The organism is Stenotrophomonas panacihumi, assembly GCF_001431645.1.
GTDB lineage: Bacteria > Pseudomonadota > Gammaproteobacteria > Xanthomonadales > Xanthomonadaceae > Stenotrophomonas_A > Stenotrophomonas_A panacihumi.
In genome coordinates, this window is record NZ_LLXU01000081.1 from 1 (window position 1) to 57,415 (window position 57,415).

The following is a 57,415-nucleotide window of genomic DNA, read 5'->3' on the forward strand; positions in this document are numbered from 1 at the left end:
TACGCGCGCATGGCGCGCGGCCGCTGTAGTCGCCGCGCGCCATGCGCGCGTAGATCGCGCTGATCTCCTCCGGCGACATCCCGTGCCCCGGGTCCTCGATGCGCACGATGGCCGGCGCCGACACGGCGATGCGGATCGTGCCGCGGTCGCTGTTCTCGATGGCATTGCGCAGCAGGTTGCCGATCGCCGCCTGCAGGATCGCCACCGGCGCGAACACGCGCGCCGGCACCTCGGCGTGCAGTTCCAATCGCAAGTCCTTGTCCGCGCTCAGGTGCTGGTGGTCGGCCACGATCTCCGGCAACAGCTGGTCCAGCCGCACCTCGTCGCTGCTGCGCGCCAACCGCGCCGGATCCTTGGCCAGCACCAGCAGCAGCGCCAGCAACTGCTCCACGCCAGCCGCCGTCTGGCGAATGCGCAGCAACTGGTGGCGCACCGGCGCCGGCACGTCTTCCTGCGCCAACGCCAACTCGCTGGCGCCGTCGATCACCGCGATCGGCGTGCGCAGTTCATGGCTGGCACTGTTGATGAAGGAACGCTCGCGTTCGACGAACTGGTCGTTGCGGCCGAGGTAATCGTTGAGCGCGTCGGTGATCACCTTCTGCTCGCTGCTGGCGCGCGGATCGAGCTCCACGCGCTGGCCGGGCCGATCCGGCTGCAGCCGGCGGATGCGCTCGGCCATCTGGCTCAGCGGCTTCACCACCCGGCCCATGCCCCAACCCACCAGCAGGCCGAGCAGCACGATCGCCACCAGGTTGGAGGCCACCATCCACAGGCCGAGGTTGTTCTCGTGCCGCTGCAGTTCGGTGATGTCCAGCGCCAGTACCAGCCGGCGCCCCTTCACGTCCTGCACCATCAGCACCTTGTCGCGGCCCTGGTAGGCGATGCCGTCGTGGATACCCGGCTGGAAGCCGGCGTATTCGGGCGGCGGCGGCGAATCGTCGTCGTCGCCGAACAGCTGCACCGTCTGGCTGTCGGTCCAGTGGTAATCCGGATCCTCGGCGCTGCGCTGCACGAAGTGGTCCAGCTCGGACTTCAGCAGCGAATGCCAGGTCAGCTGCTCGGCCTGCTCGTTGACGATGTAGCCGTGCACGAACACCGCCAGCGAGATCAGCGCGGCGTAGGCCACCAGCCACAGGGTCACCTGCCGCCGCAGCGCGCGGGGCTTAGGCGCCATCGCCGGCCTCCGCCGCATCCACCTGCGCCAGCCGGTAACCGACGCGCGGCAAGGTGTGGATCAGCTTCTCGGCGAACGGGCCATCCACGCTGCGGCGCAATTCGTAGATATGCGAACGCAGCATGTCGCCGTCGGGCGGCTCGTCGCCCCACAGCGCGTGCTCCAGGCGCTCGCGCGTGACCGCCGCCGGGCTCGCCTGCATCAACACTTCCAGCAACTTGCGGCAGGCCGGGTACAGGTGCAGCGGGCGGCCGGCGCGGGTGGCCTCCAGCGTGGCCAGGTCCAGGCGCAGGTCGGATACCTGCAGCGCCTTGCTGCGTCCGCGGCCCTGCGCGCGCACGAGCAGCGCTTCCAGGCGGACTTCCAGCTCCGGCAGCGCGAACGGCTTGGTGAGGTAGTCATCGGCGCCGGCGCGGAAACCGGCGATCTTGTCCGGCAGCTCGTCGCGCGCGGTGAGCATGATCACCGGCACTTCCGACTGGTGTTCCTCGCGCAGCCGGCGCAGCACCTCCGGCCCGTCCATGCGCGGCATCATCCAGTCCAGGATGATCGCGTCGTAGGCCTGGGTGGTGGCCAGGTGCAGGCCGGTCACGCCGTCGGGCGCGGCATCGAGCACGTGGCCGCGCGCTTCGAAATAGTCGAAGAGGTTGGCGACCAGGTTGCGGTTGTCTTCGATGACCAGGAGCCGCATGCGGGACCCGCGGGGGAACGGAGCGTCCATCGTAGCGGTTGGATGTCGGAATCGTGTCGAAACCGGCGGCGTTCCGACAATCTTCCCACGCCCCCACCGCCACCATGCCCGGTTCCATGCCAGCCGCCGCGCCGATGCCGACGACCCTTCCCACCACCGCCTCCCCCGCCCCCTGGCGCAACGCGCTGGTGGGTTTGCTGATCGCGCTCAGCCTGCTCGCCGGCCTGGGCCTGCGCCAACCCAATCCCGCCGACGAGCCGCGCTTCGTGCTGGCCGCGCGCAGCATGGTCGAGAGCGGCCAGTGGCTGCTGCCCCACCGCGGCAGCGAGCTGTACGCGGAAAAGCCGCCGGTCTTCATGTGGCTGCAAGCCGGCGCCTACCAGCTCACCCACGACTGGACGACCGCCTTCCTGCTGCCCTCGCTGCTGGCCGCGCTGGCGGTACTGTGGCTGGTGCGCGACCTCGGCCGCCGCCTGTGGCACCCGCGCATCGGCGACCTCGCCGCGCTGGCGGTGTTCTCCACCCTGCAGTTCGGCCTGATGGCCAAGCGCGCGCATATCGACATGGTGCTGCTGGCGATGACCACGCTCTCGCTGTGGGGCCTGCTGCGCCACCTGCTGCTGGGCCCGCACTGGCGTGCGTGGTGGCTGGGCGCGTTCGCCGCCGGCGTCGGCACGGTGACCAAGGGCGTGGGCTTCCTGCCCCTGCTGGTGCTGCTGCCGTGGGCACTGCATGCGCGCCTGCACGGCCGCGCGTGGCCCGCTTCGCGCGGCGATGGCTGGCGCTGGGCCGCCACGCTGCCGATGTTCATCGCCGGCACCGCGGTGTGGCTGCTGCCGCTCGCGCTGGCGCTGTGGCGCAGCGATGATCCGTCACTGCAGGCCTACGCACGCGAAATCCTGCTGCGCCAGACCGCCACCCGCTACACCGCCGCCTGGCACCACGTGCAGCCGGCCTGGTACTACCTGCGGGTAATCGCGCTGTTGTGGCTGCCCGGCAGCCTGCTGCTGCCCGCGCTGTTCCCCGGCTGGTGGCGACGCCTGCGCCGCGGCGATGCGCGCCAGTGGCTGCTGCTGGGCTGGAGCGTGCTGGTGCTGCTGTTCTTCAGCGTCAGCCCGGGCAAGCGCGAGCTGTACATCCTGCCGATCCTGCCGGCCGCCTGCCTGGCCGCCGCGCCGCTGTTGGCCGGGTTGCTGCGGCGTCCGTGGCCGCGCCGGCTGCTGCTGGGCTACGTGGTGTTCCTGGCGGTGGCCGCGCTGGTCGTCGCGTTCGGCCCGTGGCTGCCGCGTGATGCACTGCGCCGCGATCTCGATGCGGGTGTCGTGCAGCAGCTGAAATTCGGCCTCATCGCGCTGGGCATCGGGCTTGGGGTGATCGCCGCCTGGGCACGCACGCGCCGCGCCGCACTCGGCGTGGTGCTGGCCACCGTCGTGCTGTGGAGCGTCTACGGCTTGGTGTTCGCACCCGCACTGGATGCCTCCAGTTCGGCCGCAGGCTTGATGCAACGCGTGGGCCAGCGCATCGGTCCTGACGCGCAGCTCGGCATGGTGGCCTGGCGCGAGCAGAACCTGCTGCAGGCCGACCGGCCGGTGACCGAATTCGGCTTCAAGGCCGACTGGGCCACGCAATGGGCGAAGGCCGGGCCATGGGTCGCCGAACAGCCCACGCGTCGCTGGCTGTTCGTGCTGCGCGAAGCGCTGCCGGCGTGCGTGGATCGCGCGCAGGTGGTGGCGATCGGCCAGTCCAACCGCAACCAGTGGCTGCTGGTGCCGGGCACGGCATGGCATGCGGGCTGCCATGCCACGCAGGAAGGCACCACCGCGGGCGCCGACGACAACGACGACTGAACGAACCGGTCGGCGCGCGGCGCCGATCCGACCGCTTTCCGACAACGCACTCCCGATCATCGCCGCACTCTCGGCACGCCTTGTCTGATCGATGGAACTGCATACCGCTCCGGCGCTCCCCGCCGCGCCCTTTCCGCTTGCGCATTCGCGCGTGCCGCTGGCCACGCACCTGTACCTGCCGTTCGCGCTGCTGCTGATCCTCAATGCCTGGCTGGCGGCCGGCGGCGGCGACATGGCCTTCGCCGATTGGCTGTATCGCCTGGAAGGCGGCCACTGGGCATTGAAGGACGCGTGGTTCACCAGCCACTTCATCCACCGCATCGGCAAGTGGGCGAGCACGCTGGGCGCGCTGCTGGTGGCGATGGCGGCGATCCGTGCATGGCGCGCGCCGAAGCATCCGTGGCGCTGGCCGCTGCTGGCGCTGTTCGGTTCCATCGTGCTGTCCACCACGCTGGTGTCGATGTTCAAGCACCTCACCCACATGGACTGCCCGTGGGACCTGGCGCGCTATGGCGGCACGCGCGCGTTCTACGGCCTGTTCGAATCGCGCGGCGGCGTGCCGGCCTCCGGCTGCTTCCCGGCCGGCCATGCCAGCGCCGGCTACGCATGGGTGGCGCTGTACTTCTTCGCGCTGGCGGTACGTCCGCAATGGCGCTGGGCGGGACTTGCGCTCGGCCTGTGCGTCGGCGCGGTGTTCGGCTTCTCCCAGGAGCTGCGCGGCGCGCACTTCCTCTCGCATGACCTGTGGACGCTGGCGGTGTGCTGGATCGTCCCGCTGTTCCTGTTCCGCCTGCTCCCCCGCGAAGACGCCTCGGAGGTGCGCGCATGAGCGTTTCGATTTCCCGCCCGTCATGGCGGCAGTGGCTGCGCGACATCGACTGGCGCTGGCGCCCGACGCTGTCCACCGAAGGCCTGATCCTTGCCACCAGCGTGTTCTTCGCACTGGCCTGCAACGGCCTGTTCTGGCGTAGCGCCACCGCATGGAGCGGCGGCGGGATCGGCATGACGCTCTCGCTGCTGGCCGTGCTGGTCGCCGTGCACAGCCTGTTGCTGGGCCTGCTGGTGTGGCGCTGGAACGCGAAGGTGCTGCTGAGCGTGCTGCTGCTCAGCACCGCGTTCACCACCTATTACATGGGCCGCTACAACGTGTATGTCGACGCGGACATGCTGCGCAACGTGCTCGCCACCGACCGCAAGGAGTCCGGCGAGCTCATCACCGCCTCGCTGCTGCTGCCGCTGCTGGCCTACGGCGTGCTGCCGATCACCGTGCTGTGGCGGCTGCGGCTGCGCGCCCGCCCGATGGGTCGCGCACTGCTGGTCCGCGCCGGCTTCCTGCTGGTGGTGGGCGTGGTCGGCGCGGGCGCGGCGCTGCTGTCGTTCCAGAACCTCTCCGCGCTGATGCGCAACCACCACGAGATCCGCTACCTCGCCACGCCGATCAACACGCTGGCCGCGCTGCGCGCCAACCTGAAGACGGCCACGCCGGGCCACAAGGCGCCGAAGCTGCCCATCGGCCAGGACGCCACCGCCACGCCGCGCGCGCCTGAATCGCGCCCGCGCCTGCTGCTGATCGTGCTGGGCGAAACGATGCGCGCGCAGAACTTCGGCCTCAACGGCTACACGCGGCAGACCACGCCGGAACTGGCCCAGGTGGACGGGCTCATCAACTTCCCCGACATGCATTCGTGCGGCACCAGCACCGAGGTATCGGTGCCGTGCATGTTCTCGCCGTGGGGCCGCCACGACTACAACGAGGACACCATCCGCGGCCATCAGTCACTGCTGCACGTGCTCGACCATGCCGGCGTCGGCGTGCTGTGGCGCGACAACCAGAGCGGCTGCAAGGGCGTGTGCGACGGCTTGCCGATCCAGCAGCTGGACGATGCGAAGATCGCCGGCCTGTGCAAGGACGGCCGCTGCATGGACGAAGTGCTGCTCGACGACCTCGCCGCGCAGGTGCGTGCCCGCCCGGGCGACCGCGTGGTGGTGCTGCACCAGCTCGGCAACCATGGCCCGAGCTACTACGAGCGCTACCCGGCCACGTTCGCGCGCTTCAACCCGGCCTGCCAGAACGCGGACCTGGGCCAGTGCAGCCGCGAGCAGATCGTCAACGCCTACGACAACGCGGTGCTCTACACCGACCACTTCCTGGACCGCGCGATCGGCACGCTGCGCGCGATGCCCGATTACGACACCGCGATGATCTACCTCTCCGACCACGGCGAATCGCTGGGCGAGAAGGGCCTGTACCTGCATGGCGTGCCGTACGCCATCGCCCCGCAGGAGCAGACCCATGTGCCGATGGTGATGTGGTTCTCGCCGCAGTTCGCCCGCGACCGCGGCCTGGACCTGCAATGCGTGCGCCAGCGCGCCGCCGGCCGCGCCGACCACGACAACCTGTTCCCCTCGGTGCTGGGCCTGATGCAGGTGCGCACCTCGCTCTACGATTCCTCGCGCGACCTGTTCGCCGGCTGCCAGCAGCCGGCCTGAGCCCCCGACGCGCGCCGGCCGCCCCTTGCGGCCCCGGCGCGCGGCCTCTAGCCTCCGCGGATCGTCCCGCAAGGATCCGCCGTGAACCCTCGCCTTCCGCTCCTGGCCGTCGCCATCGTCGGCGCGCTGTCGCTGTCCGCCTGCCGTCGCGAACCCACCGCGCCGCCCGCCGCCGAAGCACCGGCCCAGGCACCGGCCGAGAGCGCCGATGCGTTCATCGCCCGGGTCAACGAGGAGTACAAGGCCGCCTACCCGGAAATCAGCTCGGCGCAGTGGCTGTCGGCGACCTACATCAACGACGACTCGCAGCGCATCGCCGCCAAGGCCAACGAACGCGCGCTCACCCAGCTCAATGCCTGGATCGCCCAGGCGCGCCAGTACGACGGCCAGCCGATGTCGCCGGACACCGCGCGCGCCCTGCAGCTGCTGCGCCTGATGAGCGCGATGCCTGCCCCGCGCGACCCGGCGCGCCTGGCCGAACTGACCACCATCGCCAGCCGCATGGAAGGCGACTACGGCGCCGGCACGTACTGCCGCGGCGAAGGCGATGCCAAGCAGTGCCGCCAGCTCGGCGAACTGGAGCAGGTGCTGGCGCGCAGCCGCGATTACGACGAACAGCTCGACGCCTGGCAGGGCTGGCAGGGCGTGGCCGCGCCGATGCGCGCCGACTACCAGCGCTTCGTCGAACTGGCCAACGAAGGCGCGCGCGACAGCGGCTTCAAGGACGTGGGGCAGATGTGGCGCAGCGGCTACGACATGCCGCCGGAACAGATCGCCGCCGAGACCGACCGCCTGTGGGAACAGGTCAAGCCGCTGTACGAGCAGCTGCAGTGCTATGCGCGCGGCAAGCTCGACGCGCACTACGGCCAGGACAAGGGCGAGCTGCCCGGCGGCCTGTTGCCGGCCCACCTGATGGGCAACATGTGGCAGCAGGACTGGAGCAACCTGTGGGACCTGCTGCAGCCCTACCCCGGCGCCGGCGACCTGGACATCACCGCCGCGCTGGAGAAGCAGTACCAGGGTGAACTCAGCACCGCGCTCACCCGCGTACCCGGCGGCAGCAACGGCAGCGTGGAGGCGCGCTTCAAGGCGCAGCGCGAGGCCGAGCTGCGCACCGCCAAGGCGATGACGGAACGCGCGCAGGATTTCTACACCTCGCTGGGCATGCCCAAGCTGCCGGACGGCTACTGGCAGCGTTCGCAGTTCATCAAGCCGCTGGACCGCGACGTGGTCTGCCACGCCAGCGCGTGGGACCTGAACATGGGCGGTGATGCCGCGCAGAAGACCGGCCCGGACGTGCGCACCAAGATGTGCATCAAGCCGAGCGAAGAGGACTTCACCACCATCTACCACGAGCTCGGCCACATCTATTACGACCTGGCCTACAACCCGCTGCCGCCGCTGTTCCAGAACGGTGCCAACGACGGCTTCCACGAAGCCATCGGCGACACCGTGGTGCTGTCGATGACGCCCGATTACCTGCATTCGGTCGGGCTGGTCGGCGAGGTGCAGCACAGCCGCGAGGCGCTGATCAACGCGCAGATGCGCATGGCGCTGGCCAAGGTGGCGTTCCTGCCGTTCGGGCTGATGATCGACCGCTGGCGCTGGGGCGTGTTCGACGGTTCGATCACCCCGGACCACTACAACCAGGCGTGGTGGCAGCTGAAGGCCAAGTACCAGGGCGTGGCCCCGGTGACCCCGCGCGGCGAACAGTTCTTCGACCCGGGCGCCAAGTACCACGTGCCGGGCAACACGCCTTACACCCGCTACTTCCTCTCGCACCTGCTGCAGTTCCAGTTCTACAAGGGCCTGTGCCAGGCCGCCGGTTACACCGGCCCGCTGTACGAGTGCAGCTTCTACGGCAACAAGGAAGCCGGGCAGAAGTTCTGGAACATGCTCCAGCGCGGCAACAGCCAGCCGTGGCAGGCCACGCTCAAGGAGCTGACCGGCGAGGACCATGTCGATGCCGGCCCGATGCTGGAGTACTTCGCGCCGATGCAGGAATGGCTCAAGCAGCAGAACCAGGGCCGCATGTGCGGCTGGGAAGCACCGGCGGCGGCCAAGCCGGCCCAGCCCTGACGCGGGCCCGCCCGGCGCGTGCTTGCATGCATGCGCCGGCGCGGGGAGGCTGGGGGTGAACGCCTCCACGCAAGGAACAGACGATGACCCCGACCTGGAATGTCGACCGCCTGGTGAAGCAGTACGGCCTGCGCCGCGAGACCGCCGCGGAGATCGTCGCCGGCCAGGTGCAGCACGCGCTGCGCACCGCGTGGCAGGCGTGGGCGTGGCTGGCCGTGTCGCTGCCGCTCACGGCATGGGCCTTCGCCGCCTGGCGCGATACCGCGTTCTCGGTGTGGCCGCTGTGCCTGTCGCTGGGGGTGTGGTACCAGATCGGCGTGCGCCTGGCCCAGCCGCGTATCGCCGCGCTGGCGCAGGTGCAGCGCGAGCGCATCGAGCGGGCGCGCCAGCCGCGGCGCTGAGCGGCCTTTCCGCGGGGCGGGTCAGCCCGCCTGCTGCGCCCCGCGCATCCGCGCGGCCAGCTGTTCCTTGAACTGCTCGAACTCCATGCCTTCGGCCTTCGCCTCGGCGTGGGCGGCGTCCTTCAGCGCATCCGAATACGCCAGCCGCACCGGGCGGCCTTCGCGTTCGTGCAACTCGCCGGCCAGCATGATCATCGCCAGCACGTGCGCCGCGCTCGGGCTCTCGCCGGCAATGCGGCCATCCATGCCCAGCACCCATTCGCCATCGCGGCGCACGATGCCGGCCAGCAGCTTGCGCTCGCCATCGCGCAGTTCGGCGTGCGGCTCCACCGGCGTGGCCGGGGCCTGCGGGGCGGCGGCGGCGCGGTTGCGCGCGCGCTCGTCCTGGCGGCGGCGGGCATCGCGGCGCAGCTTGGAATCGGTCGACATGGTTCAGGCTCCGGCGGCAGGCGTGGGGGAAGCGACGGGCATCCGCGACAGGCGCCGGTAGCTGCGCCGCTCCCACCGCCACAATAGCCAGCCGGCGAGGAAAAATCCCGTCGCGCCGAGGGCCAGGTGCAGCGGCGAGTCGCTCAGCAGCGGCGACACCACGCCGGCCACCATCGTGTTGATCATCAGCTGCACGAACATCTGCAGCGAGGAGGCCAGCCCGCGCTGCTGCGGCGCCAGGTCGATCACCGACAGCGCCAGGATCGGGAAGATCAGGCCCATGCCGGTGCCGCCAAGGAAGATCGGGATCACCGCCCACGGCACGCTGATCTGCGCCACCGAGAGCGTGTAGGCCAGGTTGCTCACCGCCGACAGCAGGATCAGCCAGTAACCCAGGCGCACCTGCACCTTCGGCGTGGCCTTGCCGGCCATGCGCCCGGACAGGAACGCGCCCAGGGTCAGGCCGCCGATGGTGGGGATGAACAACCAGGCGAAATCGCCCTCGCCCAGCCGCAGGTGCTGCATCACCATCACCGGCGCCGAGGCGATGTAGAGGAACACGCCGCCGAAGGTGAAACCGCCGGCGCCGGCCAGGCGCAGGAAGCGCGGCGACAGCCCGATGCGGCGGTAGTCGCGCAGCAGGCGGCCGGCGTGCAGCGGGGTGCGCGCGGCCGGCAGGTGGGTTTCGGGCAGGGCGAAGATCGTGGCGATGAGCAGCAGCGTGGCAAAGCCCACCAGGAACCAGAAGATCAGCGGCCAGCCGGCGCCGGTGGCCAGCAGCCAGCCGCCGATGATCGGGGCGATGGCCGGGGCGACGCCGAAGATCATCGAGACCTGGCTCATCAGCCGCTGCGCATCGTGGCCATGGAACAGGTCGCGGATCACCGCGCGGCCGACGATCACGCCCACGCCGGCCGACACGCCCTGCAGCGCGCGGAACAGCAGCAGCGTGGACAGGTCGCGCGACAGCGCGCAGCCGATCGAGGCGCCGATGAACAGCACCAGCCCGCCGAGGATCACCCTGCGCCGGCCCCAGGCATCGGACAGCGGGCCGTGGGCCAGGCTCATCAGGCCGTAGAACAGCAAGTAGATGCTCACCGTCTGCTGGATCGCCACCGGGTCGGCGTGCAGCCGCTGCTCCAGCTGGGTGAACGCCGGGAAGATGGTGTCGATCGAGAACGGGCCGAACATGGCCAGGCCCGCCAGCAGCAGGGCCATGCGGCGGGTGGAGGGCGGCGTCGGGGCGGGGGCGGTGTTCACACGAATCCTTGGCTGTGCGGGCCACCGCCGGGAAAGGCTGGCACGACCGGGCCCGGAGGGGCTCGGCAAGGCGCGGGCGGTGGAAACGGCAACGGCGGCGGCGCCAGCCCGGCGGGCCGGCGCGTCGACGCATCCGGGAGATGCCCAGCTTACTGGATGCGCCGCGCCGGGGCACCCCGCGCCGGTTTGCGCATTCATCCGCGCGCAGGCCCCGCGGGCGCGGCGCAACGCCCCCGCCGCCCCCTATAATGCCGGCCAACACCGCAGGCGGTGGGAGAAGCGGGTTCGCCCGCTGCCGAAGGCGCAATCGCCCGTAATCGCTCAGGCTCCCATACCACCCCTGCGAGGTGCGCGCGGCATGGCGCACCCCAACACTCTGGAGAGACCGGTTCGATCCGGCGCCGAAGGGGCACGAGAGGTGGAGCGATCCGCCTTTCCAAACTCTCAGGCAAAAGGACAGAGGGGCGCGAGGAACACTTCGTGGTCGCTTGCGCCCTGCTTTCGCGGCAGATGCGCGGTCGATGCGAGGCGTCCTTCGCCGCCCCCTTCTTCCTGCCGGAACACCGCCATGTCCCAGAACACTTCCTCGCTGCGCGCGCTCGAGCACCACGACGCCTTCATCGCGCGCCACATCGGCCCCAACGACGCTGAGATCGCGCAGATGCTGGGCGTGGTCGGCCACGCTTCGCTGGACGCGCTGACCGACGCCATCGTGCCGGGCAGCATCAAGTCGGCCGCCCCGCTGGCCCTGCCCGAGGCGATCAGCGAGGTCGAGGCGCTGGCCAAGATCCGCGCCATCGCCGACAAGAACCAGGTGTTCCGCAGCTTCATCGGCCAGGGCTACTACGGCACCCACACGCCGAACGTCATCCTGCGCAACATCCTGGAGAACCCGGCGTGGTACACGGCCTACACGCCGTACCAGGCCGAGATCTCGCAGGGCCGCATGGAAGCGCTGATCAACTTCCAGACGCTGTGCGCCGACCTCACCGGCATGGAGATCGCCAACGCCTCGCTGCTGGACGAGGGCACCGCCGCCGCCGAGGCGATGACGCTGGCCAAGCGTTCGGCCAAGTCGAAGTCCAACGTGTTCTTCGTTTCCCGCGGCGTGCACCCGCAGACGCTGGAAGTGCTGCGCACGCGCGCCGAGCCGATGGGCATCGAGCTGCACATCGGCGATGACACCGAAGCGCTGGAGCTGGATACCTTCGGCGTGCTGCTGCAGTACCCGGACACCTTCGGCCAGGTCCACGACTACAAGGCACTGGCCGGCGCGGTGCACGCGCGCGGCGGCCTGGTGGCCGTGGCCAGCGACCTGCTCGCGCTCACCCTGATCGCCGCGCCCGGCACCTGGGGCGCGGACATCGTGGTCGGCAACAGCCAGCGCTTCGGCGTGCCGTTCGGCTTCGGCGGCCCGCACGCGGCGTTCATGGCCTGCCGCGACGCGTACAAGCGCTCGATGCCGGGCCGCCTGATCGGCGTGTCGATCGATGCCGAAGGCCGCCCGGCCTACCGCCTCGCGCTGCAGACCCGCGAGCAGCACATCCGCCGCGAGAAGGCGACCTCCAACATCTGCACCGCGCAGGTGCTGCTGGCGGTGATGGCGAGCATGTACGCGGTGTACCACGGCCCCGAGGGCCTGGTGCGCATCGCGCGCCGCACCCACCGCCTGGCGGCGATCCTGGCCGGCGCGCTGCGCCAGGCCGGCGTGACCGTGGGCCCGGACTTCTTCGACACCCTGCACGTGGTCGACATCGACGCCGCGGCGATCCACGCCAAGGCGGAAGCCGCGCGCATCAACCTGCGCCGCCTGGACGCGCGCAGCGTGGGCATCAGCCTGGACGAGACCACCACGCGCGCCGACATCGCCGCGCTGGCCGCGCTGTTCGGCGCGAAGGTCGATGACATCGACGCGCTCGACGCGGCCACCGCCGACGCCCTGCCCACCGGCTTGCTGCGCGACACGGACTTCCTGACCCACCCGGTGTTCAACACGCACCACAGCGAGCACGAACTGCTGCGCTACATGCGTTCGCTGGCCGACAAGGACCTGGCGATGGATCGCACGATGATCCCGCTGGGCTCGTGCACGATGAAGCTCAACGCCACCGCCGAGATGATCCCGGTGACGTGGCCGGAGTTCGGCAACATCCATCCGCTGGCGCCGGCCTCGCAGGCGCTGGGCTACAAGCAGCTGATCGACGGGCTGGAGGCGATGCTGGTCGAGTGCACCGGCTATGACGCGGTGAGCCTGCAGCCGAACTCCGGCGCGCAGGGCGAGTACGCCGGCCTGCTGGCGATTCGCGCCTACCACCGCGCGCGTGGCGAGGGCCATCGCGACATCTGCCTGATCCCGGATTCGGCGCACGGCACCAACCCGGCCTCGGCGCAGATGTGCGGCATGACGGTGGTGGTCACCAAGACCGATGCCAACGGCAACGTCGACGTGGAAGACATCCGCCGCAACGCGGAGAAGTACAGCGACCGCCTGGCCGCGATCATGATGACCTACCCGTCCACGCACGGCGTGTTCGAGGAAGAGGTGGTGGAGATCTGCGAGATCATCCACCAGCACGGCGGCCAGGTGTACACCGACGGCGCGAACATGAACGCGCTGGTCGGCGTGGCGAAGCCGGGCAAGTGGGGTTCGGACGTGTCGCACCTCAACCTGCACAAGACGTTCTGCATTCCGCACGGCGGCGGCGGCCCGGGCGTGGGCCCGTGCGCGGTGAAGTCGCACCTGGCGCCGTTCCTGCCGAAGACCTTCGGTGGCGAGGGCGACGTGGGCATGGTGTCGGCGGCGAGCTTCGGTTCGGCGTCGATCCTGCCGATCAGCTGGATGTACGTGACGATGATGGGCCGCGAAGGCCTGCGTCGCGCGACGCAGCTGGCGCTGCTCAACGCAAACTACATCGCCAAGCGCCTGGCGCCGCATTACGAGACGCTGTACACCGGCCGCAACGGGCTGGTGGCGCACGAGTGCATCCTGGACCTGCGTCCGCTGAAGGATGCGACGGGCATCAGCGCCGAGGACGTGGCCAAGCGCCTGATCGATTTCGGTTTCCACGCGCCGACGCTGAGCTTCCCGGTGGCGGGCACGCTGATGGTCGAGCCGACCGAGAGCGAGTCGCTGCACGAGCTGGATCGCTTCATCGACGCGATGATCCAGATCCGTGACGAAATCCGCGCGGTGGAGGAAGGCAAGCTGGATCGCGAGGACAATCCGCTGCGCAATGCGCCGCACACGGCAGTGGCGGTGAGCGCGAGCGAATGGACGCACGCGTATCCGCGCGAGCTGGCCGCCTTCCCGCTGCCGTCGCTGAAGCTGCAGAAGTATTGGCCGCCGGTGGCGCGCGTGGACAACGTCTACGGCGACAAGAACGTGATGTGCGCTTGCATTCCGGTGGATGCGTACAAGGAAGATGCCGAGGTTTGAGGATTTCTCGCTCGGTTTCTTTCTGAGAGTTTTGTGTGTGTTTTTTTTGGGGAGGCTTTGGCCTCCCCTCTTTTTTTGAGGGCTTCTGGCTTTTGTACTGGCCTTCGATGTCGATCGGCTCGCTTTGATCGCGCGCAGCCCGCGGGAGCACACCCCTTTCGGGACACGCCGTGAATCCATCCATGGAGGCTCGTAGGCGACATCCATGTCGCCTACGGTCCCGAAAGGGGTGTGCCCCCACAGGCTCCATGGATCATGGCGACCGGATACGCAGGAGCGGCTTCAGCCGCGATCCGACGTCGACGTGAAGCCGGGGTGCATGCGAAGGGCTTCCTCCACACCCTTCATTAACCTACTCGCCACCAGCCTGCTTGGGCTAATCCGCTCGCCCCGCAGGAGATTTTCATGGCCGCCCGCAAGCCGACCGCCAAGCCCGCCGCCGCCCCGAAGAAAGCCCCCGGCCCATCGCGCGATGCGGAGTCGCGCGGCCATGCCGACGAACTGCACCAGCAGGCCGGCGGCAGCCACCCGCCGCTGACGACCAACCAGGGCATCCCGGTCTCCGACAACCAGAATTCGCTGCGTGATACGCCGCGCGGCCCGACGCTGCTGGAGGACTTCATCCTCCGCGAGAAAATCACCCACTTCGACCATGAACGCATTCCCGAGCGCATCGTGCATGCGCGGGGCAGCGCGGCGCATGGCTACTTCGAGCTGACGAAGTCGCTTTCGCGCTACACCACCGCCAAGCTGTTCACCGAGGTCGGAAAGAAGACCCCCGTGTTCACCCGCTTCTCCACCGTGGCCGGTGGCGCGGGCTCGGTCGATACGCCGCGCGACGTGCGCGGCTTCGCGGTGAAGTTCTATACCAGCGAAGGAAATTTCGACCTGGTCGGCAACAACATCCCGGTGTTCTTCATCCAGGATGCAATGAAGTTCCCCGACCTCATCCACTCGGTGAAGATGGAACCGGACCGCGGCTTCCCGCAGGCGGCCAGCGCGCACGATACGTTCTGGGATTTCATCTCGCTCACGCCCGAGTCCATCCACATGATCATGTGGGCGATGAGCGACCGCGCGATCCCGCGCTCGCTGCGGATGATCGAGGGGTTCGGCATCCACAGCTTCCGGCTGCTCGACGCGGAGGGCAACAGCACCTTCGTCAAGTTCCATTGGCGGCCCAAGCTCGGCCTGCAATCCACGGTGTGGGACGAGGCGGTCAAGCTGGCCGGTGCCGACCCGGATTTCCATCGCCGCGATCTGTTCGAAGCCATCCAGGCCGGCGCCTTCCCCGAGTGGGAATTCGGCGTGCAGCTGTTCACCGAGGAGGACGCGGCGAAGTTCCCGTTCGACCACCTCGATTCGACCAAGCTCATTCCCGAGGAACTGGTGCCGCTGCAGATCATCGGGCGCATGGTGCTCGATCGCTGGCCGGACAACTTCTTCGCCGAGACCGAACAGGTGGCCTATTGCCCGGCCAACATCGTGCCCGGCATCGACTTCAGCAACGACCCGCTGCTGCAGGGCCGGCTGTTCTCCTATCTCGATACGCAGCTGATCCGCCTGGGTGGGCCGAACTTCCACCAGATCCCGGTCAATGCGCCGCAGTGCCCGTTCGCCAACCACCAGCGCGATGGCCACATGCAGATGCAGCGGCCCAAGGGACGCGTGGCCTACGACCCCAGTTCGCTGGAAGGCGACAGCCCGCGCGAGACATCGCGCGGCTTCCGCAGCCATGCCACGCCGGCCGACGATGGCGCCAAGGGCCGCATCCGCGCGGAAAGCTTCGCCGACCATTACAGCCAGGCGCGGCTGTTCTATCGCAGCCAGAGCGCGCCGGAGCAGGCGCATATCGCTTCGGCCATCGTATTCGAGCTCTCCAAGGTGGAAACCGCGCCGATACGCGAACGCGTCGTCGGCCATCTGCGGCATGTCGATGCGGATCTTGCACAGCGCGTGGCCGATGGCCTTGGGATGGCCGCGTTGCCACCCGCCGCGCCCGCGCGCGTCGAGCCGATCGACATGAAGCCCTCCCCCGCCCTGCAGATCATCGGCAAGATGAAGCCCACGCTGCAGGGCCGCACCGTCGGCCTGCTGGTGCACGACGGGTCGGATGCCGGGCTGGTCAAGGCGCTGCGCAAGGCGGCCGAGGCCGACGGCGCGATGGTGAAGATCGTCGCGCCGAAGATCGGCGGCGCGAAGCTGGACGACGGCAAGCAGCTGGCCGCCGATGGCCAGCTCGCCGGCACGCCTTCCATCGTGTTCGATGCGGTGGCCGTGCTGCTCTCGCCCGACGCCGGCAAGCAGCTGGCGAAGGATTCGGCGGCGGTGGATTTCGTCGCCAATGCCTGGGCCCACCTGAAGGCCATTGCCTGGGACGAAGGCGCGCAGCCGTTGCTCAAGGCCGGCAACGTGGGCCGCGACGCCGGCGTGGTCGAGGCGGAGGATGCGAAGGCCTTCGTCGCCGCCGCGCGCACCCGTCAGTGGGATCGCGAGAAGAAGCTGCGCATGCTGGCGTAAGCCGCCGGGCTCATGCCTCGGAGGGCAGCGCGGGCTGGATCCTCCCGCGCTGCGCCACCGGCAGGCCGCGGTATTCGCGCGGGGTCAGGCCGGTGGCGGCCTTGAACTGCCGGGTGAAGGCGCTCTGGTCGCTGAAACCGCAGGCGTGGCCGATATCGGTGATGCTCAGCTTGCGCTCGTCCAGCAGCTGCATCGCGCGATGCAGGCGCAGGCGCAGCAGCACCTGCTGCGGCGTCAGCTGGAATACACGGCGGAACGAGCGCTGCAACTTGGACATCGAAAAGCCGGTCAGCTCCACCAGCGTCTGCAGCCGCACCGGCTGGGTGTAGTGCGCGTGCAGGTAGGCCAGCGCCAGGCGCAGCTTTTCGTACTGCTCGTCGCGCTGCGCGTCGCGCCCTTCCTGCGGGCCGAGGTCGCGCGAGATGCCGATGATGCCGCGCACCTCGCCGTCCACCCACAGCGGCCGCTTGCAGGTCAGGCACCAGCCGGTCTCGCGGTTGGCGAACAGGTGCAGTTCGAGCACGTTGTCGATGACCGCGCCGGCCAGCACCTGTTCGTCCTGGTTGGCGTAGTTGGCGCCCAGGCCGATGGGGTACACCTCGGCCACGCGCTTGCCGATCAGCTCCTGCCGCGATTTGAGCCCCAGCCGCCGCAGCATCGTCTGGTTGACGTAGGTATAGCGGCCCTCGCGATCCTTGACGAAGAACAGCACGTCCGGCACGGCGTCGAACAGGGCTTCCAGGTCGGTGGCATCGATCGCGGTCATGGCGCGGATGATAAGCGCCCGGCCCCCTAACGCGCTGCCTGGGGGCGTGCGCGGAACACCACGCTCATCCGCGGCCCCACCGGCCGCGCGGTCTTCGGGATGCCGTGCTCGTGCGTGAGCTGGGAAGCATGGCTCATCGCCAGCAGGCTGCCCGGGGCGAGGTCCAGCCCGCAGGCGCGGCCACCGTCCTTGGCGCGCAGGTTCATGCGCCGGGTATCGCCCAGCGAGACCAGCGCGATCGGCTCGCCCGGCACCAGCGAGTGCAGCTTGTCGTTGTGCATGGCGACGCTGTCGCGGCCATCGCGGTACAGGTTGAGGCCGGCGTGGGTATACGCGCCGGGCACCGTGGCGTTCACCTGCGCCCACATCCGCGCCAGCGGCGAGCCGGCCGGCAGCGCGGCCAGTTCGAAATGCGCCAGCAGGCGCGGCACGTCGACGATGCGCTCGTACATCGGCCGCTGCAGCGTCTGCCATTCGATGCCGTCGCGCAGCGCGGCGAACCAGTCTTCGGCCTGCGCCTGCCCCACCCATTGCGGCCAGTAGCGCACGCCGCCTTCGGCATCGGCCACGACGGTGCGGTACGGCGCGCTGTCGAACAGGTCCGCGCAGGTGCAGGCCCCGGCGCTAACGGGCATCATGGCGTTCTCCTCCTGCATCAGGTGTTGCATGTCCGCTTCTTCCCCTTCCCCGTACGCCGTCGGCCAGCTGTGGCGCTGCGAAGGCCGCAGCGCGGACGAACGCCCCGTGCTGCTCATCAACCGCATCGAGCAGCACCCGCTGCTGGGCGGCGAAATCCTGCACGTCACGCTGCGCGATGCACGCATCCGCCATCCCGGCGTGGCCGGCGGCGTGATGACCTCGATGGCGCACCTGCCGGTGATCGGCCAGGTGTTCGAGCGCAGCCACGCCGAACTGGTCGGCCAGGACACGCCGGACCCGGCGTACATCGCCGGCTACCAGGAATGGAAGCGCGCCTTCGATGCCGGCAATGCCGGCGCCTACGGCATCGCCGTGTCCGAGATCCTGGCCAGCGTCGAGCGCATGCTGTCCGGCCGCAGCGCGCACTGACGCACGGCGCGTGGCCGCCGTCGCCTCGGGCGGGCCGCCGTTCAATGGAAATCCCGCGAAGCCACCGGCAGCTCGCCGAGCAGGTGGCTCAGGTCGTGCAGGTCGCCGGCGATCACATGGGTGACGCCGTCCACCTGCTCCCAGCGCCCGCGCACCGCCAGCAGGCGTGATTCGAGCAGCGCGCGCCGGCGCCGCTGCGCCAGGTGCGACCAGACCACGACGTTGATCATGCCGTGCTCGTCCTCCAGCGTGACGAAGATGGTGCCCTTGGCCGTACCCGGACGCTGCCGCTGGGTCACCAGCCCGGCCACGTGCACGCCGCTGCCATGGCGACGCCCGTGCAGCTCCTGCAGGCCGAGGATGCGGCGCTGGCGCATCTGCGCGCGCAGCAGCGCCATCGGGTGCGGCCCCAGGCTCAGGCCGGTGGCGCGATAGTCGGCCAGGATGTCTTCGCCCTGCCGCGGCGCCAGCAACGCGACCTCGCTTTCTTCCGGGCTGCCGGGCAGCAGCGGGCGCCGCCGCTCGATGCCGGCCACTTCCCAGCGCGCGTGGTGCCGGTGGCCACTGAGCGAAGCCAGCGCCCCTGCCTCGGCCAGCGCCTCGCGCGCCTTGCCATCCAGACCCGCCCGCCGGCACAGGTCGGCGATGTCGGCGAACGGCCGCTGCGCGCGCGCTTCGACAATCGCCTGCGCCGCCTGTTCGGACAGCCCGCGCACCTGCCGCAGCCCCAGGCGGATCGCCGGCTGCGTGCCGGGCGTTTGCTCGTCACGCCAGGCCACGCCGCCTTCCAGCGTCTGGTCCCAGTCGCTGCGGGCCACGTCCACCGGCAGCACGTCCACGGCGTCGCGCGCGGCGCGGCCGCGGCGGGCGTCCTGCACGATCTGGCTCGGCGAATAAAAACCCATCGGCTGCGCGTTGAGCAGGCCGCAGGCGAAGGCCGCAGGCTCGTGGCGTTTCAGCCAGCAGCTGATGTAGACCAGCTTGGCGAACGAGGCCGCGTGGCTCTGCGGGAAGCCATAGGAACCGAAGCCCTTGATCTGCTCGAAGATCTGGTCGATGAAGTGCGAGGGATAGCCCTTGCCTTCCATCAGCTCGCGGATGCGCGCGCGATGCGGCTCCATGTCGCCGCCGCGGCGCCAGGCCGCCATCGAACGGCGCAGGCCGTCGGCCTCGTCGGGCGTATAGCCGGCATGGATCACCAGTTCCATCACCTGCTCCTGGAACAGCGGCACGCCCAGCGTCGGCCCGAGGATTTCCTGCACGCCCGGCGAGGGATAGCTGATCATTTCCTTGCCCTGCCGGCGCCGCAGGTACGGGTGCACCATGTCGCCCTGGATCGGCCCGGGCCGCACGATCGCCACCTCGATCACCAGGTCGTAGAACTTCCTCGGCTGCAGCCGCGGCAGCATCGCCATCTGCGCGCGCGATTCGATCTGGAACACGCCCACCGTATCGGCCAGGCAGATCATGTCGTAGGTGTCGGCGTCCTCGGCCGGGATCGTGGCCAGCTCGAAATCGCGGCCGCGATGCCGGCGCACCAGCTCCAGCGTCTTGCGGATGCAGGTGAGCATGCCCAGCGCCAGGCAATCGACCTTCAGCAGGCCCAGCGTTTCCAGGTCGTCCTTGTCCCACTGGATGATGGTGCGGTCGGCCATCGCCGCGTTCTCCACCGGCACCACGGTGGAGAGCGGCGCATCGGAAATCACGAACCCGCCCACATGCTGCGAGAGGTGGCGCGGGTGGTCGCGCAGCAGCTCGGTCACCGCCAGCACGCGCGCGATGAGCGGGTTCTCCAGGTCGAAACCGGCTTCCTCCAGGCGCTGCTGCATCGGCGTGTCGCCATTGCCCCAGCCATAGCAGTCGGCCAGCAGCGCGATCTGGTCCGGCGGCAGGCCGAATGCCTTGGCCACGTCGCGCACCGCGCTCTTGCCGCGGTAGCTGATGACCGTGGCGGCCAACGCCGCGCGCGTGCGGCCGTACTTGTTGTAGACGTACTGCAGCACTTCCTCGCGGCGCTCGTGCTCGAAGTCCACGTCGATGTCCGGCGGCTCGTCGCGCGCCTTGGACAGGAAGCGCGAGATCAGCAGGCGGTTCTCGGCCGGGTTCACCGCGGTGATGCCCAGCGCGTAGCACACCGCCGAATTGGCCGACGAACCGCGCCCCTGGCAGAGGATGTCGCGCGAACGGGCGAAGCGCACGATGTCGTGCACGGTGAGGAAGAACGCCTCGTACTTCAGCTCGGCGATCAGCGCCAGTTCCATCTCTATGTCGGCCACCACCTTGTCCGGCACGCCCCTGGGCCAGCGCGTGCGCATGCCGGCCTCGGTGAGTTCGCGCAGGTAGCTGGCCGGCGTATGGCCGGCCGGCACCAGCTCGGCCGGATAGCGGTAGTCGAGATCGCGCTTGAGGTCGAAGCCGGTGCAGCGCCGCGCCAGTTCAACCGCCGCCTGCAGCAGCGTCGGCGGATGGATGTTGCCCAGCGCGCGACGGCTGCGCAGGTGGCGCTCGCCGTTGCGGAACAGGTGCGCGCCGCATTCGGCCAGCGGCAGGGTGTGGCGGATCGCGGTGAGGGTGTCCTGCACGATGCGGTCGCGCCGCCGCGCCATGTGCACGTCACCGCAGGCCACCGCGACCAGGTCCAGCTGCCGCGCCAAGGCCAGCAGCTGCGCCAGGCGCGCGGCATCGTCGCGTTCGCGATGCAGCTGCACCGCCAGGTGCGCGCGATCGCCGAACAGTTCGCGCAGCCACCGGCCGTGTGCGGCGTCCGGCTCGGCCGCGGGCAGCCACAAGGCGAACAGGCCGATGTCCGCCCCCGCCAGCACGTCGGCCATGTCGGCCCGCAGCAGGCGATACCGGCCCTTGGTGGCGGCGCGGCGCGCGCGGGTGATCAGTTCGCACAGCTGCGCGTAGCCGCGCGCGTTCTCCACCAGCAGTACGACGCGCGGTCCGTCCTCCAGGGCGAACTCGCTGCCCACCACCAGCGGCAATCCGGTCGCGCGCGCCGCTTCCCAGCCACGCACGATGCCGGCCAACGAGCATTCGTCGGTGATCGCCAGCGCCTCGTAGCCGCATTCGCGGGCGCGGGCGAACAGCGCTTCGGCCGAAGACGCGCCACGCAGGAACGAGAAATCCGACAGGCAGTGCAGTTCGGCATAGGCCGGCAGCCCGGCATCGCGTTCGTGGCCGACTTCGTCGTTGGCCGCCGCGCGCAGGCGCGCATCCACCGTCCACGCACGCGGCGGACGGCCGCCGGGGGTGTCGCGCTCCACGCCGTCGTGGCCGTCATCCCAGCTCATGCGAACCACCCGTGCAGCATCCAGCCCTCGCGCGCGCCGGGCGCGACATACGCCCAGCCGCGCTGGCCGCGCGCGGTCTCCACCACGTAGTAATCGCGGCGCGCGTCCTCGCCATCCCACCAGCCGCTTTCCAGCCGCTCCGGCCCGGACAACACGCGCAGGCGTCCATCGCGCAGCGGGATCGGCTGCGGCAGCAGCCAGGCCGGGCGCGGCGGGCGCGGCGGGGCCTGCGTTTGCCGTGCCTCGTCCTCGCCCAGCACGCGCCGCCACGCACGCTCCGGGCGCGGGTCGTCGGCCGGCGCCAGCCGGTACACCGATTCATCCCCCAGCCGCGCGCGCAGGCGCTCGCGCAGTTGCGGCCAATCCAGCGCCTGTTGCGGGCGCGGGTCGAACAGGTCGCGCGCGGCTGGCACGAACGGCGGCAGCTCGCGCGCAAGCAGGCGCAGCGCCACCACCGGCTTTTCCAGCGCCACCCGTTCCAGGCGATTGCGCGAGAGTTCGAACAGCATGCCCGGCTCGCGCTCGGCGGCGAGCAGGCCGACCTCCACGTCGGTATGCCCTTCCTCGTGTTCCAGCCGCAGCACGAAGCGCTGCACGCCGCCATCGCGGATCGACAGGTAGGTGCACAGGTCGCCGAGCAGGCGGCGCAGCGGGAACAGCAGCGCGGTGTGCGTCTCCACTTCGTAGCCCATCTCGATGCGCGAATCGAAATGGTCCGGCGGCGCGTAGCACTGCAGCGGGTCGTCGGCTTCGCCGTAGAGGCGGTCGAGGTGGTCGAGCAGGTCCAGGCCGAAACGCCGGCGCAGGCTGTCGCGTGGCAGCGCGCGCAGTTGGCCGAGATGTTCCAGGCCCATGCGCTGCAGGCGCTCGCCGGTATCGCCCGGCAACGCGGCGCGGCGCACCGGCACGCCGTCGAGCATCGTGCGCAGCGCCTCGGGCCGGCGCACCGCCAGGCCGTCGCGCAAACCAGCCAGCACGCGTGCGGCGCGCGGCGTCGGCGCCAGCGCGATGCGATGGCGGAAGCCCAGCGTCTGCAGTTCCTCGCGCAGGCGCTGCGCGAAACGCGGCCAGGGCCCGAACAGGCGGAAGCTGGCCTGCGCTTCCAGCACGATGGCATGCGGCCACTGCGCGCTCACCAGCGAGCTGTGGCGATACGCCCAGGCGGCCAGGAAACGCTGCCAGCGCGCCTCGGCCGCCGGCTCGTGCGCGACGGTCCGCACGCCGGCCATCAGCGCGTGCGCGGCGGCCAGGCGCATGCCGGTGCGCAGGCCGGCGGCGGCGGCGCTTTCGTTGACCGAATGCAGGCTGCGCAGCTGCGCCGGCCCTTCCACCAACGCGAGCGGCGTTTCAGGGTCGGGCAAACGCCGGAGGACGGCGTCCAGCGCCAGCTGCGGCAGCAGAATGCAGGCCCAGAGCATGCGCGCGCCTCAATGCGCCAATCGCAGCGGTTGCGCGGGCACCTGGCCGCCGCGGCATTTGCGTACCTGCCAGGCGTGTTCGCCGGGCAGGTATTCCAGGCGCAGCGCGGCCGGCGAGGCATTCACCGCATGCCGCCGGTCGCGCAGGGCGAAGGCGCAGCAATCGCCGCTGTCGGCGGCGACCTGCAGGCGGCGCAGCGCGCGCGCATCGCCCGTCTGCGGCCAACCCAGCACCGCCGCGCACGCACCGCTGCGCAGGCATTGCTCGAACGCCCACAGCGCCTGCTTCGGCTCGGCCTCGATCACTTCCAGCCACCCCAGGTCGATGCCCCCGGCCTGCCACGACGGCGCATACGGCAGGTACGGCGGCGCGATGAGCACGACGCGCTCGCCGGCGGCGGTGAGCCGGGCCAGCGTGGGCAGCAGCAGCGCGATTTCGCCCACGCCATCGGAGGGCAGCAGCAGCTCGGTGAGCGCGCGACGCGGCCAGCCGCCATCGGGCAGCGCGGCATCGAGCGCGGCATGCCCGCTGGGCTCGCCGTCGCGGCGCGTGGCCACGCCCTTCCCCGCGCGCCATACCGTGCGTGCCGCCAGCATCTCGCCCAGGGCCAGTACTTCGCCCATGCCTCAGCCCTGCCGCAACAGGCCGCAGTACAGGCCTTCGATCGCGAAATCGGCATCGGCCGGCACCACGATCGGCGCATAGGCCGGGTTGCGCGGCAGCAGGCGCAGCTGCGCCGGCCCGCGTTCGAGGCGCTTGATGGTGATTTCCCCGTCCAGCCGCGCGACCACGATCTGGCCGTGGCGCGCCTCGCTGCTGCGATGCACGCCAACCAGGTCGCCGTCGAGGATGCCGTCGTCGATCATCGAATCGCCCTGCACCTGCAGCAGGTAATCCGGGCGCAGCGAGAACAGCGAGCGGTCCAGCCAGAGCTCGCGCTCGATGCCGATATCGGCGCCGATCGGCAGGCCCGCGGCGACCCGGCCGAGCACCGGCAGCACCAGCGGCGGATCGCGCGGGGCATCGGGCAGGCGGATGCCCCGCGCCAGCCCGCCGCCGCGCAGCTCGATCAGACCGGCCTCGGCCAGCGCCTGCACGTGCTTCTGCGCGGCATTGCGCGAGGCGAAGCCGAACTCGGCGGCGATCTCGGCCAGGCTGGGCGGATGCCCCGCCCGGGTGCGCTCGCGCAGGAAGGCCAGGATGGCCGCACGGCGGGGGCTCAAGGCGTCCATGGGCGTTTCCCGGGGAGGGGGAAGCCGCCCGGATCAGCAGGACCGGGGATAGGATTTTTCATAGGTGTACATTTGTACACCTTTCCGTCGCAGGGGGCGAGACGGTGTGGTTCAGGGAGCTGGACGTGCTCAGGGTCCCACTTCAATCCGCTCGACCTGCCGCGCCGCGCGCGCCGCCCTGTGGTCGGCCGGCACCAGCAGGCGCCACGGTCCATCTTCGGCAGGCAGCGGCTGGCCGTCGCAGCGGTCGCTCAGCAGCACCTCGCGCGCGCCGAGGGTGTCGTCCAGTTCGCCGAGCGAGAACGCCACCTGGTAGCCATCGCGGGCCTTGATCCGTACCATCTTGGCGAGGTCGGCGCCGCGCAGCGGCGTGGCGGGCATCGCGCCGCTGGCCCGCAGCAGCGCGGCCAATGACACGCCCTCGCACTGCAGGGGGTGCCCATGCACGTCCATGCGCGCCTGCTGTCGCGGCAGCGTGGCGATACGCGCCGGATCAAGCAGGTTGGCCGGCGGCGCCTCCTTCGCATGCACCGCGCCGGCGGCGACCAGCAAGCCACAGAACAGCCAAGACATGCGCATGGAAGACTCCCGACGGTCGATGCGCGTGCTTATGACACGCCGCACCGCCATCGACAACCCGCCCCGCCTCACGCCGATTTCTTCGCCCGCGTCCGCGCGGCCTTCTTCGCCGCCGCCTTGCGCACGGCCGGGCCCTTGGTGCGCGCGGCCTTCTTCGCCGCCGTCGAGCGGCTGCTGGCGGTGCGCTTGCTCGCGGCCTTCTTCGCCTGGGTGGACAGCGCCTTCTTGCCGACCACCTTCTTGGCGGTGGTCTTCTTGCTGGCGGTCTTCAGCGCTTTCTTGGCACCGGCCGAGCGCGTCTTCGACGGCGCCTTTTTCGCCTTCTTCGAGGCGGCCGTGTCCTGCGCGGCCTTCTTCTTCACCGCCTTGGAGGCGGTCTTGGAAGGCTTGGCGTCCACGCCATCGCGGCGCGCCTTCGACAGGCCAATGGCGATCGCCTGCTTCGTGCTCTTGGCGCCATGCTTGCCGTGCTTGATGTGCTCGATCTCCTCGTGCACGTATTCGCCGGCCTGGGTGCTGGCCGACTTGCCCTCGCGCTTGTCCTTGGCCGCCGCCTGGCGGGTCTTTTTCTCCGGCATGGGAATGCTCCGGTGTGGGTGACGGCCCGGGTGTAGCAACGTGCGGGTAAACAAACGGTGCAATCGCGCGCGGCGTTCTACACCACGCGTTGACCTGGCACCCGCGCGATGCCCACCTCGCCACCCCGCTGTCAAGGGCGACGCCTGCCTCGACGCTGCCTACAATGCGCGCCCTCCCCCGCATCGCACCGCATCGCCGCATGGATATCGAGATCGTCGTCGACCCGTCGCTGAAGGCCTACATCGACCCGCTGACGCCGGACGAACACGCTGCCCTCGAACAGAGCCTGCTCGCCGAGGGCTGCCGCGACGCGCTGGTGCTGTGGGGCAACGTGCTGGTGGACGGCCACAACCGCTACGGCATCTGCCAAAGCCACGGCCTGCCGTTCCGCACGGTGCAGCACGAGCGCTTCACCAGCATGGAGGACGTGCACCTGTGGATGATCGACCAGCACCTGGGCCGGCGCAGCGTGTCCGATTTCCAGCGCGGCGTGCTGGCGCTGCGCAAGCGCGAGATCCTGTCCTCGCGTCGCGAACGTGCCGTCGCCGCGGCGCCTGCCGTGCCTGCCGTGCCTGCCGAGGAAGCCGCGGCGCCGGCCACGGTGGAGGACGACAGCGCGCCGTGGGCCGAATCGAGCGCGCATGACACCCCCGTGCCGGCGGCCGCCACGCCGGCACCCAGCCGCAATGAGCTGGCCCGCGTGGCGCGGGTGAGCAACAGCCAGATGGGCATGATCGAGAAGATCCAGCGCCAGGCCGCGCCGGAGGTGGTGGAAGCGGTGCGCAGCGGCGCGTTGTCGATCAACGCCGCCGCGGTGGTGGCCACGCTGCCGATGGAAGAACAGCAGGCCGCGGCGCACGCGGGCCACGACGAACTGCGCGAGGCCGCCAAGCGCGTGCGCGAATCGCGGCGCAAGCCGCGGCCCGAGCGCGAGGCGGAAGCACCGGCGAACGAGACGATGCAGGCGCTGCGCGAGCGCGTCACCGAACTGGAGCAGGAGAACGCGCGCCTGCGCGAGCGCATCGCCGAGCTGGAAGCGCGCTAGGGCCGCAGCAGCAGGCGCAGCACCGCCCACAGCGCGAGCGCGGAGAGCGCGCCGAAGCCGCCGGCATACAGCACGATCAACAGGATCGCGGGACTGAACACCCCGGCGAGCGCTTCGGGCGTGGGCGTCTGCACGAGCAGGAACAGCACGCAGGTGCCGAGCCCGGCCACGGCCCCGGCGAACCCCATGCGCCCCGGGCCAAAGCGGCGACGTCGGCGCAGGATCACGCCCACCGGCACGCCCAGCACCAGCACATGGGCCAGCGCGACGACGAAGGCCACGCCGAAGCCGGCCAGCGTGGCGCGGTTGGCGCCGATGCGGCCGTCGAAAAACAGCAGCGCGAACGCGAACGCCGGCGCGAGGCTGGCGACGAGCACGGCGGACAGCCAGGCGAAGAAGGTACGGGGCATGCGGGCAGATTACCCGCGCCAAACCATTAGATCGATCAAAACCGCTAAACTCGACCTGCGCCGGAGCGGAGCCACCCGCGTGCTACCGTCCGCGCTTCGGGAGGAGACAACGCATGCTTTCAAACGCTCCAAGGCGCCTGGCGCCCTGGCTGGCCGCCCTGCTGCTGGCGACCACCGCGGCCTCGGCCGCCCCATCCGGCGAGGCCGCCTATGCCGCGGTCGACCCGTTCATCGGCACCGGCGGCGAAGGCCACACCTACCCCGGCGCCACCGTGCCGTTCGGCATGGTCCAGCTCAGCCCGGACACGCAGATCAAATCGCGCAAGGAAGGCTATCCCTGGGCCGCCGGCTACCGCCATGACGATTCGACCATCGTCGGCTTCTCGCACACCCACTTCTCCGGCTCGGGCCATTCGGACCTCGGCGACGTGCTGCTGATGCCGATCAGCGGCGAGCCCAAGCTCGAACGCGGCGACGCCAGCCAGCCCGGCAGCGGCTACACCTCGCGCTTCCGCCACCAGACCGAACAGGCGCAGCCGGGCTATTACGCCGTCACCCTGGACGACTACGGCGTGCGCGCCGAACTCACCGCCAGCGCGCGCGTGGGCGTGCATCGGTACACCTTCCCCAAGGGCAAGCCGGCGCACGTGCTGGTGGACCTGCGCACCAGCATGTACGACTACCCCGGCAAGGTGCAGTGGTCGCGGCTGCGCGTGCGCGCCGACGGCACCGTCACCGGCTTCCGCGAAACCCGCGGCTGGGCGCCGGGTCGCCAGCTCTATTTCGCCATGCGCTTCTCGCGCCCGCTCGGCGGCAGCGCCCTGCAGGACACCGAGGAGAACGTGGTCTACAAGGGCTTCCCGCCGCCGGGCGCGAATGACCCGCGCCAGCGCGCGCAGATCGAAGGCCGCCAGCTGGTGGGCGTGTTCGATTTCGGCGAGGGCGGCGGCGCGCCGCTGGTGGTGAAGGTGGCGATATCGCCGGTGAGCGAGGAAGGCGCCATCGCCAACCTCGACGCCGAGGTGCCGGGCTTCGATTTCGACAAGGTGCGCAGCGATGCGCGCGCGCAGTGGACGCAGGCGCTGTCGGCGATCGACGCGCAAGGCAGCCAGGACGACCGCACGCGCTTCTATACCGCGCTGTACCACACGCTGCTCGGCCCCACGCTGTTCATGGACAGCGACGGCCGCTACCGTGGCCCGGACAACGCCGTGCACCAGGCGAACGGCTGGACGAACTACTCCACCTTCTCGCTGTGGGACACCTACCGCGCCCTGCATCCGCTGCTCACGCTGGTGCAGCCGCCGCGGCGCACCTCCGACGTCGTCAACTCGCTGCTCGCCTCGCGCCGCGAAAGCGCCTACGGCATCCTGCCGGTGTGGGCGTTCCATGGCCTGGAGACGTGGTGCATGATCGGCTACCACGCCGTGCCGGTGATCGCCGACGCCTACATGAAGGGCATCGGCGGCTTCGATGCCGACGAGGCGTTGCAGGCGATGGTCGCCAGCGCCGACTACGGCCCCTACGACGGCATCGCCGCGTACCGCCAGCTCGGCTACGTGCCGATCGACGAGGAAGGCGAAGCGGCCTCCAAGACGCTGGAATACGCGTTCGACGACTGGACCATCTACCGCATGGCGCAGAAGATGGGCCGCAGCGAGGTCGCCAGTGAATTCGAGAAGCGCGCCGGCAACTGGCAGCACGCCTTCGACCCGGCCACCGGCTTCATGCGCGCGCGCAAGCGCGACGGCAGCTTCCGCGAGCCGTTCGACCCGTCCGCCAGCGGCTACGGCACCGACTACACCGAAGGCAACGCGTGGCAGTACTCCTGGTACGTGCCGCAGGACGTGGCCGGCCTGGCCGCCGCGCATGGCGGCAGCGACGCGCTGCTCAAGCGGCTGGACGACGTGTTCGATGCCAAGGTCGACCCGAAGATCTTCGAGCACATGGAAGACATCACCGGGTTGATCGGCTGGTACGCGCACGGCAACGAGCCCAGCCACCACGTGGCCTACCTGTACGCGTACGCCGGCCAGCCGTGGCGCACGCAGGCCCGCCTGAAGCAGATCATGGACAGCCAGTACGCCGCGCGTCCGGATGGCTTGGCCGGCAATGACGACCTCGGCCAGATGTCGGCCTGGTACGTGTTCACCGCGCTGGGCTTCTACCCGGTGGCGCCGGGCAGCAACCAGTACGTGATCGGCCGGCCGTTCCTGCCGCGCGCCACGCTCAACCTGCCCAACGGCCGCCGCTTCACGGTGGTCGCCGACGGTCTGGATGCGAAGCACACCTACATCGGCGCGGCCACGCTCAACGGCAAGCCGCTGCCGCGCGCGTGGATCAGCCACGAGGAAATCCTCGCCGGCGGCGAACTGCGCTTCCGCATGCAGGCCCAGCCGGATACCACCTGGGCCACCGACGCGGCGCAGCATCCGTACTCGATGTCGGCGCACTGAGCATGCGCCATCCCGGCGGCGGGCCGAGACCCGCCGCCGCGGGTGACGACCGGGGTGGCGCGCGCGCCTTGACGGCGCGAGTCAGACCGGCGCGGTGGCTAGCGCGCCTGCATGTATTGGTCGAAGTGGGCGACGTAGTCGTCGAGGTTGGCTTCGAGCATGGCGCGGTACTGATCGACGAAATGCGCCAGCAGTTGCGCCTTCGCCCCGGCCATCGCCGCCGCCGAATCCTGCCCGCACGCGCCGCTCCACGCATGGAAGCGCGCGGCGGCGTATAGAAACGAATCGCCCACCTGCGCGCGCGAGGCGCCAGCGAGCTGGGCGTTGGCCAGTTCGATCAGGGCATCGGCCCGGTCGTAGAAGTGCGCATCGACATCGGCCACGAGATTCCCCAGGCAATAGGCAGGCCGGGGCAGCTTACGCCACGCGCCGCGGATCGGTGCCAGAATCGCGCCGTGCCCCGCCTGCTCTCCACCTTGCTCGCCCTCTGCGCCATGAGCCTGCCCGTGATGCCCGCCAACGCCACGCCGCCCGACCGCGTGCTGGTCTTCAGCCGCACGGTGGGCTTTCGGCATGAATCGATCCCGGTGGCGGTGCGCACGCTGGTGCAGCTGGCCGAGTCGATGGGCCTGGTGGCCGACGCCACCGAGGACGCCAGTGCGTTCACGCCGGAGAACCTGGCGCGCTACCGCGTGGTGATCTTCGCCAGCACCACCGGCAACGTGCTCGATGCGACGCAGCAGCGCGCGATGGAAGCGTTCGTGCGTGGCGGGGGCGGGTTCGTCGGCGTCCACGCCGCCGCCGATACCGGTTACGACTGGCCGTGGTACGGCGCGCTGGTCGGCGCCTATTTCCAGGACCACCCACCCGGGCTGCAGCACAGCCGCGTGCAGCCCGAACGCGATGGCGTGGCCGCGGGCGCGGCGTGGCCGGTGCACGACGAGTTCTACAACTACGACCGCAATCCGCGTGGCCGGGTGCAGGTGATCGCCACGCTGGACGAACGCCTGTACGAGGGCGGCCGCATGGGCGCCGACCATCCCATCGCCTGGCATCACGCCTATGACGGCGGCCGCGCGTGGTACACCGGGCTGGGCCATACCGCGGCGATCTTCGCCCAGCCCGAGTTCCTGGCCCAGCTGCGGCGCGGGCTGGCCTACGCCAGCGGGCGCGCCGACGCCGGTTAAGGCTTGTGCGCGGCGGCTGAATCGTTCGGCCCGGCGATGTCGAAATCCCGCCGGCCCGTGCGTTGAGTGAGGGAAGGCGCGCATTCCGTCGCGTCCACAGCGGAGGATTTCCATGTCCTATGTCGATGGCTTCGTAATGGCGGTGCCCACCGCCAACCGCGAGAAATTCCTGGCCCATGCACGCGAGGGCGATGCCCTGATCATCGAGTTCGGCGCGCTGCGCGTGGTCGAGTGCTGGGGCGACGATGTCCCGCACGGCAAGCAGACCGACTTCTTCCGCGCGGTGGACGCGCGCGAGGACGAAGCGGTGTTGTTCTCCTGGATCGAGTGGCCCGACAAGGCCACGCGCGATGCGGGCATGAAGAAGATGATGGAAGACCCGCGCATGCAGGACAACCCGATGCCGTTCGATGGCAAGCGGATGATCTTCGGCGGCTTCATGCCGATCCTGGACCTCAAGTCCTGAGGCGCCGCGCAGGGGCAGCCCGCGCTGCCCCTGCGCCGCACCGTTGGCTCAGAAGCGGTAGCGGAAGCTCAGCGTGGCGCTGGCCGGCGCGGCGTAATAGAGGTTGCTGTATTCGTCGAGCACGAAATACTTGCGGTCCAGCAGGTTGTCCGCGTTGAGCTGCAGTTCGGCGCGTGGCGTGAACTGGTAGCGCGCCATCACGCTGAGCAGCGTCACCGAAGCCTGGTTCACGCGCTGCGGGCCATCGGGCCCGTCCACCAGCGCATGGCTGGCCGATTGCCAGTTCGCGCCGCCGCCAATCGTCAGCTGCTCCAGGCCCGGCAAGCGATAGGTGGTGAACACGCGGAACAGCGTGCGCGGCAGCGCCGTGCGCAGGTCTTCGCCGTCCGGGCCTTCCAGGTTGAAGTACGACCAGCCCAGCGAGGCGTTCCAGCGCTCGCTCAGGTCGCCAGACAGTTCCAGCTCGGCGCCGCGCGAGCGCGTGCCGTCCACGGCGTAGTAGGCCTGCGTCATGCCGTCCGGCAAGGTGTTGCCGACATCGGCTTCGGCCACGTTGTCCTGGCGGGTATCGAACAACACCAGCGAGGAATTCAGGCGCCCGTCGAAGTGGCGACCCTTCACGCCGATCTCGTAGCTGCGCCCGACCACCGGCTCGAGGAAGGCGCCGGTGACGGTGCGGTTTTCCTGCGGGTCGAAGATTTCGGTGTAGCTGGCGAAGGCCGACCAGGTGGGATCGAATGCGTAGACCAGGCCCGCGTAAGGCACGGTCTTGTTGTGCTCGTGGCGGAACACGCCGCTGTAGATGTCGTCGGTGTCGTTCTTCCAGCGGCTGTAGCGTGCGCCGGCGATGAGCTTGAGCGGGTCGGCCAGGCTCAGTCGCGCCGCGGCGTACAGGCCGGACTGGTCGGTGCGGATGTCGGTGGCGCGGTCGGCCGTGTCGGCGAACGTCGGGCGCGGATAGTGGCCGTTCCACTGCAGGAAGTTGCCGACCGGCGCGAGCTCGTCGTTGGCGAATTCGTCTGAGGTCTTGCGGTAGCGCGAGCCGGTGGCGCCCACCACCAGTTCGTGTTCGCGCCCGCCCCACTGGAACGGGCCGCTGGCGTAGACGTCGAGGTTGTCCTGGCGGCCGCGGTCGCGCGCACGGTAGACGTAGGGGTCGAGCCCTTCGCCCGTCTCGCGGTTGGGGAAGCCGTACACGTAGAACAGCGCCTCGTCGCCATCGGTGCGGCGGTGGCTGGCCAGCACGCGCAGCTGCCAGCCCGCGCCGAAGGCATGCTTGAGGTCGACGAACGCGGTCTGCGTGGTGTTGTACCAGTACGACCAGTCGGTGGACGTGTTGAAGCCGCGACGCCATTCGATGAAACCGCCATCGTCGTAGAACACCGGGTAGGAGCCCCAGGTCACGCTCTCCGGCTTGGAGCGCTGGTAGTCGTAGCCCACGCTCAGGGTGGTGGCCGGGCCGAGGTCGGCGTCGATGACACCGTAGGCGACCTGGCGCTGGCGGCTGTAGCGGTCCAGATAGGAGCCGCCCTGCTCGTAGGCGGCGACGAAACGGCCACGCACGCTGCCGTCCTGGTTCAGCGGCGCCGACAGGTCCGCCGTGCCGCGCCAGGTGTCCCATGAGCCCACGCTCAGCGATGCATCGCCGACGAACTCGCGCGCATTGGCATGCTTGCGGATGAAGTTGATCGAAGCCGACGGCGTGCCCGCGCCGGAGAGCAGGCCGGTGGCGCCGCGCAGGATCTCGATGCGGTCGTAGATCGCCGTGTCCAGGCTGCCGTCGGCCGAGCTGCTGTTGAGGCTGGAGGCGATCGGCACGCCGTCGTAGGACATGTTCTGGATCTGGAAGCCACGCGCATAGAACACCACGCGCTCGGTGTCGTACGCGTTGGACGACACGCCGGTGACGTTGTCGAGCACATCGCGCACCGTCTGCAGGTTCTGGTCCTCGATGCGCTGCTGCGTCACCACCGTGAGCGATTGCGGCGTGTCCTGCGGCGTCAGCGAGAGCCGCGTGGCCGCGGCGGTCTGCGGCACGGTGTAGGACGAGGTGCGCTCGCCGGTGACCTGGACGGCGTCCAGCGTCCGGGCCTCGCCCTGGCGCGCATCGGGGGAAGTGGCCTGCTGCGCCTGCGCTTGCAGCGCCAGCGACAGGCCGAGGGAAAGCAACGAGATCTGCCCGGCGCGCACGCGCCGACGCGAAACATGGTTCATGGACGAGCCCCAAAGATGTCGGGCGGCCAGGTGAGGCCGCGTGTGTTCACGACCCGTGGCTGACCCGGGGGCTGGCTCGTCGCGTGCACCATGGTAGTGCAAGGAGGGGGTCATGGGGCCGGCCGGCGCCCACGGCGTCACCGGGGTGCAATCTGCCCCCCGGATGATGGATGATCGGGACAGACCCGCGCGCGCCCTGCGCTCCGACCTTTCCACGACACCGTCCCGGCCAAGATGCCTCCAAGCCCAGACCGCACGCGCAATCGATGACCCTGACCTCCCGCGAACGCAGCCTCACCAGCCTGGTCCAGGGCGTGGGCTTGGACTACCTGCGCCGCCTGCTGCCGCCGCCGTGGCTGGCCTTGGCCCTGCTGGCCGCCACGTCCACCTGGATGGCCCTGAGCACGCACGACATGATCGCCCTGTCCGCCTGCGCCATCGCCTTCGGTGGGCTGCTGATGCACTGGCCGCAGCGCACCCGCCGCGCCTGGCCCCTGTGGCGGACCGCCGCGCTGGGCTTGGCCGCGGCCATGGAAGCCGTACCCGGCTGGGCCCACGAGGACGTGCTGCGCACGCTGCTGGTTGTGATCGCCGCCGCCTCCACCCTGCACACGCTGGCGCGGCTGGTGGCCGCGGTGCGCCTCTCCCTGCGCCTGCAGCGCTCGGCCCGCGCGATGGACGACGCCAGCCTGCTGGCAATGCTGCCCGAAGAAGCCCGCGAGGACGCACGCCGTTGGCGCGATGGCGACGACAGCAAGTCGGCCGAGCTGCAGCTGGTTATCAACCTCGCCGCGCTGTGGGCGGCGCTGTCGGCGGTCAATGCCGACAAGGCGCGACAGCGGCCCGCGGCGATGTAACCGCCGCGCCCCTGCCCTCCCAATGAAAAAGCCCCGCCGAAGCGGGGCTTTTCGTTTTCCGGCCAGCGGCTGGATCAGGCGAACGGATCCTGCAGCACCATGGTGTGGTCGCGGTCCGGGCCGGTGCTGACGATGGAGATCGGGCAACCCGCCAGTTCCTCCAGCGAACGCAGGTAGGCGCGCGCGGCCGGCGGCAGCTTCTCCCACTCGGTGACGCCGTGGGTGTTCTCGTTCCAGCCCGGGAATTCCAGGTACACCGGGGTGCACTCCTCCCAGCCCTGCGCGTCCAGCGGCGCGTACTCGGTGCGCTTGCCGCGGTATTCGTAGGCGATGCAGACCTTGAGCTTCTCCATGCCGTCGAGCACGTCGAGCTTGGTGATGCACAGGCCGCTGATGCCGTTGATCTGCACGGCCTGCTTCAGCGCGACGATGTCCATCCAGCCGCAACGGCGCGGGCGGCCGGTGGAGGCGCCGTACTCGGCGCCGCGGTCGCGGATGCCCTGGCCGATTTCATCGTCCAGCTCGGTCGGGAACGGGCCGCCGCCGACGCGGGTCGCGTAGGCCTTGGCGATGCCCAGCACGTAGTCGATGTCCTGCACGCCCACGCCGGTACCGGCCAGCGCGCCACCGACGGTGGTGTTGGAGCTGGTGACGTACGGGTAGGTGCCGTGGTCGATGTCCAGCAGCGCGCCCTGCGCGCCTTCGAACAGCACGCGCTTGCCCTGCTTGCGCAGGTCATACAGGATGCCGGCCACGTCGGACTTCATCGGCTGCACGTACTCGCCGAACGCCAGCGCCTCGTCGTAGGTCTTCTGGAAATCGACCGCTTCCACGCCCAGGTACTGGGTCAGCACGAAGTTGTGGTAATCCAGCGCGGCGCGCAGCTTTTCGGCCAGCTGGTCGGGGTAATGCAGGTCGGCGACGCGGATGCCGCGGCGCGCCACCTTGTCTTCGTACGCCGGGCCGATGCCGCGGCCGGTGGTGCCGATGGCCTTGCCGCCGGCGGCCTTCTCGCGCGCCTGGTCCAGGGCGATGTGGTACGGCATGATCAGCGGCGCGGCCGGCGAGATCTTCAGGCGCGAACGCACTTCCACGCCGGAGTTCTCCAGCTCCTCGATTTCCTTCTTCAGCGCGGCCGGCGAGATCACCACGCCGTTGCCGATCAGGCACAGCGCGTCGTCGCGCAGGATGCCGGAGGGAATCAGGTGCAGGACGGTCTTCTTGCCGTTGATGACGAGGGTGTGGCCGGCATTGTGGCCGCCCTGGAAACGCACGACGGCACCGATTTCCTCGGTGAGCAGATCGACGATCTTGCCTTTGCCTTCATCGCCCCACTGGGCGCCGAGCACGACGACAGACTGACCCATGACGGGTAACTCCTTTGCGGGCGGCCATCGGGGCCGCTGATGGATTGATCGCGTCCTGGCCGGGACTGCCCCTGGCGCCACCAAACGGGGTGGCGCCGGCACGTGCCGGCCCAGACACGGAAAAAGCCGAACGGGATGACCCGGCCGGCTTTTGTGCATTATCCGGGTTTCCGGTGAACGCCACCACCCTTTTCTCATTCAGGCTTGTGCAGGGCGCGCGCCGCAAACGAAGAAGGCCGCCCGGAGGCGGCCTTCGTCACGCGGGCGGGCGGTTCAGCGGTCGCCCTTGAAGTACTGCAGGAACGGGTCGTTCTTGTCGAGCACGATCACGCCGTTGCCGTCGGCCATCGAGTTCCGGTAGGCCTCCAGGCTGCGGTAGAACGCATAGAACGACGGGTCGGCCGAAGCCGCCTTGCCGTAGATGCGCGCGGCTTCCGCATCGCCTTCGCCGCGCAGCTTCTGCGCATCGCGCTCGGCGTCGGCCACGATCACCGTCGCCTCGCGGTCGGCCTGCGCGCGGATGCTCAGCGACTGCTCCTCGCCCTCGGCGCGCAGCTTGCTCGCCTCCTGCTTGCGCTGGGCGCGCATGCGCTCGTAGACGTCGTTGATGATCTGGCTGTCGGCCGGCAGGTCGATCTGCTTGATGCGCAGGTCGGTGATCTGCATGCCCAAGCCCTTGATCGCCGCGTTGATGCCCGCCAGCTGGCCGGCGATCAGTTCGCTGCGGTCGCCCGACACCAGCTGCTGCAACGTGCGCGCGTTGATCTGGTTGCGCAGCGAGTCGGTGATGATCGGCGCCAGGCGCGCATCGGCGACCTTGTCATCGCCACCGGTGGAGCGATAGAAATCGGCCACGTTGGAGATGTAGCCGATGGCGAAGAAGTCGACGCTGACGTCCTTCTGCTCGGCGGTGAAGTAACGTGCCGCGGCGGTGTTGAGCACCTTGAAACGGCGGTCGAACACCCGCGCCGTCTCCACCACCGGGATCTTGAAGTGCAGGCCCGGCTTGAGGTCCGAACGCACCACCCGGCCGAGGTTCAGCACCATGCCGGTCTGGTCCTCGCGCACCACGAACGCCGAGCCCATCAGGCCCAGCAACACGACCACCGCCACGGCGATCCAGATCGACTGTTTCATCGTTCACTCCCGTCACGGCCGGTCGGGCGCGGACCGCGCTCCGGGTTGCGGATGCTTTCCGCGCTCAGCGCCGCGGCGCTGCTGCCGCTGTCCTGCGAGAGCACGCTCGGCAGGGCCATCGTCGGCAGCTGGCCGGCCGGCTTGGCGGCAGCGTCGGCCATCGGCACGTAGATCAGCTGGCGGCCATCGCCGCCGATGACCTTGCGGTTCTGCGAAAGCACTTCCTGCACGGTTTCCAGCCACAGGCGCTTGCGGGTGACTTCCGGCGCGCCGGCGTACTGCTGCTGCAGCAGGCTGAAGCGGTCCGCGTCACCCTGGGCGCGGGACGTCACGGCTTCCTTGTAGCCCTCGGCCACGGTGCGCGTGCTGGCCGCACGGCCGCGCGCCTCGGGCACCACCTTGGCGGCGTAGGCCTGGGCCTCGTTGATCAGGCGCTCGCGCACCTGCTGGGCGCCGTTGACCTCGTCGAAGGCCGGCTTCACTTCATCCGGCGGACGCGCGTTGGGCAGGGTCAGGCCGGTGACGACCAGGCCGGTGTTGTAGGCGGTAAGCGAAGCCTGCAGGCGTTCGCGCGCGGCGGTGGCCAGCGGGCCGCGGTTGTTGAGCACGGCATTGAGGTCCGAACGGCCGACCTGCTCGCGCACCGCGCTCTGCGCGGCCTGCTGCAGCACCTGGTCCGCATCGAAGGTGCCGAACTTGTACTGGCGCGGATCATCCACGCGGTACTGCACGTTGAGCTCGACGTTGACGATGTTCTCGTCGCGCGTGAGCACCGGCATCTGGTTGCTGAAGGTCTTGATCTCGGTCGCGTTGACCTTGGTCACCGATTCGATCGGCCACGGCAGCTTGAAGTTCGGGCCCGGCTGCAGCGTGCGCGAGTACTGGCCGAAGCGCAGCACCACGCCGCGGTCCTGTTCGCGGATCAGCTGGAAGCTGGAGAACAGCACCAGCAGCACGACCGCCAGCAGCACCCAGCGCCACACGCCGCCATCGAAGAGGTCGCGGAACTGCCCGGGCAGGCCGCCCCAACCGCCACCGTTGCCGCCGCCATTGCCACCGCTCGGCTTCCAGCCGCCACGGCGATTGTCTTCCGGGCCATCAGGCCCCTTGCTGCCGGGTGTATTCCAGGCCATGCACGCTCCATCTGAAGGTCGGGCACATCGGCACCCGGAAAACCCCGATTTGGGTTCTGTCGCCCGATTCTACAAGAAGGGGCCCACCCGCCCAGCGGGAACGGCTATGGTGCCCGCTCCCCCGTTCACCGGCGAGTACGCCCATGCCCGTCCCCGCGCGGTTCGCCGCCTTCCGTATCCACCAGGACGACAATGTCCACCGTGCCGGGCTGGACTCCATCGGCCTGGACGACCTGGCGCCCGGCGAGGTGGTGGTGCGCGCGGCCTGGTCGTCGGTCAACTACAAGGACGCGCTGGCCGGCACCGGCAAGGGCCGCATCCTGCGCCGTTTCCCGCTGGTGGGCGGCATCGACGTGGCCGGGCACGTGGTCGCCTCCACCGACCCGGCGTACCGCGAGGGCGACGCGGTGCTGGCCACCGGCTGCGGCCTGAGCGAGACCCGCGACGGCGGCTATGCCCAGTACGCGCGATTGCCGTCGAGCGCGGTGATCGCGCTGCCGGACAGCCTGGACCTGCGCGAGGCGATGGTGATCGGCACCGCCGGCTATACCGCCGCGCTGGCCCTGCTGCGCCTGCGCGACAACCGCCAGGTGCCCGCGATGGGCCCGCTGCTGGTCACCGGCGCCACCGGCGGCGTGGGCATGCTGGCGCTGGACATCTTCAGCGGCGCCGGCTTCGAGGTGCATGCGGTGAGCGGCAAGGCCGACCGCGCCGATTTCCTGCGCAGCCTGGGTGCGGCCGAGGTGCTCGGCCGCGAAGCCCTGCAGGCCGGCCGCCCGCTGGAGACCGCGCGCTACGGCGGCGGCCTGGACAACGTCGGCGGCCCGATGCTGGTGAGCCTGCTCGCGCAGACCGCGCCCTACGGCAGCGTCGCCTCGGCGGGGCTGGCCGCCTCGGCCGAGCTGGACATGACGGTGATGCCCTTCATCCTGCGCGGCGTCTCGCTGCTGGGCATCGGCTCTTCGGGCAGCGCGCGCGACATCCGCGAGGAAGTCTGGGCGCACCTGGCTGGCCCGTGGCGGCCGCGCCACCTGGACCGCATCTGCACCCGCGAAGTCGGCCTGGATGGCCTGCCCGCTGTGTTCGAGGCGATGCTGGCGGGACAATCGTTTGGCCGCACCGTGGTGCGGATCGACTGACCTTCGCCGATACCCGCCGCGCCCCCTATCCGGCGCCGCGGCACTGGCACTACACTCCTTCGGCACTCACGGGGAACCACATGGCGCGCATCCTGATCGTCGACGATTCGCCTTCGCAGTTGCTGGGCATCCAGCGCATCGTGGAGAAGCTGGGCCACGAGACCATCACCGCCACCGATGGCGCCGCCGGCGTGGAAGCGGCCAAGGCCTCGCTGCCGGACCTGGTGCTGATGGACGTGGTGATGCCCAACCTCAACGGTTTCCAGGCCACGCGCACGCTCAAGCGCGAGCCGAGCACGCAGAACATCCCGGTGATCCTGGTGACCACCAAGGACCAGGACACCGACCGCATGTGGGGCATGCGACAGGGCGCCCGCGCCTACATCACCAAGCCGTTCTCCGAGGACGAACTGTCCGAGGTGATCGAGCGCATCTTCAGCCGCGCCGACGACAGCTCGGTCGGCTGAGCGACAACGCCCGGCTTACGAAAAAGGCGCCGCTTTCGCGGCGCCTTTTTTCATCCCGCACGCAGGCGGCTTACACGCTCTCGCCGAACGCCTTGGCCAGGTTGCGATAGGCCTTCTTCTGCGCTTCGTCGGTGGGCGCCGGGGCCAGGATTTCCAGCTCCACGATCTGGTCGCCCGCCGGCGTGCCCGGCAGACCGCGACCGCGCAGGCGCAGCTTGCGGCCGGCGTCGGATTCGGCCGGGATCTTCAGCTCCACCTCGCCGCCCAGCGTCGGCACGCCGATCGAGGTACCGAGCGCGGCCTGCCACGGCGTCACCTGCAGCGTGTACAGGATGTTGTGCCCGTCCACTTCGAACTGCGGATGCGCGGCGTATTCGATTTCCAGCAGCAGGTTGCCACCGTTGCTGCCCTGCCCCGTCAGGCGGATCACCTGGCCCGGCGTGACGCCCTTGGGCACGCGCACGTCCAGCTGCTTGCCGTTGACGGTGATGCGCACGCTGTCGCCGGAATACACCGCTTCCAGTGGCACGGCGAGCTTGGCGCGGGTGTCGCCGCGCGGCTGCGGGCCGGCGCCGGGACCGCCGCGCGCACGCCCGCCGCGCTGGCCGGCGAACAGGCTTTCGAAGAAGTCCGAGAAGCCGCCACCGGCGCCGCCGTTGCCGAAGATCTCCTCGAAATCGAAGCCCTGCCCGCCGTTGAAGTTCGGCGGCGCGTGGAACTCTTCGCCGGGGCGATAGCCCTGCGCGCGCAGCTGGTCATAGGCCGCGCGCTTCTGCGGATCGCGCAGCGCCTCGTAGGCCTCGTTGACGGCCTTGAACTTGTCCTCCGCGCCGGCCTCCTTGCTGACGTCGGGGTGGTACTTGCGGGCGAGCCGGCGGTAGGCCGTCTTGATCTCGGCCTCGCCCGCGCTGGGCTCCACGCCCAGGGTCGCGTAGTAATCCTTGAATTCCATCCATCACCTCGAAAATGACAACGGCCCGCCGTCTCGCGACCGCGGGCCGTCGGCGGCGGCTTGATCGCCGCCGCCCATTCTACGGGCTGGCCGTGAGGGCCTGGACAGGGCTCAGCCCGCCTCGCCCACCACGATGCGCCGCGGCGCCACTTCGGCCTTCTTCGGAATGCGGACCTCCAGCACGCCGTGCCTGCCGGTGGCGGTGATGCCTTCGGCGTCGGCGGTGTCGGGCAGCGCAAAGCGCCGCTCGAACGCGCCATGGCGACGCTCGCCCAGCAGGCGCTGGTGGCCTTCGGCCAGTTCGCCGCCGGTGCGCTCGCCCTTGAGGGACAGGACGTTGCGGTCCATCTGCAGCTGGATCTGCGCCGGGTCAATGCCCGGCAGGTCGGCCAGCAGCACGAAGGCTTCCGGCTCCTCGCGGATGTCCACGCGCGGCTGCCACTGCTCGGCATTGGCGGCCGGGGCGGCGAAGGCCGTGCGGCCGAACAGCGGCGCGAGCTCCGCGGCGAAGGCGGCCTGCGGCCAGCGGCGGTAACGTACGACGTTCATGGTGTTCTCCTGGAAAGGGGTGGCGGTGTTGTCCGCCCTGTTCCGGGAGATAGGCGCCGGCGCGGGGCTTTCAAGACGTTGACGCGGCCTTCCCCCGCCGATTTTTAGTCTTCCTTCATCCACAGGAGTCCACCCGATGACCATCCAGGTTGGTGACCGCATCCCCGAAGTCGTGCTCAAGCGCCTGCGCGAGGGCATGGAAAGCGTCGATACCCGCACGTTGTTCGACGGGCACAAGGTGCTGTTGTTCGCCATCCCCGGCGCGTTCACGCCGACGTGCTCGGAGAAGCACCTGCCCGGCTACATCGAACACTTCGACGAATTCCGCCAGCGCGGCATCGAGGTCTACTGCATGGCGGTGAACGACCCGTTCGTGATGCGCGCCTGGGGACGCAGCCAGTCCGCGCCGGACGGCCTGCAGTTTATCTCCGACGGCAACGCCGAACTGACTCGCGCGCTCGGCCTGGAGATGGACGCCAGCGCCTCGGGCATGGGCCTGCGTTCGCGCCGCTTCGCGCTGTACGCCGAGGACGGCGTGGTCAAGGCGCTGTGGGTGGAAGACCCCGGCGAATTCAAGGTTTCCGCGGCCGATTACGTGCTCTCGCACCTGCCGCAATAGCTCCCGATCGCAACGATCGCACCACAGAGGAAAGGCAAGCCATGCCAAAGCCAGCCCAACCCGCCAAGCAGTCCCCCGCCAAGCAGATGCCCCCCGGCATCACCGACACCGCCACGCTGCGCGCCACCGCGCGCAAGAACGTGGAGGACGGCGCGGTCACCCGCACCTACCACGCCGACCGCGAGGCGGTGATCAAGCTGCTCAACGCCGCACTCGCCACCGAGTATGTCTGCGTGCTGCGCTACTACCGCCATTACTTCATGGCCAAGGGCATGCTCGCCGATTCGATCAAGGCCGAGTTCCTGGAACACGCGCAGCAGGAACAGGCGCACGCCGGCAAGCTGGCCGAGCGCATCGTGCAGCTCGGCGGCGAACCGGACCTCAACCCGGACACGCTCACCGCGCGCTCGCATGCCGAGTACAAGGAAGGCACCGACCTGCGCGACATGGTGCGCGAGAACCTGGTGGCCGAGCGCATCGCCATCGACAGCTATCGCGAGATGATCAACTTCGTCGGCGACAAGGACACCACCACCAAGCGCATCCTGGAGGAGATCCTGGCGCAGGAGGAGGAACACGCCGACGAGTTCGCCGACCTGCTCGACGGCTGGATCGGCAAGTAACCCGCGCATGCCCCTGCCCGCGTGGGCGGGGGCTTCACTCCAGCACGCGGAACTTCAGGCGCACCCACGCGCCATCCTCGGCCAGCGCGGTAAGGCTGTGGTCGCCGGGTTGGTCGAACACGTGGGTGAACATCGCGCGGCCCTGGCTGCGGCCGATGGCGCGGCCGTCGAGCAGCCAGTCCACCGCCGCCTCGGAGCCCAGCGCGCGCAGTTGCAGGCGCACGCCGCGCTGTGCGCCCGGCGCCACCGCCAGCACCGCGCCATCGACCAGGCCCTGGATGCGCAGCTCACCGCCGGTGTCGCCGCCGTCGCCGGTGCAATCGGGCGAAAGCGCCGGCGGCCGCGACTGCCGACGCTCCGCTTCCCCCAGCCAGGGCGAGGCCAGCGCGGGCCAGCGCGCGATCTCGCGCATCTGCTCGGCATGCGGCTGCGTGCATTGCGAGGACAGGCGCAGCCCCGTGCGCGCATCCACGCGATAGCGCTCGCGCCCGGCGCGCCACAGGCGCGCGTCGCGCTCGGCGAACGTGGGCGGCACCGCGCCATCGAGTGCGTAGGCCGGACGGCGACGCGCGCACAGCGAGGCCGGCAGGGCGTCGGCCGCTTCGCCGCTGGGCCAGCAGATATCCAGCTGCGTCACGCTCGCGGGCATCGGCGCCGGCGCGGCATCGGCGGCTTGCCGCGGCAGCGCATCCACCACTTCGAACATCAGCGGCAGCGCGGTGATCGCCCCGTACTGGCCGGGCAGCGGCGTGCCGTCCGGCCGCCCCACCCACACGCCGACGGTGTAGCGCCGCGTGCTGCCCAGCGCCCAGGCATCGCGATAGCCGTAGCTGGTGCCGGTCTTCCATGCCACGCGCGGACGGCGCGCGGTATCGAACATGCCGGCGCCATAGCCCGGGCGCGGATTGCTTTCCAGCACCTCGCGCACGATCCACGCCGCGCCGGGCGAGACGAGGCGGCGGTCGAGCACGGGGTCGTCGGCCTGGTAGCGCACGCGGCCGGCGATGCCGCCCCGGTTGAGCGCGGCGAATGCGCCGACCAGGTCCTCCAGGCGCGCGCCGGTGCCGCCGAGGATCAATGCCAGGTTTGGCGCACCACCCCGAGGGAAGCGCAGGTGGATGCCGGCGTTGTCCAGCCGCGCGGCGAAGCGCGCCGGGCCGACGCGGTCGAGCAGGTCCACCGCCGGGACATTGAGCGAAAGCCGCAGCGCGCTCGCCGCGCCGATCGGCCCGTTGAACGCCGCATCGAAATTGCCCGGGCGATAGCCGCCAAAACTCTGTGGCGCATCGACGAGCAGGCTTTCCGAATGGATCAGCCCATCGTCCAGCGCCATGCCGTAGAGGAACGGCTTGAGCGTGGAGCCGGGCGAGCGCCACGCGCGCACCATGTCCACGTAGCCCTGCCGGCGGGTGTCGGTGAAGGCGACCGAGCCGACGTAGGCGCGCGCTTCCAGGGTCTGGTTGTCCACCACCAGCAGCGCGGCGGAGGTGCGCTCGGGCAGCTGCGAGAAGTAGCTGGCCACGCGCTCTTCCAGCGTGCGCTGCAACTGCGCGTCGAGCGTGCTGGTGATGCGCGCGCGCCCCGGCTGCGCGGCGCGCAGGCGTTCGGCCAGCAGCGCGGCATGCAGCGGCGGCTGCAGTGCGCGCGCGACCACCGGTTCGATGCGCGCATCGGCCACCTGCGCCGGCGTCCACGCGCCAAGCGCGGCCATGCGGTCGAGCACCTTGTCGCGCGCGGCGCGGGCGCGCTCGGGGTGCCGATCCGGGCGCAGCGCGCTGGGTGATTGCGGCAGCACCGCCAGCAACGCCGCCTCGGCATGCGAGAGCCGCGCGGCGGGCTTGCCCAGGTACGCCCAGCTTGCCGCTTCCACGCCTTCGATGGTGCCGCCATACGGCGCGCGCTCCAGGTACAGCTGCAGGATCTGCGCCTTGCTCAGCCGCGTCTCCAGCTGCAGCGCGCGCAGCATCTGCTTGAGCTTGCCCCACGGCGTGCGCGAGTGCGGGTCGAGGATGCGCGCCACCTGCATGGTGAGCGTCGACCCGCCCGAGACGACATGCCCGGCGCGCAACCACTGGCCACTGGCGCGCAGCAGCGCCCACGGGTTGATGCCCGGATGGTGGTAGAAGCCGCGGTCTTCGTAGGTGAGCAGCGCCTGCAGGTACAACGGCGAGACGGTGGCCGGCGTGGCCGGGTAGCGCCACACGCCATCGCGGTCGGCGAAGGCGCGCAGTGGCGTGCCATCGGCGGCGACCACCAGCGTGGAGACGTCCGGCGCCTTGGGCAGCGGCGGCGGGCACAGCACGTCGAGCACCAGCAGCAGCGCCAGCAGCGCGGCCACGCCCCAGCGCAGCCAGGTCCAGCGGGAACGGCGCGGGCGAACGGCGGGAGCGGCGGGAGATTCGGGCATGGCGGTGGAACGACGGGCGCCGGCGCGGGGCCGGCGCCCGGTCAGCTTACGGCTGCACCACGGTGATCGTCTCCGGCGCGACGCGGCCAATGCCCCGCAGTGCCGGCCGGTACATGTCCTCGACGATCGACGGCGGCACCTGGTAGGTGCCCGGCGTCACCGCGCGCACCAGGTAGAACACGCGCGCGGGATCGCCCCCGGAGAGCTTGAGCGCGGCGACGTAGCGGTCGTCGCGGAACTCCTCGTGGCGCACCTCGGCCGCGTCGCCGCGGTCGTTGACCTGGATGCCGTCCACCACCACGTCGGCCCACTGCGCGGCATCGCCGAGGTTGAAGTTCTCGATCTCCAGGCCGGCGGGCAGCAGGTCGGTGAGCAGCGCGTCGGGCATGTCGTTCTTGGCGGTGATGCGCACCTGCACGATCAGCGCCTCGCCCTCCTTCAGCGGGCCCGGCTTCCACGGCTTGCCGTCGGTGCCGTACCAGCTGCGCTCGACCTGGATCTGGCTGTTGTCCGCCGCCGGCGGCTGGCGCGGGATGCCGGCCACTTCCACGCTGGCGTACATCGGCGCCTCGCCTTCCGGCATGAAGCGCACGCCCTGCGCCAGCGCGGCCCCGTCGAAGCCATGGCCGAACACGCGCACCGGCGCGATCGCTTCGCTGGCGCCGCCCACGTCCAGCGTGCCGGACACGGTGCGGCTGCTGTCGGCGGCCAGCGCCTTGCCCAGCCGCGCCAGCGCCACCTGTTCCTGCGTGCTCAGCCACAGGTTGCCGCGGCCATCGCCGCGCCGCGCTTCCAGCGCCTGGCCCAGCGGCACGGTGCGCGCGTCGTAGGCTGGCTTGGACAGGCCACGTTCGTGTACCAGCGCCATCATCAGCGCGTCGTCGCGAATCGCGGTGCCGTAATCGCCGAACCAGCCGATACGGTCGTCACGGCCCTTGGCGAAGCCTTCGGCAATCGCCGCCTCGCCACGCTTGCGGTCGCCCTGCAGCGACAGCGCCACGCCCAGGTGCACCAGCGCCAGGCCGGTGGCGGCCTTGCTGCGGTCGTTGTCGTACAGCGCGCGCAGCGTGCCCAGCGGGGCGCGGTTGACGCGGGCCAGCACATAGCCCGACCACGCCTGGTTGGCGAAGCGCAGGCTCTCGCGGCGGTCGTAACCGTAGAACGCGTTGCCGCCGCTGAGCAGATCCTCGCTCAGGCGGTTGAGCGCCTTCTGCAGCACGTTGTCGGGCACCGCGAAGCCGGCGTCCTTCGCATCGAGCAGGAACTCGGCGATGTACGGCGTGAGCCACGGGTTGCTGTAGTCGTCATCCCCGCCCCACATCGAGAAGTGGCCGCTGCCGATCTGCATCGAGGCCAGCCGGCCGAGCGCGCCTTCCATGCGCTCGCGGCGCTTGGCCGCGTCCAGGCCGGTGACGCCGAGCATCTTCGCGGTGGCCTCGTCGAGCATCAGCGCGGCGTAGCCCTTGCTGGTCGTCTGCTCGGCACAGCCGTACGGGTATTCGAGCGCGCCCTTCAACGCGGCGGCGAACGGGATCGGCGGCAACGCGCTGACCACCATGCGCGCATCGATCGACTCGGCCATCAACCCTTCCATGTCACTGGCAGCAAGCGTGACGGGGGCCAGCGGGTCGAGCACCAATGTGCGCGAGCGCAGCACCTGCGGCCACGCCGCGCGCACCGGCAGGTCGTAATGGCGGTCGGCCTGGAAGCCGTTGCCGCCCACGCGCACGCGCACGTTGGCGACGCTGTGGCCTTCGCGCGCGGTGAGCGGGAAGCTCAGGGTCTGCTTGGCTTCGGCGGCAAGCTGCACGCGCCGCGTGTTCTCGCCGATGGCCAGCGGCCCCTGCCCGTCCACGCGCACGTCGAAGGTGCCGGGCTTGCCGGTGAAGTTCTGCACGTCCACGGTGACGGTGCTGCGGTCGCCCGGCGCCATCACGCGCGGCATCGAGGCCTCGGCCAGGATCGGCGCGCGCACTAGCGTTTCCACGTCGCGATTGCCGTAGCGGTCGTCGGCATACACCAGGGCCGAGACGCGCAGCGTGCCGTTGAAATCCGGCACCGGCAGCTGCAGGCGCGCATTGCCCTTGGCGTCAAGCTTCACCGAGCCGGAGAACAGGTCCACCGTCTGCACGCGCGCGGTGGGCCGGCGCGACTGCGGCAGTGCTTCCAGCGCCATGTCGCCACCGAAACGCAGGCGGCCGGTATTGCCGTCGAAGCTTTCGATGACACGCCCGTACACGTCGTACGCATCCACGCCGAAGCGGCGCTGGGCGAAGAAGTGCGCGTTGGCGTCCGGCACCGGGAAACGGGTGATGTTGAGGATGCCCACGTCCACCGCCGAGACGGTGACATGCGCCTCGCGCCCGGCCAGTTCCGGCACGCTCACCTGCACCGGCAACGGCTGCTCCGGTCGCATCTGCTTCGGCGCGACCAGGCCCACGGCGACGCGGCGCGTCTTGCGGTCCATCGGCACGTGCGCCACGCCGACCGCGCGCGCCGGGGTGATCTTGCTGGCCGCGCTGCCGCCACGGAACACCAGCGCGGTGACGTAGACGTCGTGGCGCTCCCATTCGGCGGTGACCGGAATCTCGAACGTGCTGCCGGCCTTGGCCTGGATGTCCTGCACGTACAGCGGCTTGTCGCTCTCCACGATCAGCACGCCGCGACCGGCATGCGGCGGGGTCAGCGTGACCTTGAGCGTGTCGCCGGCGCGGTAGCTGGTCTTGTCCAGCGCCAGCTTGACCTTGTCCGGGCGCGCGTCCAGGCCGCGGTTGTCGTCGTTCCAGCTCCAGCCGGCGCGGAACGGATAGCGCATGGTCAGGCCGGTGGCCGGGTCGAACACATCGATGCGGTATTCGCCCCACTCCACCGGGAAATCGAACTTCGTCGCGTCGGCGCCGACATCCAGCTTCACCGTCTGCTTGCTCTCGAAGCGGCGGGTGAAGTCGTAATCCCAGGTGTCGTCGCGGAACTGCCAGTGGTAGTCGCGCAACTCGCGCACCAGCGTGACGTTCAGGCCCTTGGCCGGGCGCGGCTTGCCATCGGCGCCGACGCGGGTGAGTTCGAAGCGCGCGTTGCCGTTGGCATCGGCGCCTTCCTTGTCGTCGAACAGCGGGCGCACGGCGACCAGCGCGTCGGCCGGCCACATCACCTGCTTCAGCGTGCGCGTCACGGTGCGCCCGCCGGTTTCGTAGAGGCTGCCCGACAGCACCGCGGCAACCGGCGTCACCGGCTTGGCTTCGGCCGGCAGCGGCACGTCCTGCGCCAGCTTGCCGTCGGCGCCGAGTTCGGTATCGATGACGTCGTTGGCTTCCTTGGGCAGCTCCACGGTGGGGTCGCCGAAGAAGAAGCCGGGCAGCGATTCGAGCGGATGCTGCTCCACCGCCACCGCCAGCTTGGCGGTGAAGCGGTTACCGGCCGCCGGCGCGCCATACAGGTAGGCGCCGTCGACCTGCAGCTTGAGCGGCGCGCCCGGCTTGAGTACCTCGCTGCCGCCCTGCAGCGTGAGCTTCATGCGCTCGGGCAGGAATTCCTCGATGCGGATCGTCAGGCCCTGGATCGCCTCGGCGCTGCCTGGGTCGGTGCGGAATTCCAGCTGCCAGCGCCCGGTAGGCGCGTCGTCGGGAATGCGCTGGTCGAACTCGACATAGCCCTGTTCGCCGGGCTGCAGGCGCGCTTCGCGGAAGGTCTTGCCGTCAGGTTGCTTGAGGCGCAGGAACAGCGGCTGCGCCTTGTGGTCCTTGCCGGCCTGCACGGGGCGGCCGTCGTTGTCGCGCAGCAGCGCCGACACGCGCACGGTTTCGCCGGGGCGGTAGAGGTCGCGGCCGGACCAGGCGAACACGTCGAACCAGGCGTTCTCGCGCCCGGCCACGGCGAACTCGCTCAGGTCCAGCGCCGGCTGGTTGAACGGCAGCAGTGACAGATCCTGCCCGCTGCGCGCCACCAGCACCTGGCCGGCGTCGAGCTTGTAGTTGAGCAGCGCATTGCCGTGGGCGTCGGTGGCGCCCTTGAGCACCGTCTCGCCCTTGTTGTCGATGACCCGCAGTTCCACCTTCGCCAGCGGATCGCCACTGGCCAGCGAGGCGGTATGCACGAACAGCTGCGACTTGTAGGCGCGCGCATGCAGGCCGATGTCGGAGAGGGTGAAGAACACCGTGTCGTAGCTGTCGCTGAACTTGCCCGGCTGGCGCAGCACCGCGAAGTACAGGCCCGGCGCCTGCAGTTCCTTGATGTCCTGGATGGGCAGGTAGGTCAGTGCGCGCTGGTTCTTCTTCCCGGTGAGCACGAAGCGGTTGACGTAGACCGGTTCAGCCAGCTTGGCCAGTGGCGTGTTGTTGCCGTAGCTGCGGTCCAGCTCCCAGCCGCTGCGGTGGCCGCCGCGCTGGTACTGGCTGAAGAAGGCCGGCATGGCCTCCTCGCGCACGCGCATGAACTCCACGTCCACTTCCGGCACGTTGACCGACACCACCGGCAGGCCGCGGCTTTCGCGCGCCGGCAGCACGCTGCCCTGCGAGGCGAAGCCGGCGGCGGGCTTGAGGTCGGCGGCGAACACCGCCTGCGTGACCGGCTTGCCCAGGCGCGTGCCATCGGCGGCGAGCAGGTCGCCGGAGATGGTCAGCGTGTAGTCCTTGCCGGCCTCGATGTACGGGAAGCGCAGGGTCTTGCCGTCGTCGGAGAGCGACCAGCTGCTGTCGTCGTTGCCGACGTCGTGCTCGAAGCGGATGAGCTTGTCGAAATCCTGCGTGCCGACCAGCGGCTGGGTGAACTCCAGCGCCAGCGACAGGCCGTCGTCATCGTCGTCGGGATAGGCGCGCAACAGCGCGAAGCCGGTGACCGGGGCCGCCTCGCCCTGGATCGCCTCGCCGCTGGCGGCGGGCAACTGGCCGGTGTCATTGCGCTTGCAGCCGGCCAGCGCCAGCAGCAGCGCCAGGACCAGCAGGATCGACATTCCCCCGAACACCCCGCGGAACCGACGGCTCCGCTCCTTCCCCGCACCGACGCGCATCGCTTTCGCTCCATGAAAAGCCGCGGAAAGTATAGGGGGGCGTTCGTGGCATCTGGATGAGGGGAGGAGCAGATCCATCCAGCGGGCAGCCGGCTCCCCTATCCTTATGAACTTGCCATATAAAAATAAGGATATCTTGAGATACTTATCTGAGTCGACTATAAAATAACCGTGAGTACCCATCCTTATGAACCTTCGCGTCATTCATGAGGTTCCGGCACCTCGCCCTCAGGGGACACCGCATGCGCCGCAACCAACTCACCCACGACCGCCAGCAGTACCTCGTGCCCGCCCAGGGGCACCCGAACGCGCTTGCCCTGGTGGCGCCCCCCACGCCGCGCAACATCCCCGATGCCGCCAAGTACCAGGGGCTGTTTGCCCGGGCCGCCAACGCGCTGGGACAACTTCAGGGCGTCATCCAGGTATTGCCCAACGCCGACATGGTCACCCGCACGCTGGCACGCCGCGAGGCGGTGACCAGCTCCCAGATCGAAGGCACGCAAGCGAGCCTGACCGAACTGCTGGCCTACGAGGCAACGCAAGGTGCCGATGGCCTGGCCGCGGACGTCAAGGTCACCGAACGCTACGTCGCCGCGCTGGCCCTGGGCCTGGCGCGCATCCGCGCCGGTGGACGCGCCGCGCTGGACCTGCCGCTGATCCACGACCTGCATGCGCGGCTCATGGAAGATGCGGCGGGCCGCTTTCCCATCGGCGCGTATCGCGACACGCAGGTATGGATCGGCCCGCCGGGAAGGATCGAGGACGCCACGTTCGTCCCGGCGCCACCCGAATACCTCCCGGCCTGCATGGAAGAACTGCGCGACAGCATGCTCCAGTACACCCAGCGCGACGGCGAATACGGCGAACTTTCCGTGCTGGCGCAACTGGCGATCACGCACGCGCAGTTCGAGACCATCCATCCCTACCACGACGGCAATGGGCGCACCGGACGCCTGCTCATGCCGCTGCTGCTGGTGGCCACCGGGCATCCGCCGCTGTACCTGTCGGGATCGCTCCTGCGCGCCAGGCAGGCCTACTACGATGCGCTCGCGGCGATCCAGCTGCGCGGCGAATGGGGGCCGTGGATCCGGCTGCTGACCTCGGCCATCGTGGAATCCTGCGAGGAGGCGATCGCCATCGCCCGGGACCTGCTCGCGCTGCTCAACGAATGGGAGCAGCGCGTGGCCGGATACCGCAGCGATTCGGCGGTGCGCAAGCTGCCCCGCCTGCTGCTGGGATATCCCGTGATCAACGTGCGACGCGCCATGGAGTTGCTGGACATTTCCCAGCCGGCCGCCAACGCGGCCATCAACAACCTGGTCAAGGAAGGCATCCTGGAGCAGGTCGGCATCGGCAGGTACGACCGCCTGTTCCGCGCGCGCGATGTGCTGCAACGCCTCGATCGCGCGCCGGGCGCGCCGGCTTGATGCCCGGCGCCGTCAGCCCCGACGCCGCAGCCCCGCCACCAGCGCCCACGCCAGCGACACGCCCAGCGCGATCACCACCACCGCGCTGAAACCCAGCCACGCCGCGCCGCGTTCGCCGTGGAAGTTCAGTGCCACGTTCCCCGCCAGCAGCATCGACACCGGCAGCCACGCCAGCGCCGCCGCCAGCGTCATCGTCGCCCACAGGCGCTGCCGGGCGCGTGGCCTGGCCGCCAGCCAGCCCGCCAGCGCGGGTGCAAACAGGATCGAAGCGCCCAGCAGGTTGCCCAGCGGCAGGCCGCCGGGCAGTTCGGCGCCCAGCCATTCGCTGCCGGACACCAGTGCGGCCAGCGCGAGCGGCGCCCACGACAACAAGGCACCCAGGGCGAAGGCTCGTTTCAATGACATGCCAGGGCAGGCTCGCGCGCGAAAGCGCCCACCTTAGCACCGGGTATCGCGATCAGAAGCTGTCGCCCGGCACGCGCACCGAACCTTCCATCAGCACGCGGGCACTGCGGCTCATCACCGCCTTGGTGACCACCCACTGGCCATCCACCCGCGCCGCTTCGGCGCCGACGCGCAGCGTGCCGGACGGATGCCCGAAGCGCACCGCGCCACGTTCGCCGCCGCCGGCCGCCAGGTTCACCAGCGTGCCGGGAATCGCCGCGGCGGTGCCGATCGCCACCGCCGCCGTGCCCATCATCGCGTGGTGCAACTTGCCCATCGACATCGCGCGCACGCGCAGGTCGATGTCCTCGGCGGCGACCTGCTTGCCACTGGACGCGACATACGCCGCCGGCGGCGCCACGAACGCCACCTTGGGCGTGTGCTGGCGCTTGGCCGCTTCATCGGGATGCGCGATCAGCCCCATCTTCACCGCGCCATGCGCGCGGATCGTTTCGAAGCGCGCCAGCGCGGCAGCGTCGCCATTGATCGCTTCCTGCAGCTCGCTGCCGGTGTAACCGAGCGCGGCGGCGTCCAGGAAGATGGTCGGGATGCCTGCGTTGATCAGCGTCGCCTGGAAGCTGCCCACGCCGGGCACGTCGAGCGTATCGACGAGATGGCCGGTCGGGAACATCGCCCCGCCCTCCTCGCCATCGTCGGCCGGATCGAGGAATTCCAGCTGGACTTCCGCCGCCGGGAAGGTCACGCCGTCCAGTTCGAAATCGCCGGTTTCCTGCACCTGGCCATCGGTCATCGGCACATGCGCGACGATGGTCTTGCCGATGTTCTCCTGCCAGATGCGCACGGTGGCCAGGCCGTCGCGCGGCACCTTGGCCGCATCCACCAACCCGGCGGCAATCGCGAACGGCCCCACCGCCGCCGAGAGGTTGCCGCAGTTGCCGCTCCAGTCGACGAAGTCGCTGTCGATGGCGACCTGGCCGAACAGGTAGTCCACGTCATGCCCGGCGCGCTCGCTGCGCGAGACGATCACCGTCTTGCTGGTGCTCGACGTCGCCCCGCCCATGCCATCGATCTGCTTGGCGTACGGGTCGGGGCTGCCAATCACCCGCTGCAGCAGCGCATCGCGCGCCTTGCCGGGCACGCGCGCACGCTCGGGCAGGTCTTCCAGGCGGAAGAACACGCCCTTGCTGGTGCCACCGCGCATGTAGGTGGCGGGAATGCGGATCTGCGGGACGGACGGCATGGGCGTTCCTGTGGCGTGGCTCAAGGGTTGTCGGGAATCTCGGGCTCGACCAGCTGGGCCAGCAGGGTCAGCGACTCCTGCCAGCCGAGGTAGCAGAACTCGACCGGGATCTGCGCGGGGATGCCTTCCTGGACGATGTCCAGCTCGGTGCCGCAAGCGACGGCGCGCAGCTTCACGGCGGTGATCATTTCGCCGGGCATGTTCGGGTCGTCGAAGGTGTCGGTGTGCCGGATCAGTTCGCCCGGCACCAGCTCCAGGTAGGTACCGCCGAACGAATGGCTCGAGCCGGTGCCCAGGTTGGTGAAGGACATGCGGTAGCGGCCGCCCACGCGCGCGTCGATCTCGTGCACCTTGCCGGTGAAGCCATGCGGCGGCAGCCACTTGGCCATCGCGTCCGGGTCGAGGAAGGCGCGATAGATGCGCTCGGCGGGCGCGCGCAGCACGCGGTGGAGGCGGACGGTACCGGTCTTGTCGTGGCTCATGGTCGATCTCCTGGTCAGGGGAAGCGGCGCGTGCAGCATCGCACGCGCCTCATGACACCGACGAACGAATCAGGCCGCTTTCGACGCGTCGAGGAAATCCTGCGCGAAGCGCTGCAGCACGCCGCCCGCCTCGTAGATGGACACTTCCTCGTCGCTGTCCAGGCGGCAGGTCACCGGCACGTCGACACGGCTGCCATCAGCGCGGTGCACCACCAACGTCAGGTCCGCGCGCGGGCGGCGCAGGCCGATGACGTCATAGGTTTCCGTGCCGTCCAGGCCCAGCGTCTTGCGGTCCGTGCCCGGCTTGAACTCCAGCGGCAACACGCCCATGCCGATCAGGTTGGTGCGGTGGATGCGCTCGAAGCCTTCGGCGACGATCGCCTCCACGCCGGCCAGGCGCACGCCCTTGGCGGCCCAATCGCGCGAGGAGCCCTGCCCGTAGTCGGCGCCGGCGATGATGATCAGCGGCTGCTTGCGCGCCATATAGGTCTCGATGGCTTCCCACATGCGCATCACCCGTCCTTCCGGCTCCACGCGCGCCAGCGAGCCCTGCTTCACCTCGCCCTCGGGCGTGCGCACCATCTCGTTGAACAGCTTCGGGTTGGCGAACGTGGCGCGCTGCGCGGTGAGGTGGTCGCCGCGGTGCGTGGCGTAGGAATTGAAGTCTTCCTCCGGCACGCCCATGTGCGCGAGGTATTCGCCGGCCGCGCTGTTGGCCATGATCGCGTTGGAAGGCGAGAGATGGTCGGTGGTGATGTTGTCGCCGAGCAGCGCCAGCGGGCGCATGCCCTTGAGCGTGCGTGCGCCGGCCAGCGCGCCCTCCCAATACGGCGGGCGGCGGATGTAGGTGCTCTGCGGGCGCCAGTCGTATAGCGGCGGCACGCGCGCGGCATGGCCGCCGTGACGGACGAACATCGGCGTGTAGACCTGGCGGAACTGCTCCGGCTTCACCGCCGCGCGCACCACCGCGTCGATTTCCTCGTCGCTTGGCCACAGGTCCTTCAGGCGGATCTCCTTGCCGTCCACCACCGCGAGCACGTCCTTCTCGATGTCGAAGCGGATGGTGCCGGCGATGGCATAGGCCACCACCAGCGGCGGCGAGGCCAGGAAGGCCTGCTTGGCATAGGGATGGATGCGGCCGTCGAAGTTGCGGTTGCCGGAAAGCACGGCGGTCGCGTACAGGTCGCGTTCGATGATCTCCTGCTGGATCGCCGGCTCCAGCGCGCCGGACATGCCGTTGCAGGTGGTGCAGGCAAACGCGACCACGCCGAAGCCGAGCTGCTCCAGTTCGTGCGTGAGCCCGGCCTCTTCCAGGTACAGCGCGACAGCGCGCGAGCCCGGCGCCAGCGACGTCTTCACCCACGGCTTGCGATGCAGGCCGAGGCGATTCGCGTTGCGCGCCAGCAGGCCGGCGGCGATGACGTTGCGCGGGTTGGAGGTGTTGGTGCAGCTGGTGATCGCGGCAATGATCACCGCGCCATCCGGCATCAGCCCCTGCGCTTCCTGCTCACGCGCCTGTTCCAGCCCGGTGGCGATGCCGCGCTCGGCCAGGTCGGTCGTCGCCAGCCGCGCGTGCGGGTTCGACGGGCCGGCCATGTTGCGCACCACGCTGGACAAATCGAAGTGCAGCGTGCGCTCGTACTGCGCGGTCTCCAGGTCGTCGGCCCACAGGCCGGTGGCCTTGGCGTAGGTTTCCACCAGCTGGATCTGCGCTTCCTCGCGGCCGGTCAGGCGCAGGTAGTCCAGCGTCTGCCCGTCGATGAAGAACATCGCCGCGGTGGCGCCGTATTCCGGGCACATGTTGGAGATGGTCGCGCGGTCGCCGATGGTGAGCGCCGCGGCGCCCTCGCCGAAGAATTCCAGGTACGCGCCGACCACCTTCTGCTTGCGCAGGAACTCGGTGAGCGCCAGCACGATGTCGGTGCAGGTGATGCCCGGCTGCGGGCGGCCGCTGAGCTCCACGCCGATGATGTCCGGCAGGCGCATCCACGAAGCGCGGCCCAGCATGACGTTCTCCGCTTCCAGCCCGCCCACGCCAATCGCGATCACGCCCAGCGCATCGACATGCGGCGTGTGGCTGTCGGTGCCCACGCAGGTGTCCGGGAAGGCGACGCCGTCCTGCTGGTAGATCACAGGCGACATCTTCTCCAGGTTGATCTGGTGCATGATCCCGTTGCCCGGCGGAATCACGTCCACGTTCTCGAACGCCAGCTTGGTCCAGTCGATGAAGTGGAAGCGGTCCTCGTTGCGACGGTCCTCGATGGCGCGGTTCTTCGCGAACGCATCGGGCATGTAGCCGCCGCATTCCACCGCCAGCGAGTGGTCCACGATCAACTGCACCGGCACCACCGGGTTGACCTTGGCGGGGTCGCCGCCGGCATCGGCGATGGCGTCGCGCAGGCCGGCCAGGTCGACCAGCGCGGTCTGGCCGAGGATGTCGTGGCACACGACGCGCGCGGGAAACCAAGGGAAATCCAGGTCGCGGCGGCGCTCGACCAGCTGGCGCAGCGAAGCCTCCAGCGTGGCCGGGTCGCAGCGGCGCACCAGGTTCTCGGCGAGCACGCGCGAGGTGTAAGGCAGGCCGGCGTAGGCGCCGGGGGCGATGGCGTCGACCGCGGCGCGGGCGTCGAAATAGTCGAGCCCGGTGCCGGGGAGCGGTTTGCGGTGATGGGTGTTCATGGTCGGCTGCGCGATGCGTGGCGGGTGGGGCGTCCTGCGGAGGCGTTCTGTGGGGGCGTTCTGTGGGAACGCCGCGGCGGCGGCACGCGGCCGCCGCCGATCGATCAGCCGCGCTTGTCCAGCGGCACGAACTCGCGGTCTTCCGGGCCGGTGTAGTTCGCCGAGGGGCGGATGATCTTGCCGTCGATGCGCTGCTCGATGACGTGCGCGCTCCAGCCAGCAGTGCGCGCGATGACGAACAGCGGGGTGAACATCGCCGTCGGCACGCCCATCATGTGGTAGCTCACCGCACTGAACCAGTCCAGGTTCGGGAACATCTTCTTGATGTCCCACATCACCGTTTCCAGGCGCTCGGCGATGTCGTACATCTTCATGTGCTTCTCTTCGGCCGAGAGCTGGCGCGCGACTTCCTTGATGACCTTGTTGCGCGGGTCGGACACGGTGTAGACCGGGTGGCCGAAGCCGATCACCACTTCCTTGCGCTCCACGCGCGCCTTGATGTCTTCCTCGGCTTCGTCCGGGGTTTCGTAGCGCTTCTGCACTTCGAAGGCCACTTCATTGGCGCCGCCGTGCTTGGGGCCACGCAGCGCGCCGATGCCGCCGGCGATGCAGCTGTACATGTCGCTGCCGGTGCCGGCGATGACGCGGCAGGTGAAGGTGGAGGCGTTGAACTCGTGCTCCGCGTAGAGGATCAGGCTGGTGTGCATCGCCTGCACCCACGATTCACGCGGCTTTTCGCCATGCAGCAGGTGCAGGAAGTGGCCGCCGATCGAGTCGTCGTCGGTCTCCACGTCGATGCGCACGCCGTTGTGGCTGAAGTGGTACCAGTACAGCAGCATCGAGCCCAGGCAGGCCATCAGCTTGTCGGCGATGTCGCGCGCGCCCGGGTGGTTGTGGTCGTCCTTTTCCGGCTGCACGCAGCCGAGCACCGACACGCCGGTGCGCATCACGTCCATCGGGTGGGCCGACGGCGGCAGCGTCTCCAGCGCGTCCTGCACCGCGGCGGGAATGCCGCGCAGCGCCTTGAGCTTGCGCTTGTAGAACGCCAGCTCGGCGCGGGTGGGCAGCTTGCCGTGCACCAGCAGGTAGGCGATCTCCTCGAACTCGCTGGTGTTGGCCAGGTCCAGGATGTCGTAGCCGCGGTAATGCAGGTCGTTGCCGCTGCGGCCGACGGTGCACAGCGCGGTGTTGCCGGCGGCGGTGCCGGACAGGGCGACGGACTTCTTCGGCTTGAAGCCGGGGGCGGTGGTGGCTTGCTCGGACATGTCGGTACTCCCGGGAATGCGTGCGTGCGGAATGAGGGAAACGGCGGGCGCGGCGCTTCAGCCGGCCTTGCCGCTGAACAGCGCATCCAGGCGCTGTTCGAAGGCGTGGTAGCCGATGCGCTCGTACAGCTCCTCGCGCGTCTGCATGGTGTCGACCACATTGCGCTGGTGGCCGTCGCGGCGGATGGCGGCATAGACGTTCTCGGCGGCCTTGTTGGCGGCGCGGAACGCGGACAGCGGGAACAGCTGGATCGCCACGCCGGCCGAGGCCAGTTCGTCGCGGCTGAACAGCGGGGTCTTGCCGAACTCGGTGATGTTGGCCAGCACCGGCACCTTCACCGCGTCGACGAACTTGCGGTAGGTCTCCAGGTCGTAGGCGGCCTCGGCGAAGATGCCGTCGGCGCCGGCTTCCACGCAGGCAATGGCGCGCTCGATCGCCGCGTCCACGCCGTCGACCTGGATGGCGTCGGTGCGCGCGATCAGGAAGAAGTCCGCATCGGTCTTGGCATCGGCGGCGGCCTTTACCCGGTCGACCATCTCGTCCTTGGACACGATCTCCTTGCCCGGGCGATGGCCGCAGCGCTTGGCGCCGACCTGGTCCTCGATGTGGCAGGCGGC

General features: G+C 69.8%; 45 protein-coding genes, 1 pseudogene and 2 riboswitches (1 of these 48 cut by a window edge). Of the genes and pseudogenes, 18 read left to right on the forward strand and 28 right to left on the reverse strand.

From position 1 onward, the window contains the following. Both ARC20_RS10250 and ARC20_RS10255 read right to left on the reverse strand, forming a co-directional pair. Positions 1-1,174: sensor histidine kinase (locus ARC20_RS10250; RefSeq protein WP_057646744.1), on the reverse strand; the 1,174-nt coding region annotated here is incomplete at its 3' end. Further along, positions 1,164-1,865, reverse strand: a complete 702-nt coding sequence (locus ARC20_RS10255; RefSeq protein WP_057646747.1) for a response regulator transcription factor — start codon at positions 1,863-1,865, stop codon at positions 1,164-1,166. The genes ARC20_RS10255 and ARC20_RS10250, both read right to left, overlap by 11 nt. A gap of 134 nt (positions 1,866-1,999) precedes the next feature. Here ARC20_RS10255 and ARC20_RS10260 point away from each other — a divergent pair, with 134 nt between their 5' ends. The 5 genes from ARC20_RS10260 to ARC20_RS10280 all read left to right on the forward strand — a co-directional run bounded on the left by ARC20_RS10260 (position 2,000) and on the right by ARC20_RS10280 (position 8,682). Beyond that, positions 2,000-3,712 carry an ArnT family glycosyltransferase gene (locus tag ARC20_RS10260; RefSeq protein WP_057646749.1) on the forward strand — a complete coding sequence of 571 codons (1,713 nt, stop codon included), beginning with the start codon at positions 2,000-2,002 and terminating at the stop codon, positions 3,710-3,712. 91 nt (positions 3,713-3,803) lie between these two features. After that, complete coding sequence (locus ARC20_RS10265; RefSeq protein WP_057646750.1) at positions 3,804-4,541, forward strand: phosphatase PAP2 family protein; 738 nt, start codon at positions 3,804-3,806, stop codon at positions 4,539-4,541. Then, positions 4,538-6,202: a phosphoethanolamine transferase gene (locus ARC20_RS10270; RefSeq protein WP_057646752.1), complete on the forward strand. Its 1,665-nt coding sequence runs from the start codon at positions 4,538-4,540 to the stop codon at positions 6,200-6,202. The genes ARC20_RS10265 and ARC20_RS10270 overlap by 4 nt, the downstream gene beginning before the upstream one ends. An 81-nt stretch (positions 6,203-6,283) precedes the next feature. Further along, complete coding sequence (locus tag ARC20_RS10275; protein ID WP_057646754.1) at positions 6,284-8,281, forward strand: M2 family metallopeptidase; 1,998 nt, start codon at positions 6,284-6,286, stop codon at positions 8,279-8,281. An 83-nt stretch (positions 8,282-8,364) separates the two neighbouring features. Then, the gene (locus ARC20_RS10280; RefSeq protein ID WP_057646756.1) at positions 8,365-8,682 is read left to right on the forward strand and encodes a hypothetical protein; all 318 of its coding nucleotides are present in this window, start codon (positions 8,365-8,367) and stop codon (positions 8,680-8,682) included. 21 nt (positions 8,683-8,703) lie between these two features. Here ARC20_RS10280 and ARC20_RS10285 read toward each other — a convergent pair whose 3' ends face one another. Together ARC20_RS10285 and ARC20_RS10290 are read right to left on the reverse strand one after the other, a co-directional pair. Further along, the gene (locus ARC20_RS10285; protein ID WP_057646758.1) at positions 8,704-9,111 is read right to left on the reverse strand and encodes a hypothetical protein; all 408 of its coding nucleotides are present in this window, start codon (positions 9,109-9,111) and stop codon (positions 8,704-8,706) included. A gap of 3 nt (positions 9,112-9,114) precedes the next feature. Then, complete coding sequence (locus ARC20_RS10290) at positions 9,115-10,329, reverse strand: multidrug effflux MFS transporter (RefSeq protein WP_057646827.1); 1,215 nt, start codon at positions 10,327-10,329, stop codon at positions 9,115-9,117. 303 nt (positions 10,330-10,632) lie between these two features. Beyond that, positions 10,633-10,718, forward strand: a riboswitch (glycine riboswitch). 19 nt (positions 10,719-10,737) lie between these two features. Further along, positions 10,738-10,841, forward strand: a riboswitch (glycine riboswitch). A gap of 98 nt (positions 10,842-10,939) precedes the next feature. On the opposite strand from ARC20_RS10290, the gene gcvP reads away from it, so the two are divergent. Both gcvP and ARC20_RS10300 read left to right on the forward strand, forming a co-directional pair. Beyond that, a complete protein-coding gene (gene gcvP, locus ARC20_RS10295) occupies positions 10,940-13,807 on the forward strand; it encodes an aminomethyl-transferring glycine dehydrogenase (protein ID WP_057646760.1) in 2,868 nt (955 codons plus the stop codon). A 405-nt stretch (positions 13,808-14,212) separates the two neighbouring features. Further along, the gene (locus ARC20_RS10300) at positions 14,213-16,327 is read left to right on the forward strand and encodes a catalase (RefSeq protein ID WP_057646762.1); all 2,115 of its coding nucleotides are present in this window, start codon (positions 14,213-14,215) and stop codon (positions 16,325-16,327) included. 10 nt (positions 16,328-16,337) lie between these two features. Here the strand turns inward: ARC20_RS10300 and ARC20_RS10305 are convergent, their stop codons facing one another. Together ARC20_RS10305 and ARC20_RS10310 are read right to left on the reverse strand one after the other, a co-directional pair. Continuing rightward, positions 16,338-17,093 (reverse strand): AraC family transcriptional regulator, encoded by a 756-nt coding sequence (locus ARC20_RS10305; RefSeq protein WP_057646763.1) that lies wholly within the window; start codon positions 17,091-17,093, stop codon positions 16,338-16,340. Between the two features lie 26 nt (positions 17,094-17,119). After that, positions 17,120-17,728, reverse strand: a complete 609-nt coding sequence (locus ARC20_RS10310; RefSeq protein ID WP_057646829.1) for an alpha-ketoglutarate-dependent dioxygenase AlkB — start codon at positions 17,726-17,728, stop codon at positions 17,120-17,122. A 31-nt stretch (positions 17,729-17,759) separates the two neighbouring features. On the opposite strand from ARC20_RS10310, the gene ARC20_RS10315 reads away from it, so the two are divergent. Further along, positions 17,760-18,161: a hypothetical protein gene (locus tag ARC20_RS10315; RefSeq protein ID WP_057646765.1), complete on the forward strand. Its 402-nt coding sequence runs from the start codon at positions 17,760-17,762 to the stop codon at positions 18,159-18,161. Positions 18,162-18,202: 41 nt separating this feature from the next. Here ARC20_RS10315 and ARC20_RS10320 read toward each other — a convergent pair whose 3' ends face one another. The 6 genes from ARC20_RS10320 to ARC20_RS10345 form a co-directional block, all read right to left on the reverse strand. Beyond that, positions 18,203-21,457, reverse strand: coding sequence for an error-prone DNA polymerase (locus ARC20_RS10320; RefSeq protein WP_057646766.1), 3,255 nt, complete (start codon positions 21,455-21,457; stop codon positions 18,203-18,205). Then, entirely contained in the window at positions 21,454-22,875 is a 1,422-nt protein-coding gene (locus ARC20_RS10325) for a Y-family DNA polymerase (protein WP_057646768.1), read from the reverse strand. The genes ARC20_RS10320 and ARC20_RS10325 overlap by 4 nt, the downstream gene beginning before the upstream one ends. A gap of 9 nt (positions 22,876-22,884) precedes the next feature. Beyond that, positions 22,885-23,499, reverse strand: coding sequence for a translesion DNA synthesis-associated protein ImuA (imuA, locus tag ARC20_RS10330; protein WP_057646769.1), 615 nt, complete (start codon positions 23,497-23,499; stop codon positions 22,885-22,887). A gap of 3 nt (positions 23,500-23,502) precedes the next feature. Beyond that, complete coding sequence (lexA, locus tag ARC20_RS10335) at positions 23,503-24,108, reverse strand: transcriptional repressor LexA (RefSeq protein WP_057646770.1); 606 nt, start codon at positions 24,106-24,108, stop codon at positions 23,503-23,505. Between the two features lie 129 nt (positions 24,109-24,237). After that, positions 24,238-24,687: a molybdopterin-dependent oxidoreductase gene (locus tag ARC20_RS10340; protein ID WP_057646771.1), complete on the reverse strand. Its 450-nt coding sequence runs from the start codon at positions 24,685-24,687 to the stop codon at positions 24,238-24,240. A 68-nt stretch (positions 24,688-24,755) separates the two neighbouring features. Continuing rightward, positions 24,756-25,265, reverse strand: coding sequence for a hypothetical protein (locus ARC20_RS10345; protein ID WP_057646773.1), 510 nt, complete (start codon positions 25,263-25,265; stop codon positions 24,756-24,758). A 206-nt stretch (positions 25,266-25,471) separates the two neighbouring features. Here ARC20_RS10345 and ARC20_RS10350 point away from each other — a divergent pair, with 206 nt between their 5' ends. Further along, a complete protein-coding gene (locus tag ARC20_RS10350; RefSeq protein ID WP_057646831.1) occupies positions 25,472-26,311 on the forward strand; it encodes a ParB N-terminal domain-containing protein in 840 nt (279 codons plus the stop codon). On the opposite strand, the gene ARC20_RS10355 is transcribed toward ARC20_RS10350, so the two are convergent. Further along, entirely contained in the window at positions 26,308-26,721 is a 414-nt protein-coding gene (locus ARC20_RS10355) for a hypothetical protein (protein WP_057646775.1), read from the reverse strand. The genes ARC20_RS10350 and ARC20_RS10355 overlap by 4 nt on opposite strands. Before the next feature lie 113 nt (positions 26,722-26,834). Between ARC20_RS10355 and ARC20_RS10360 the strand changes: the two genes are divergently transcribed. Then, on the forward strand, positions 26,835-29,177 hold the full coding sequence (locus tag ARC20_RS10360; RefSeq protein WP_057646776.1) for a GH92 family glycosyl hydrolase: 2,343 nt from the start codon (positions 26,835-26,837) through the stop codon (positions 29,175-29,177). Between the two features lie 98 nt (positions 29,178-29,275). Here ARC20_RS10360 and ARC20_RS10365 read toward each other — a convergent pair whose 3' ends face one another. Then, positions 29,276-29,560: a DUF3144 domain-containing protein gene (locus ARC20_RS10365; RefSeq protein WP_057646779.1), complete on the reverse strand. Its 285-nt coding sequence runs from the start codon at positions 29,558-29,560 to the stop codon at positions 29,276-29,278. A gap of 72 nt (positions 29,561-29,632) precedes the next feature. Here ARC20_RS10365 and ARC20_RS10370 point away from each other — a divergent pair, with 72 nt between their 5' ends. Continuing rightward, complete coding sequence (locus ARC20_RS10370; RefSeq protein WP_237642564.1) at positions 29,633-30,364, forward strand: ThuA domain-containing protein; 732 nt, start codon at positions 29,633-29,635, stop codon at positions 30,362-30,364. Positions 30,365-30,476: 112 nt separating this feature from the next. Continuing rightward, on the forward strand, positions 30,477-30,830 hold the full coding sequence (locus tag ARC20_RS10375; protein ID WP_057646782.1) for a DUF1428 domain-containing protein: 354 nt from the start codon (positions 30,477-30,479) through the stop codon (positions 30,828-30,830). 48 nt (positions 30,831-30,878) lie between these two features. On the opposite strand, the gene ARC20_RS10380 is transcribed toward ARC20_RS10375, so the two are convergent. Further along, positions 30,879-33,044: a TonB-dependent siderophore receptor gene (locus tag ARC20_RS10380; protein ID WP_057646783.1), complete on the reverse strand. Its 2,166-nt coding sequence runs from the start codon at positions 33,042-33,044 to the stop codon at positions 30,879-30,881. A 266-nt stretch (positions 33,045-33,310) separates the two neighbouring features. On the opposite strand from ARC20_RS10380, the gene ARC20_RS10385 reads away from it, so the two are divergent. Next, positions 33,311-33,901, forward strand: coding sequence for a hypothetical protein (locus ARC20_RS10385; RefSeq protein ID WP_057646786.1), 591 nt, complete (start codon positions 33,311-33,313; stop codon positions 33,899-33,901). Between the two features lie 74 nt (positions 33,902-33,975). On the opposite strand, the gene ARC20_RS10390 is transcribed toward ARC20_RS10385, so the two are convergent. From ARC20_RS10390 to hflK, 3 genes and pseudogenes are all read right to left on the reverse strand, one after another. Next, positions 33,976-35,268, reverse strand: a complete 1,293-nt coding sequence (locus tag ARC20_RS10390) for an adenylosuccinate synthase (protein WP_057646787.1) — start codon at positions 35,266-35,268, stop codon at positions 33,976-33,978. A 273-nt stretch (positions 35,269-35,541) separates the two neighbouring features. Beyond that, on the reverse strand, positions 35,542-36,405 hold the full coding sequence (gene hflC / locus ARC20_RS10395) for a protease modulator HflC (protein ID WP_057646789.1): 864 nt from the start codon (positions 36,403-36,405) through the stop codon (positions 35,542-35,544). Between the two features lie 127 nt (positions 36,406-36,532). Further along, a pseudogene (gene hflK, locus ARC20_RS10400) lies at positions 36,533-37,538 on the reverse strand (FtsH protease activity modulator HflK); the annotation flags it as partial. A gap of 143 nt (positions 37,539-37,681) precedes the next feature. Between hflK and ARC20_RS10405 the strand changes: the two are divergent. Then, a complete protein-coding gene (locus ARC20_RS10405) occupies positions 37,682-38,677 on the forward strand; it encodes an acrylyl-CoA reductase family protein (RefSeq protein WP_057646793.1) in 996 nt (331 codons plus the stop codon). Between the two features lie 80 nt (positions 38,678-38,757). Beyond that, a complete protein-coding gene (gene pilH / locus ARC20_RS10410; RefSeq protein ID WP_057646796.1) occupies positions 38,758-39,144 on the forward strand; it encodes a twitching motility response regulator PilH in 387 nt (128 codons plus the stop codon). Positions 39,145-39,214: 70 nt separating this feature from the next. Here pilH and ARC20_RS10415 read toward each other — a convergent pair whose 3' ends face one another. Both ARC20_RS10415 and ARC20_RS10420 read right to left on the reverse strand, forming a co-directional pair. After that, a complete protein-coding gene (locus tag ARC20_RS10415) occupies positions 39,215-40,096 on the reverse strand; it encodes a DnaJ C-terminal domain-containing protein (protein WP_057646797.1) in 882 nt (293 codons plus the stop codon). Positions 40,097-40,207: 111 nt separating this feature from the next. Then, on the reverse strand, positions 40,208-40,645 hold the full coding sequence (locus tag ARC20_RS10420; protein WP_057646799.1) for an Hsp20/alpha crystallin family protein: 438 nt from the start codon (positions 40,643-40,645) through the stop codon (positions 40,208-40,210). Between the two features lie 136 nt (positions 40,646-40,781). Between ARC20_RS10420 and ARC20_RS10425 the strand changes: the two genes are divergently transcribed. Beyond that, a complete protein-coding gene (locus ARC20_RS10425; protein WP_057646801.1) occupies positions 40,782-41,264 on the forward strand; it encodes a peroxiredoxin in 483 nt (160 codons plus the stop codon). A gap of 41 nt (positions 41,265-41,305) precedes the next feature. Then, the gene (locus tag ARC20_RS10430) at positions 41,306-41,887 is read left to right on the forward strand and encodes a ferritin-like domain-containing protein (protein WP_057646803.1); all 582 of its coding nucleotides are present in this window, start codon (positions 41,306-41,308) and stop codon (positions 41,885-41,887) included. A 34-nt stretch (positions 41,888-41,921) separates the two neighbouring features. Here ARC20_RS10430 and pbpC read toward each other — a convergent pair whose 3' ends face one another. Continuing rightward, positions 41,922-44,294, reverse strand: coding sequence for a penicillin-binding protein 1C (gene pbpC, locus ARC20_RS10435; protein WP_057646806.1), 2,373 nt, complete (start codon positions 44,292-44,294; stop codon positions 41,922-41,924). Between the two features lie 46 nt (positions 44,295-44,340). After that, complete coding sequence (locus ARC20_RS10440) at positions 44,341-49,242, reverse strand: alpha-2-macroglobulin family protein (RefSeq protein WP_057646808.1); 4,902 nt, start codon at positions 49,240-49,242, stop codon at positions 44,341-44,343. Between the two features lie 299 nt (positions 49,243-49,541). On the opposite strand from ARC20_RS10440, the gene ARC20_RS10445 reads away from it, so the two are divergent. Further along, positions 49,542-50,726, forward strand: coding sequence for a Fic family protein (locus ARC20_RS10445; RefSeq protein WP_057646811.1), 1,185 nt, complete (start codon positions 49,542-49,544; stop codon positions 50,724-50,726). A gap of 12 nt (positions 50,727-50,738) precedes the next feature. Here the strand turns inward: ARC20_RS10445 and ARC20_RS10450 are convergent, their stop codons facing one another. The 6 genes from ARC20_RS10450 to prpB form a co-directional block, all read right to left on the reverse strand. Continuing rightward, positions 50,739-51,131 carry a hypothetical protein gene (locus ARC20_RS10450; RefSeq protein ID WP_146165836.1) on the reverse strand — a complete coding sequence of 131 codons (393 nt, stop codon included), beginning with the start codon at positions 51,129-51,131 and terminating at the stop codon, positions 50,739-50,741. Between the two features lie 52 nt (positions 51,132-51,183). Continuing rightward, entirely contained in the window at positions 51,184-52,371 is a 1,188-nt protein-coding gene (gene prpF / locus ARC20_RS10455; protein ID WP_057646814.1) for a 2-methylaconitate cis-trans isomerase PrpF, read from the reverse strand. A gap of 20 nt (positions 52,372-52,391) precedes the next feature. Beyond that, entirely contained in the window at positions 52,392-52,892 is a 501-nt protein-coding gene (locus ARC20_RS10460; protein WP_425478490.1) for an SRPBCC family protein, read from the reverse strand. A gap of 30 nt (positions 52,893-52,922) precedes the next feature. Beyond that, on the reverse strand, positions 52,923-55,532 hold the full coding sequence (gene acnD / locus ARC20_RS10465; RefSeq protein WP_057646819.1) for a Fe/S-dependent 2-methylisocitrate dehydratase AcnD: 2,610 nt from the start codon (positions 55,530-55,532) through the stop codon (positions 52,923-52,925). A gap of 104 nt (positions 55,533-55,636) precedes the next feature. Then, positions 55,637-56,797, reverse strand: coding sequence for a bifunctional 2-methylcitrate synthase/citrate synthase (gene prpC / locus ARC20_RS10470; RefSeq protein WP_057646821.1), 1,161 nt, complete (start codon positions 56,795-56,797; stop codon positions 55,637-55,639). Positions 56,798-56,854: 57 nt separating this feature from the next. Further along, a protein-coding gene (prpB, locus tag ARC20_RS10475; protein ID WP_057646823.1) for a methylisocitrate lyase crosses the window boundary here: on the reverse strand, positions 56,855-57,415 show its 3' portion. It continues 327 nt past the right edge of the window; only the last 561 of its 888 coding nucleotides appear in the window; the start codon falls outside the window, past its right edge; it ends in the stop codon at positions 56,855-56,857.

What these genes read in the sequence shown, in the direction of transcription:
- ARC20_RS10255 (WP_057646747.1), bottom strand. Translation starts at nt 1,865, where the DNA reads ATGCGGCTCCTGGTCATCGAAGACAACCGCAACCTGGTCGCCAACCTC.
- ARC20_RS10260 (WP_057646749.1), top strand. Translation starts at nt 2,000, where the DNA reads ATGCCGACGACCCTTCCCACCACCGCCTCCCCCGCCCCCTGGCGCAAC.
- ARC20_RS10265 (WP_057646750.1), top strand. Translation starts at nt 3,804, where the DNA reads ATGGAACTGCATACCGCTCCGGCGCTCCCCGCCGCGCCCTTTCCGCTT.
- ARC20_RS10270 (WP_057646752.1), top strand. Translation starts at nt 4,538, where the DNA reads ATGAGCGTTTCGATTTCCCGCCCGTCATGGCGGCAGTGGCTGCGCGAC.
- ARC20_RS10280 (WP_057646756.1), top strand. Translation starts at nt 8,365, where the DNA reads ATGACCCCGACCTGGAATGTCGACCGCCTGGTGAAGCAGTACGGCCTG.
- ARC20_RS10285 (WP_057646758.1), bottom strand. Translation starts at nt 9,111, where the DNA reads ATGTCGACCGATTCCAAGCTGCGCCGCGATGCCCGCCGCCGCCAGGAC.
- ARC20_RS10290 (WP_057646827.1), bottom strand. Translation starts at nt 10,329, where the DNA reads ATGGCCCTGCTGCTGGCGGGCCTGGCCATGTTCGGCCCGTTCTCGATC.
- gcvP (WP_057646760.1), top strand. Translation starts at nt 10,940, where the DNA reads ATGTCCCAGAACACTTCCTCGCTGCGCGCGCTCGAGCACCACGACGCC.
- ARC20_RS10300 (WP_057646762.1), top strand. Translation starts at nt 14,213, where the DNA reads ATGGCCGCCCGCAAGCCGACCGCCAAGCCCGCCGCCGCCCCGAAGAAA.
- ARC20_RS10305 (WP_057646763.1), bottom strand. Translation starts at nt 17,093, where the DNA reads ATGACCGCGATCGATGCCACCGACCTGGAAGCCCTGTTCGACGCCGTG.
- ARC20_RS10310 (WP_057646829.1), bottom strand. Translation starts at nt 17,728, where the DNA reads ATGCCCGTTAGCGCCGGGGCCTGCACCTGCGCGGACCTGTTCGACAGC.
- ARC20_RS10315 (WP_057646765.1), top strand. Translation starts at nt 17,760, where the DNA reads ATGTCCGCTTCTTCCCCTTCCCCGTACGCCGTCGGCCAGCTGTGGCGC.
- ARC20_RS10320 (WP_057646766.1), bottom strand. Translation starts at nt 21,457, where the DNA reads ATGAGCTGGGATGACGGCCACGACGGCGTGGAGCGCGACACCCCCGGC.
- ARC20_RS10325 (WP_057646768.1), bottom strand. Translation starts at nt 22,875, where the DNA reads ATGCTCTGGGCCTGCATTCTGCTGCCGCAGCTGGCGCTGGACGCCGTC.
- imuA (WP_057646769.1), bottom strand. Translation starts at nt 23,499, where the DNA reads ATGGGCGAAGTACTGGCCCTGGGCGAGATGCTGGCGGCACGCACGGTA.
- lexA (WP_057646770.1), bottom strand. Translation starts at nt 24,108, where the DNA reads ATGGACGCCTTGAGCCCCCGCCGTGCGGCCATCCTGGCCTTCCTGCGC.
- ARC20_RS10340 (WP_057646771.1), bottom strand. Translation starts at nt 24,687, where the DNA reads ATGCGCATGTCTTGGCTGTTCTGTGGCTTGCTGGTCGCCGCCGGCGCG.
- ARC20_RS10345 (WP_057646773.1), bottom strand. Translation starts at nt 25,265, where the DNA reads ATGCCGGAGAAAAAGACCCGCCAGGCGGCGGCCAAGGACAAGCGCGAG.
- ARC20_RS10355 (WP_057646775.1), bottom strand. Translation starts at nt 26,721, where the DNA reads ATGCCCCGTACCTTCTTCGCCTGGCTGTCCGCCGTGCTCGTCGCCAGC.
- ARC20_RS10360 (WP_057646776.1), top strand. Translation starts at nt 26,835, where the DNA reads ATGCTTTCAAACGCTCCAAGGCGCCTGGCGCCCTGGCTGGCCGCCCTG.
- ARC20_RS10375 (WP_057646782.1), top strand. Translation starts at nt 30,477, where the DNA reads ATGTCCTATGTCGATGGCTTCGTAATGGCGGTGCCCACCGCCAACCGC.
- ARC20_RS10380 (WP_057646783.1), bottom strand. Translation starts at nt 33,044, where the DNA reads ATGAACCATGTTTCGCGTCGGCGCGTGCGCGCCGGGCAGATCTCGTTG.
- ARC20_RS10385 (WP_057646786.1), top strand. Translation starts at nt 33,311, where the DNA reads ATGACCCTGACCTCCCGCGAACGCAGCCTCACCAGCCTGGTCCAGGGC.
- ARC20_RS10390 (WP_057646787.1), bottom strand. Translation starts at nt 35,268, where the DNA reads ATGGGTCAGTCTGTCGTCGTGCTCGGCGCCCAGTGGGGCGATGAAGGC.
- hflC (WP_057646789.1), bottom strand. Translation starts at nt 36,405, where the DNA reads ATGAAACAGTCGATCTGGATCGCCGTGGCGGTGGTCGTGTTGCTGGGC.
- ARC20_RS10405 (WP_057646793.1), top strand. Translation starts at nt 37,682, where the DNA reads ATGCCCGTCCCCGCGCGGTTCGCCGCCTTCCGTATCCACCAGGACGAC.
- pilH (WP_057646796.1), top strand. Translation starts at nt 38,758, where the DNA reads ATGGCGCGCATCCTGATCGTCGACGATTCGCCTTCGCAGTTGCTGGGC.
- ARC20_RS10415 (WP_057646797.1), bottom strand. Translation starts at nt 40,096, where the DNA reads ATGGAATTCAAGGATTACTACGCGACCCTGGGCGTGGAGCCCAGCGCG.
- ARC20_RS10420 (WP_057646799.1), bottom strand. Translation starts at nt 40,645, where the DNA reads ATGAACGTCGTACGTTACCGCCGCTGGCCGCAGGCCGCCTTCGCCGCG.
- ARC20_RS10425 (WP_057646801.1), top strand. Translation starts at nt 40,782, where the DNA reads ATGACCATCCAGGTTGGTGACCGCATCCCCGAAGTCGTGCTCAAGCGC.
- ARC20_RS10430 (WP_057646803.1), top strand. Translation starts at nt 41,306, where the DNA reads ATGCCAAAGCCAGCCCAACCCGCCAAGCAGTCCCCCGCCAAGCAGATG.
- pbpC (WP_057646806.1), bottom strand. Translation starts at nt 44,294, where the DNA reads ATGCCCGAATCTCCCGCCGCTCCCGCCGTTCGCCCGCGCCGTTCCCGC.
- ARC20_RS10440 (WP_057646808.1), bottom strand. Translation starts at nt 49,242, where the DNA reads ATGTCGATCCTGCTGGTCCTGGCGCTGCTGCTGGCGCTGGCCGGCTGC.
- ARC20_RS10445 (WP_057646811.1), top strand. Translation starts at nt 49,542, where the DNA reads ATGCGCCGCAACCAACTCACCCACGACCGCCAGCAGTACCTCGTGCCC.
- ARC20_RS10450 (WP_146165836.1), bottom strand. Translation starts at nt 51,131, where the DNA reads ATGTCATTGAAACGAGCCTTCGCCCTGGGTGCCTTGTTGTCGTGGGCG.
- prpF (WP_057646814.1), bottom strand. Translation starts at nt 52,371, where the DNA reads ATGCCGTCCGTCCCGCAGATCCGCATTCCCGCCACCTACATGCGCGGT.
- ARC20_RS10460 (WP_425478490.1), bottom strand. Translation starts at nt 52,892, where the DNA reads ATGCTGCACGCGCCGCTTCCCCTGACCAGGAGATCGACCATGAGCCAC.
- acnD (WP_057646819.1), bottom strand. Translation starts at nt 55,532, where the DNA reads ATGAACACCCATCACCGCAAACCGCTCCCCGGCACCGGGCTCGACTAT.
- prpC (WP_057646821.1), bottom strand. Translation starts at nt 56,797, where the DNA reads ATGTCCGAGCAAGCCACCACCGCCCCCGGCTTCAAGCCGAAGAAGTCC.